Below are 57,671 nucleotides of genomic sequence, written 5' to 3' on the forward strand. Positions count from 1 at the left end.
GCGGCTGGCGCTGCGAGTTCGAGATCGATACCACCGGCGCGGTATCGAACAGGTCGAAGATCGGCTGCTGTTCGAGCAGGTCGAGACGGCCGTGCAAGGTGGTCAGGAACGGCGTGGGCTGCCGCTTGAACACCGAGAACGAGTAGTAATCCATATGGAAATGCAGCACGTCGAACTCGGCGGCGCGGCGCGCCACGCGCTCCATCAGCAGCATGTGCGGGGCGACGCGGTCGCGGATCGACACGTCGAGCCGCATGGCGCGCGGCCACACGGCATCGAGCTTCGCGCTGGTTTGCGAATCCCCGCTCGCGAACAGCGTGACGTCGTGTCCGAGTTCAACCAGCGCCTCGGTGATGTAGGACACGACGCGTTCCGTGCCGCCGTAGAGCTTCGGCGGCACCGATTCGGTCAAAGGCGCGATCTGAGCAATCTTCATCGTTATGTTCTCCAGGAACGCCCGCCGGCTGCGGCGCGACAAAGCCACCGCCTGCCGCGCGCCGGTACTGCGCCATTATTGGCCGATCGGCGGCCGCCTGGGCACCCGGATTGCATTTTCTGGACGTTGTTACAGCACGGATACATTCGATGGCGGTCTGATTTACCGCATCGCGGCAGCCGGTGTTCGACCCGATTTCAAGCCGCCCGGCAAGCCGACGCCGCACTCAGCGCGACGGCCATTTCCAGGCCGGGCGCTCTGGGCCGTCTTCATCGAGACGGGTTTCGCCGAGCCGCTTGTCGAGCACCAGCGACAGGCTGCCGGCCTCGCGCTCCAGCGTCGCGATCAGCCGCGACGCATGCGACACGACGATCACCTGCGAGCGCGCGGAGGCCAGCGCGATCAACCGGCCGAGCGCCGGCAGCAGGTCCGGATGCAGGCTGGTTTCCGGTTCGTTCAGCACCAGGAGCGCCGGCGGGCGCGGCGTCAGCAGCGCGGCCGCGAGCAGCAGGTAGCGCAGCGTGCCGTCCGACAGCTCGGCCGCGCCGAGCGGGCGCAGCAGGCCGGGCTGGCGCATCGTCACCTCGAAGCGCCCGCGCCCGCCGACGTTGTCGACGGCCACCCGTGCACCGGGGAACGCATCGTCGATGCTGGCCGCCAACGCCTCGTGGTCGCCGATCTCGATGATCGTCTGCAGGGCCGCGGCCAGATCGGCGCCGTCGTCGGCCAGCACCGGCGTGTGCGTGCCGATCTGGGTCTGGCGGGCCGGCGCGCCGGCATCGGTGCGGAAATGGTCGTAGAAGCGCCACGAGCGGATCCGCTCGCGCACCGCGATCATCTCGGGTGCGCCGGCCGGATCGACGAACTCGGTCAGCATGCTGTCGAACGACGCGACCGGCTGCGGCACGCTGCGCCATTCGCCGCCGGCCGTGCGGGTGCGCAGGTGCGCACCCTGCCGATCGACCAGCAGTGTCGACGGCCGCAGCAGCGCGCCGGCCCAGACGCATTCGCGCTTGATCACCGGATCGAGGCCGAACTGGGTCTCGGAGACGATCGGCAGGCCGACGTCGATCGCGTAACCGAAATCCTCGCAGGTGAAGCCGAGCTTCAGCGACACCGGGCCGGAGCGGGTCACGCCCTGCACCGGCGCCTCGCCCGCCTGCATCGCGCGCGAGAAGCGCTCGGGGCCGGCCCACAACGTGGAGGCCAGCCCGCCCTCGCGCGCCAGCGACGGAATCGCGCGGCCCTGCGCCGTATCGGCCAGCAGCCGCAGCGCGCGGTAGACGCTCGATTTGCCGCTGCCGTTCGGCCCCGTCACCACGTTGAGCCCGGCCAGCGGCACGATGAAATCGCGCAGCGAGCGGTAGTTCTCGACGGCCAGGGCGGTCAGCGGCGGCAGCGATGGGCGGGAGGCAGCATGGCTCATGACGGATCGGCCCGGTTCAGCGCAGCGGCGCTTCGGCCGCGGCCGGATCGGCCGGCGTATTGGCCGAGGTGCTGGAGGCCGGTTCGTGCGACAGCCACGACGGCAGGTCCGGCGTGCTCGCCTCGCCCGGCGTGGCCAGCTCCATGCGCCCGCGCGGCAGACTGTCCGGGTAATGCGTCTGCAGGAACGCGATCAAGCCTTCGCGCACGCGGCAGCGCAAGTCCCACGACAGCGACGAATCGACCGAGCTGACCAGCGCGCGCAACTGGATCGAGCGCTCGGTCGCGTCGGTCACCTGCAACACCTGCACGCGGCCATCCCACTCGGGCGCCGAGGTCACGATCCGCGACAGCTCCGCACGCAGCGGTTCGAGCGGCGTGCGGTAATCGACGAACAGGAACACCGTGCCGATGATCTCGGCGCTGTTGCGGGTCCAGTTCTGGAACGGATTCTCGATGAACCATTGCAGCGGCACCACCAGCCGGCGCTGATCCCAGAGCCGCACCGAGACATAGGTGCCGGTGATTTCCTCGATCCGGCCCCATTCGCCCTGGATCACCACCACGTCGTCGAGCCGGATCGGTTGCGAGAGGCCGATCTGCAAGCCCGCGATCAGGTTGCCGAGCACCGGCCGCGCGGCGATACCGGCCACCAGCCCGGCCACGCCGGCCGACGCCAGCAGGCTGGCGCCGATCTGCCGCACGTTCGGAAACGTCATCAGCGCGGCGCCCGCACCGACGATCACCACCACCACCATCGCCGAGCGCGCCAGCACCCGCGCCTGGGTGTGGATACGGCGCGCGGCAAGATTGTCGGCCCGGTCGACCGGATTGGCCTGCACGATCGCCTCGCCCACCGCCGCCGCGAGCCGCATCAGCAGCCAGGTCAGCGCGATGATCAGCCCGACGGCCGACAGCGTGCGCAGGCCGCCCGCATGCGACAGCTCGTCGGCGACTTGCAGGGACAGGAATTCGAGCACGAGGAACGACAGCACGGCGAGCGCGGGCCGGTCGATATAGCGCACGATGACGTTCATGAACGGATACGGGCGCGCGAGCGGAATCAGGATTCGCGCGCCGAGCCGGTGGACACCGGCCGCGAGGGCCAGCAGGAGCACGGCAACGAACAGCGTGCCAAGCCAGGTGTGGAGCGGCGCATCGGCGATGGCCGCGAGTTGATCGATAGGGATCGTCATCGCGCGGGGTGTCGTCGTTGGGGCGGGCGGGGTGCCCGCTACAGGTGGTTCGGGGCGCGGCCGCGCGAAAATCGCCACGGTGCGCCAGGAAGGCCGGCCGAAGCCGGCAACGCTGTGTCAGGCGCGGGCGGCCCGCTGCGCCGGCGCAAACCGGCCGCCGATGCGGGTGCGCCCGTGATTCAGATCAGTTGCCGTTGCGGCACGGAAACGCCTTGCCGAGGCCGAGCGACACGGCCGTGCTCGCGTTGTAGTCGACGATCTTGGGATTCTCGGCGACGTACTTGCGGATCGCGTCGGTCATCTGCTGCGCCTTGATGTCGGGCGGAAGGCAGAAATACTGGCCGACGCGTGGCCCGGTGGTGCCGCCGATGGCGTCGATCGTGTTGTAGACGCCATCCGCGGCGCCCTCGATATACGCACCGCACGATGCGCGCGACTTCACGTCGGTCTTCGCACAGAGCTTGTCGAGATCACCAGCCGTGAAGGCGTGCGCGGAAAGCGGCGCGACGAACACGGCGGCAAAAAACAGCGCCCGCAACATTGGATATTCCTTATGTCAGGTCGGCGGCGTCAGGCCGGTACGACGAAAGCGGCGCGGCAAGCGCCGCGCCCAAAACCGCTATTTTGCACTGTTTTGGCCACCAGCCCCATTCCCGTTCGCGGGCTGGGCGTCGCCGAGGCGCGTGGTGCGCTTCGAGAGGATCTGGACCGCGTCGGGCGCCTTGTAGTGCTGGGCGAATTCCAGCGCGGTGACGCCGAGCTGGTTCTTGATGGCCGGATCGGCGCCCTGGTCGAGCAGCAGCGTGACGGTCGTGTCGTGGTTGCCGCGCGCGGCCATCATCAGCGGCGTCGTGCCGTTCGGCGAGCCGGCGTCGATATAGGCCGACTTGTCGATCAGGTAGCGCACCACCTCGTCCTGGCCGTTGGTAGCCGCGTAATGCAGCGGCGACCAGCCCTTCTTGCTGACTTCGGCGCCCTTGTCGATCAGCAGCTTGACGAGCGGCAAATCGCCGTTGAGCGACGCCATCATCAGCGCGTTCTCGCCGGCCGGATCGGTTTTCTCGAGATCGACGTTCGGCGCGGACGCCAGCGCGTCGGCCACCTTGTCGGACTTTTCGCGCGCGGCGATCACCAGCAGCGGATTGCCCTTGTCGTCGGTCAGGTTCGGGTCGAGGCCCTGCTTCAGTTGCTTGGCGATGTCGCTGATATCGTCGAACTTGACGGCCTTGACGATCGCATCGCGCGATTCGGCGTGCGCGAGCGGCGCGGCGAAGCCGGCTGCCAGGCCGGCGGACAGGACGAGCGCGCGCAGCGCGACGCCCGGGCGAGACATGGACGGACCGTTCATCGGTTTCATATTGTTGGCTCCTACCCTGGGTTGATCCGGTGCGGCAGCGCCTCAGGCGGCGATGCCGAACAGCCGGAAAAAGTTCTGCGAGGTCGCGGCGGCGAGCGCGTCGTCGGACATGCCACGTTGCGCCGCGATAAAGCGTCCGACATAACTGACGTACGCAGGTTCATTCGGCTTGCCGCGATACGGCACCGGCGCGAGGTACGGCGAGTCGGTTTCGATCAGCAGGCGCTCGATCGGCACGCGCCGCGCCACGTCCTGCACGTCCTCGGCCTTCTTGAACGTGACGATGCCCGACAGCGAGATATGGAAGTTCTGCGCGAGCGCCGCCTCGGCCACCGGCCACGGCTCGGTGAAGCAGTGCATCACGCCGCCCGGCACCGAGGCGTTTTCCTCGGCCATGATCCGCAGCGTGTCTTCCGACGAGGCCCGCGTGTGGATGATCAGCGGCTTGCGCGTGGCGTGCGCGGCGCGAATGTGAGTGCGAAAGCGCTCGCGCTGCCATTCCATGTCGGCGATGCTGCGCTCGCCGAGCCGGTAGTAGTCGAGGCCGGTTTCACCGATCGCCACCACCTTCGGGTGCGCGGCCAGCTCGATCAGTTCGGCCAGCGACGGCTCGCGCACGTCCTCGTGATCGGGATGCACGCCGACCGACGCGTAGATGTGCGCGTGCTGCTCGGCGATCGCGAGCACCTGCGGCAGCGTTTCCAGATCGACCGACACGCACAGCGCATGCGTGACCTGCTGCTCGCGCATGTTGGCGAGCACCTCGGGCAGCCGGTCGGCGAGGCCTTCGAAATTGATGTGGCAATGGGAATCGACGAACATCCTGCGCTTCCTGTCAGACGGTGAAAAAAGCCGGCGCGGCGTGGCCCGGGCTGGGCGGCCTGGGGCTCACGCGAACATCTCGCGATAGCCGAGGAACAGCTCCTCGAACACGAGCCGCGCATTGAGCGGGTGATTCTCGACCGCGCGCTGCCGCGTGACGGTCTTGGTGAAACGCGCGAACGCGTTCGCGTCGACGGCCGCCGCGCAGCGTTCGAGCGCGGCGCGCTGGGCCGGGAAATAACGCGGCTGACCGGCCGCGCGCTGGGCCAGCAGATCGTAGTTCCAGCGCTGCAGCCAGCCGAGCACGACCGGCACCGGCAGCTTCTGGAGCGATTCGCCGCAGGCGAACGCGTCGCACTTCGGGCCGGCGGCCAATTGTGCCAGCGTCCAGTCGCGCAGCGGCCGGTGCTCGTCGCTGGCCAGCGCGAGCGCGGTCAGCGGCGCGCCGCCGGCCTCGGCCAGCAACGCGGCCGCATCGGGCACGCGCTGTGCGTCGAGCCAGGCCACGGCGGCCTCGTGCGACGGCAAGGTCATCGGCCATTGGCGGCAGCGGCTGATGATGGTCGGCAGCAGCCGGTCGAGCCGCGCCGACACCAGCAGGAACACCATGCCCGCCGGCGGCTCCTCGAGCGTCTTGAGCAATGCGTTGGCAGCGGCCACGTTGAGCGCCTCGGCGGGATACAGCACCACCACGCGCGCGCCGCCGCGGTGCGAACCCACGCCGGCGAAATCGAGCAGCCCGCGCACCTGCTCGATCTTGATTTCCTTGCTCGGCGTGCGGGTTTTCTTGCCGCCTTCATCGTCGGCCTTCGGCTCCTCGGCCACCGCGCCCGGCGCCTCTCCGGCCAGCGCCTCGGGCAGCACCACCCGGTAGTCGGGATGGTTGCCCTGCGCGAACCAGTTGCAGGCCACGCACTGGCCGCACGGCTCGCCGTCGGCCTGCGGCGCCTCGCACAGGAAGCCCTGCGCCAGATGCTGCGCGAAGCGCAGCTTGCCGATGCCGGCCTGGCCGTGCAGCAGCAGCGCATGCGGCCAGGCCGTGCGCAGCGCCTGGAGGCGGTTCCAGTCGTCGGTTTGCCACGGATAGATCATCGGATCGGCCCCCTGCTCAAAGCGCGGCCAGCACGGCGTCGAGCTGCCGCTGGATCTGCGCGATCGACTGCGTGGCGTCGACGATCACGAAACGGTAAGGCGCTTCCTCGGCACGGCGCAGATATTCGGCGCGCGTGCGCAGGAAAAACGCGTCGCTTTCCGCCTCGAACTTGTCGGGCGCGCGCGCCGCGCCGCGCCGTTCGCTGGCGATATCGGGCGGCACGTCGAACAGCAGCGTCAGATCGGGCTGGAAACCGCCCTGCACCCAGCGTTCGAGCGCTTCCAGCTTGTCGCGCGGCAGGCCGCGCCCGCCGCCCTGGTAGGCGAACGTGGCGTCGGAGAAGCGATCGGACACCACCCAGTCGCCGCGCCCGAGCGCCGGCTCGATCACGCGCGCCAGATGCTCGCGACGGCTCGCGAACATCAGCAGCGCCTCGGTTTCCAGGTCCATCGGTTGCTCCAGCAACACCGTGCGCAGCGCCTCGCCGAGCGTGGTGCCGCCCGGCTCGCGCGTTTGCACGACCTGCCGGCCGGCGCTCGCGCCCCGCGCGCGCAATTGCTCGCAGAACCAGGCGAGGTGCGTGGTCTTGCCCGCGCCGTCGATCCCCTCGAACGTGATGAATTTTCCACGCGCCATCTCATTGACCTCGAATGTATTTGTCCACGGCCTTGTTGTGATCGCCGAGCGTATCCGAGAAGACGCTCGTGCCGTCGCCCTTCGCGACGAAATAGAGCGCCGCGGTGGCGGCCGGGTTCACGGCGGCCTGCAGCGCCGCCACGCCCGGAAGCGCGATCGGCGTCGGCGGCAGGCCGCGGCGCGTGTAAGTATTGTAAGGAGTGTCCATTTGCAGATCCCGTCGGCGCAGGTGGCCGTCGTAAGCGTCGCCCAGGCCGTAGATCACGCTCGGGTCGGTCTGCAGCGGCATGCCGATCTTCAGCCGGTTCGCGAACACCGCCGCCACCAGCGAGCGGTCGGCCGCGTGGCCGGTTTCCTTTTCGACGATCGACGCCACCGTCAGCATTTCATAGGGCGAGCGATACGGCAGGCCCGGTGCCCGCATGCGCCACGCCTCGTCGATGCGCGTCTGCATCAGGTGGTAGGCGCGCCGGTAGACGTTGATATCACTGGTGCCCTTGTCGAACAGGTAGGTATCGGGAAAGAACAGGCCCTCGCCGCTGCCGCGGTTGATCTCGGCCGGCGTCGCGCCGATCGTGCGCAGCACTTCCGTGTCGCTCAGGCCGAGCGTGGTGTGCACGAGGGCCGGATTGGTGTCGAGTTCGGCACGCATGCGCTTGAAGGTCCAGCCCTCGATCACGGTCGCCACGTATTCGTTGACGTCGCCGCGCGCGAGCTTCTGCAGGACGTCGTACGACGTCAAGCCGGTATTGAATTCGTAATTGCCCGATTTGAGGCGGCTCGACAGGCCGAGCACGCGCGTCATCAGCGTGAACAACTGCGGCTGCAGCGGCACGCCGCCATGCACGAGCTGCTGTGCGACGCTCTTGACGCTGCTGCGGGGCTTGATCGTGACATCGATGGTCGGTGCCGGCAAAACGAGGGGCTGGATCGCCAGATAATAACCGCCGCCCGCCAGTGCAGCGGCCGCGACGACGGCCGCCGCCGCGAGCGCGGCGCATTTTGAGAGTAAGGACATCGGCAACGGGGTTCGGTGAAGGTCAATATAATACTTGCTTGTCTCCGCCAAAGTCAGGATTGACTGCTCCCCAGTTCCATGAACCTACCGATCACGAACGGGGCGCCCGCCGCGGCTGCCCCCAGCCTCCCCGACCTGCCCCGTCCCGCCGCCGCCGAATTCGAGGCGGTGCGCACGGGCGGCGCCTACGCGGCGCTGCCGCAGTTCGGCATCATCGATGTCGCCGGCGACGATGCCGCGACGTTCCTGCACAGCCAACTCACCAACGATGTCGAACACCTCGATGCGGCCAGCGTGCGGCTGGCCGGCTACTGCTCGCCGAAGGGCCGGCTGCTGGCGTCGTTCACCACCTGGCGCAGCGCCAATGGCGTGCGCCTGCTCGTTTCGAAAGACATCCAGCCCGCCGTGCAGAAGCGGCTCTCGATGTTCGTGCTGCGCGCCAAGGCCAAGCTCGGCGACGCGGCCGAACTGGTCGCCACCGGCTTTGCCGGCGACGTGCGCGAGGCGCTGTCGGGGCTGTTCGAGGCGCTGCCCGACGGCGTTCACACCAAGCTCGACGGCCCGGCCGGCACGCTGATGCGCCTGCCCGACGCGGCCGATCGCCCGCGCTACCTGTGGATCGCCACCCGTGAGCAGTTCGACGCGGCGGCGCCCGCGCTCGACGGCAAGCTCGCGCGCGTCTCGCCGGCCGTGTGGGATTGGCTCGAGATTCGCGCGGCCGAGCCCCGCATCACGCAGCCGGTGGTCGAGCAGTTCGTGCCGCAGATGGTCAATTACGACGTGATCGGCGCCGTCAATTTCCGCAAGGGCTGCTATCCGGGCCAGGAAATCGTCGCGCGCAGCCAGTATCGCGGCACGATCAAGCGCCGCACGGCGCTGGTGCACGCCGAGGTGGAACCCGGCACGGCCCGCCCCGGCACCGAACTGTTCCACAGCGAGGATCCGGGCCAGCCGTGCGGGATGATCGTCAACGCGGCCGCGTCGCCCGAGGGCGGCATCGATGCCCTGGTCGAGATCAAGCTGGCCGCGCAGGAAGGCGGCTCGGTCCATCTCGGCGCGGCCGACGGCCCGGCGCTGCGCTTCCTGCCGCTGCCCTACGCATTGCCCACCGAAGTCTGAGCGCGCGTGCTATCGTGGCGCGCGGCTTGGCGCGCCCCGTCGCGCCTGCCCGGGCCGCGCACCCCGATCCCAGCGAGGGACTCACCCGATGTGCCTGATCGTATTCGACTGGCAGCCCGAGGCCGACGATGGCCCGGTGCTGACGCTCACCGCCAACCGTGACGAATTTTTCCGGCGCACGAGCGCGCCGATCGCCTGGTGGGAGGATGTGCCGGGCGTGCTGGCCGGCCGCGACCTCGAAGGTGGCGGCACCTGGCTCGGCGTGTCGCGCGATGGCCGCTTCGCCGCGCTGACCAACTATCGCGCCCCGTTCGACATCCGCGCCGGCGCGCCCACGCGCGGCAAGCTGGTGTCCGATTTCCTCGGCGGCCGCAACGTCGCGCCGCTCGACTACCTCGCCCATCTTGCCGGCACCGCCGCGCTCTACAACGGCTTCAACCTGCTGGTGGGCGACTGCCGCCGCCGCGAACTGGCCTGGTACTGCAACCGGCCGGCCGAACCCGATACGCCGCTCGACCCGCCGCTGCTGCTCGGCCCGGGCGTGCACGGCCTGTCGAACGCGCGGCTCGATACGCCGTGGCCGAAGCTGGTCCGCAAGCGCAGCGAACTGGGCACGCTGCTGACCGACGACGCCATGCCGTCGCTCGACACGCTGATCGACATCATGCGCGACACGCGCACCGCCGACGACGACGCGCTGCCGCACACCGGCATTCCGCTCGCCCGCGAGCGCGCGCTGTCGGCCGCCTTCATCGAAACGCCCGAATACGGCACACGCGGCACCACCGCGCTGCGCGTGACGATGAAGGAACGTTCGCGGCTCACGGTCGAGATCAAGGAACGCAACGACGACGACGGCTCGCACCGCATCGTGCGCCCCGGTGCGTTCGAGCGCGCGGCGAGCTTCGACGTCGATCTGGGCGGCGCACCACGCTGACCCGCCCGGCTGGCGCGCGGTTCGCGTTCGAGGCCTCCTAATCGGCCTCGAACGCCGCGCGCAACGCCTGCGCCGCATCGGCATGCGCCTGCCGCACCGCCGGCACGAAGCCGCCCATCTTGAAGAACTCGTGGATCATGCCGTCGTAGCGCACCAGCGCGACGGCGTTGCCGGCCGCGCGCAGCTTGTCCGCATAGGCCTCGCCCTCGTCGCAGAGCGGATCGTATTCGGCCACCGCGATCCAGGCCGGCGCCAGGCCCGCGAACGACGGCGCGCCGCGCGTGCCGTCGAGCGGCGCGAAGCGCCAATCCTCGCGATCGGTGCGGTTCGGCACGTACTGCGAGAAAAACCATTGAATCGTTTCGGCCGTCAGCAGATAGCCGTGCGCGAGCCGCGCATGCGAGGCCGTCTGCTGGAAGGCGGTCAGCCCCGGATAGATCAGCAATTGCAGCCGTGGCTGCAGGCCGCGATCGCGCGCCAGCACCGCGACCGCCGCGGCCAGCGTGCCGCCCGCGCTGTCGCCGCCCACCGCGAGCCGCGCCGCGTCGATGCCGAATTCGCCGGCGTGCCGGTGCAGCCACGCGAACGCGTCGTCGGCATCGTCATGGGCGGTCGGGAACGTCGCCTCGGGCGCGAGCCGGTAATCGACCGACAGCACCGCGCACTGCGCGTCGCGCGCGAACATCCGGCATAGCGCGTCGTGCGTGTCGACGCTGCCGATCGTGAAACCGCCACCGTGGAAATACACGAGCGCCGGCAGCGGTTCGGCCAGGCTCGGTTCGATCGGCAGATAGAGCCGCGCGCGGATCGTTGCGCCGTCGCGCGTCGGCACGCTCAGGTCTTCCACCGAGGCCATCGGCGCGGGCGCGAGATCGAGGATCGGCGCGCTGCGCGCATAGGCGGCGCGCACGGCTTGCGGCGTCTGCGATGCGTAGGACGGTTGCCGGGTGCGCTCGATCATGTCGAGCACGCGGGCGATGTCAGGATTCAACGGCATGGGCGGGAAAGGTCGGGAACGCGGCGGTGTGCGCTGCGAACCGGGTCAACCCGATTCACGGCAGGCGCACACCGCCCGGGTCAGGTCAGCGCGACCAGTTGCTTGCCGAAGTTGTGGCCCTTCAGCATGCCGAGAAACGCCTCGGGCGCGCGCTCGATGCCCTGCGCGATCGTCTCGCGGTAATGCAGCTCGCCGTTCGCCACCAGCGCCTCGAGTTCGCCCAGCGCCTGCGGCCACGAATCGAGCTGCTCGGTGACGATGAAGCCCTGCACGCGCAGCCGTGCGCGCAGGATCGCGGTGGCCTGCGTGATCGGCGCGGGCTGGCCGTCGTAGCCCGCGATCATGCCGCATACGGCGATCCGGCCGAACGCGTTCATCAACGCGAGCGTCGCGTCGAGCCCCGGGCCGCCGACGTTCTCGAAGCAGCCATCGATGCCGTCCGGCGCGGCCGCTGCCAGATCCTCGGCGATGCGCCCGGCCTTGTAGTCGACGCAGGCGTCGAAGCCGAGCGTCTCCACCACGAAGCGGCACTTGGTTTCGCCGCCGGCAATGCCGATCACGCGGCAGCCGGCGCGCTTGGCCAGTTGCCCGACCACGCTGCCCACCGCCCCGCTCGCCGCGCTGACCACCACCGTCTCGCCGCGCTTCGGCTCGATGATGCGGTTCAATCCGTACCAGGCCGTCACGCCCGGCATGCCGATCACGCCGAGATAGGCCGACAGCGGCACGCCGCTCGCGCCGATCTTGCGCAGCCCGGCGCCGTTCGAGGTGCCGTGCGTCTGCCAGCCGAACATGCCGGTCACGCGATCGCCGACGGCAAAGCCCGCATGACGCGATTCGATCACCTCGCCGGCCGTCTCGCCGATCATCACGGTATCGAGTGCCTGCGGCGCCGCATACGATTTCGCCGTGCTCATCCGGCCGCGCATGTACGGATCGAGCGACAGGAAGTGATTGCGCACGCGCAGCTCGCCGTCGTCAAGCGGCGCGAGCGGCGTTTCCACCAGCTTGAAATTGTCGAGGCGGGCTGCGCCGTCGGGACGGGATACGAGCCATACCTGCCGATTGATGTCTGTCATCGCTGTCTCCTGATCGTCGATCGTGATGCGTAGATGCGTAGATGCGTAGATGCGTCTTGAAGCATGTCTGACGCGCCGGGCGTCGCGCCAAACGAAGCGGCCCCGCCGTTGCGGGCGGGGCCGTGGGAATGCGGGAGCGCTCAGGCGTCGCTCGGCCCCGGTTTCGCGCCCGGATCGGTGCGCGAGCGCTGCCGGGCGATGTCGCGGCCCACCGCGAGCCGTTTCATGTACTTGAACGTGCCCACCGCCTTGGCGACGAAGTTGCCTTCGCTGTCGCGCACCTCGCCCTCGCAATAGGCCATGGTGGTCGAGCGGTGCATCACCCGGCCGTAAGCGCGCAACTCGCCGCGCCCCGGCTGCATGAAGTTGACCTTCATTTCCACCGTGACCACGCCCACGCCGTCGTCGGTCAGGCTGCGCGCGGCCATCGCCAGCGCTACGTCGGCCAGCGTCATGGTCACGCCGCCGTGCGCGATGCTCCAGGTGTTCATGTGCTGCTCGGCCAGCGGCAGCATGATCTCGCTCGCGCCGTCCTTGGCCGTGACGAGCTTCACGCCGAGCGCGTCGACGAACGGGCTTTCGATCGAGAGCGGCGTTTGCCGTGGAGTGCCGGTGGTGCTCATGCCGCTCACCGCGCCGCGTGGTCGACGAGGTAATCCATGCACTCGCGCGATTCGCGCACCAGGCCGACGAACTTCTTCACTTCCTCGTGAACCGGGTGAACGGCATAGGCGTCGAGCGACGCCTTGTCGGTGAATTCGGACACCAGCACCACGTCGTAGGTGGCTTCGAGGCCATCGGTGGCGAGGCCGACATCCAGGTAGAGCAGGCCCGGCACGATGCCACGGCAGGCTTCGAGCTTCTGCTTGAGCGTGACGCTGTTCTCGGCGCGCGTGGCGCCGTTTGCCGATTCCTTCAGTTTCCACATCACGATGTGACGAATCATGGTGCCTTCCTGCTTGACGAGTCGAGGGGTTGCCGAAGCCGGCATGCGCCGGCCGTCCAGACCCGAAGCCTACCAAACTTGCGCGCGGCGCGAACGGCCGGCATGCGACCGCCCGCGCCGCCCGGAAAGGCTTTCGTCAGAATCATTCGCCGCCTCAGGCGATCTCGAACAGCCCGGCCGCGCCCTGCCCGCCGCCGATGCACATCGTCACCACCACGTACTTCGCGCCGCGCCGCTTGCCCTCGATCAGCGCGTGGCCGGTCAGCCGCGCGCCCGACACGCCGTACGGATGGCCGACCGCGATCGCACCGCCGTTCACGTTGAGCCGGTCGGCCGGGATGCCGAGCGTGTCCTGGCAATACAGCACCTGCACCGCGAACGCTTCGTTCAGCTCCCACAGATCGATGTCGGCAACCTTCAGGCCCGCCTTCTTGAGCAGCTTCGGCACCGCGTACACCGGGCCGATGCCCATTTCGTCGGGCTCGCAGCCGGCCACGGCGAAGCCGCGGAAGATGCCGAGCGGCGTCAGCCCCTCGCGCTCGGCCAGCTTGGCGTCCATCACCACGCAGGCCGACGCGCCGTCCGAGAACTGGCTCGCGTTGCCGGCCGTGATTACGCCGCCGGGCACAGCCGAGCGGATCTTCGCGACGCCGTCGAGCGTGGTGTCGGCGCGGATGCCTTCGTCGGCCGACAGCGTCACCTCGCGCGTGAACAACCGGCCGGTGGCCTTGTCGGCGACGCCCGCCAGCACCGTGATCGGCACGATCTCGGCATCGAAGCGCCCGGCCTCGCGCGCGGCCGCCGCGCGCAGTTGCGACTGCACGCCGTATTCGTCCTGCCGCGCCTTGGCGATGCCGTAGCGCCGGGCGACGTTCTCGGCCGTCTGCAGCATGTTCCAGTAGATCTCGGGCTTGTGCTCGCGCAGCCAGCCTTCCTGGAGCATGTGGTGGTTCATCTCGTTCTGCACGCACGAGATCGATTCCACGCCGCCCGCCACGAACACCTCGCCTTCGCCCGCGATCACGCGCTGCGCGGCCAGTGCGATGGTTTGCAATCCCGACGAACAGAAGCGGTTGACGGTCATGCCCGGCACCGACACCGGCAAGCCGGCGCGCAGCGCGATCTGGCGCGCGATGTTGGCGCCGGTCGCGCCTTCGGGGTTCGCGCAGCCGATCAGCACGTCCTCGACGCGCGCGGGATCGAGCTTCGCGCGTTCGACGGCGGCGGCCACCACATGGCCGCCGAGCGTCGCGCCGTGCGTCATGTTGAGCGCGCCGCGCCACGATTTGGCCAGCGCGGTGCGGGCGGTGGATACGATTACGGCTTCGGTCATGCCTGTCTCCGGGTAGGAATGGCTTGCAGCGCGATGACGCTGCGTTGAATTGGCGTCGGGCTAGGTGAAAGCGCGCTCAGACGCGCACCGCCTCCGACTGCACGCGCGCCACGCCGGCAGCGTCGAGTTCGCGCCAGGCGCGCTCGAGCGAGCCGTTCAGGTCGATGGCGCGGCACGCGTCCTCGATCACGGCGGCCTCGAAGCCGGCCGCGCGCGCGTCGAGCGCCGACCACGCCACGCAGTAATCGGTGGCGAGGCCGCAGCACCACACGCGCTTCGCGCCGAGCGCGCGCAGATAGCCGGCCAGCCCTGTGGGCGTCGTGCGATCGGCTTCGACGAACGCCGAATAGCTGTCGACCGAGGCATCCAGCCCCTTGCGAATCACGAGCCGCGCCTGCGGCACGTCGAGATCGCGATGCAGCGCCGCGCCCGGCGTGTCCTGCACGCAGTGCACGGGCCACAGCACCTGCTCGCCGTACGGCAGCGCGAGCATCGAGAACGGCTCGCGCCCCGGGTGGTTGGCCGCGAACGACACGTGCGCGCGCGGGTGCCAATCCTGCGTGATCACCACCTGATCGAAACGCCGGGCGAGCCGGTTGATAACCGGCACCACGGCATCGCCGTCGGTCACGGCCAGCGCGCCGCCCGGCATGAAATCGTTCTGCACGTCGATCACGAGCAGCACGTCGTCGGTTCGCATCATCGCTTCGCTCCTCAACCGTTGAAGCCCTTGCCGCTCGCGGCCAGCGCCGCAATGGACGACGCCGGTTGCCACGCGTCGCCGTTCGCGCCGGCCGCGTAGCGGCGCATCGCGCGCTCGACGTTGTAGAGGCCGACCGTGTCGGCGTACAGCATCGGGCCGCCGCGCCAGAGCGGGAAGCCATAGCCGGTCAGATAGACCATGTCGATGTCGGACGCCTTCGAGGCGATGCCTTCCTCGAGAATCTTCGCGCCCTCGTTGACGAGCGCATACACGAGCCGCTCGACGATCTCTTCATCCGCGATCGCGCGGCGCTCGACGCCGGCTTGCTTCGAATACGCGAGCACGAGTTCGTCGACCAGCTTCGACGGCTTGGCGCGCCGCTCGCCCGCCTGGTAGTCGTACCAGCCCGCGCCGGTCTTCTGGCCGAAACGGCCCTGCTCGCACAGCCGGTCGGCGATCTTCGAATAGTGCAGATCGGGCTGCTCGACGTAGCGGCGCTTGCGGATCGCCCAGCCGATGTCGTTGCCGGCCAGGTCGCTCATGCGGAACGGCCCCATCGCGAAGCCGAACGCCTCGATCGCGCGGTCGACCTGCGCGGGCAGCGCACCCTCCTCCAGCATGAACAGCGCCTGGCGGATGTACTGCTCGATCATGCGGTTGCCGATGAAGCCGTCACACACGCCCGACACCACGGCCGTCTTGCGGATCTTCTTGGCGACCTGCATGACGGTGGCCAGCACGTCCTTGGCGGTTTGCGCGCCGCGCACCACTTCGAGCAGCTTCATGACGTTGGCCGGGCTGAAGAAGTGCAGGCCGACCACGTCCTGCGGACGCTGTGTGAACGCGGCAATCCTGTTCACGTCGAGCGTCGAGGTGTTCGAGGCCAGGATCGCGCCGGGCTTGGCCACCGCGTCGAGTTGACGGAACACCTGCTCCTTCACACCCAGTTCCTCGAACACGGCCTCGACGATCAGGTCGACGTCCTTCAGGTCGTCGTAGGCGAGCGTCGGCGCGATCAGCGCCATGCGCGCCTCGAGCTTCGCCTCGCTGAGCTTGCCCTTCCTGACCTGCGCCTCGTAGTTCTTGCGGATCGTCGCCAGCCCGCGATCGAGCGCGTCCTGCTGCGTTTCGAGCAGCGTGACGGGCAGCCCCGCGTTCAGGAAATTCATGGTGATGCCGCCGCCCATCGTGCCCGCGCCGATCACGCCGACCCGGCGGATCTCGCGCACGGGCGTGTCGGCCGGCACGTCGGGGATCTTGCTCGCGGCGCGCTCGCCGAAGAACGCGTGACGCAACGCGCGGCTTTCGGGCGTCTGCACCAGCGCGACGAAGCCCTCGCGCTCGTCGATCAGGCCTCGATCGAAGCCGTGCAGCACGCCCGATTCGATCGCGTCGATGCACTTGTGCGGCGCCGGGTAGTTCGGCGCGGCGGCCTTCGCGCTGTTGCGCGCGAACTGGATGAAGCCGGCCGCGTTCGGATGCTCGATCGTGCGGTCGCGCACGCGCGGATGCGGGCCAGGCTGCGCGCCGACGCGCTGCGCGAGCGCCACGGCCGCGTCGAGCAGGTCGCCCTCGGCCAGTTCGTCGAACAGGCCGCTTTGAGCCAGTTGCTCGGACGGCACCGGCGCGCCCGACACGATCATGTTCAGCGCCGTTTCGAGGCCCACCGCGCGCGGCAGCCGCTGCGTGCCGCCCGCGCCGGGCAGCAGGCCGATCTTGACCTCTGGGAGTGCCACCTGGGTGCCGGGCGCGGCGATCCGGTAATGCGCGCCGAGCGCCAGCTCCAGCCCGCCGCCCATCACCACGCTGTGCACGGCGGCCACCACCGGCTTGGCGCTGGCCTCGACCGCCGCAATGGTGGTGTGCAGGTTCGGCTCCTGGAGCGCCCTAGGTGTGTTGAATTCGGTGATGTCGGCGCCGCCCGAGAACGCGCGCCCCGCGCCGGTCAGCACGATCGCCTTGACGGCCGGATCGGCCAGCGCGCGGTCGAGGCCCGCCATCAGGCCGGCGCGCGTCGAATAGCCGAGCCCGTTGACGGGCGGATTGTTGAGCGTAAGGACGGCGACGCCGTCGCGAGTCGTGTAATCCACTGCCATCTGCCTGCCTCCATGCGGTTACGCGGGCCGTTGCGGCGGCGCGTCGTCAGCGTTGACGGTCATTGTGCGCGCACGGCGGCACCGCCGCACGCGAGCAAACCGGAGCAGCATACCCAGAAAAGCACGATCGTTCAATTGAGAGATAAGCCGGGGGACGCAACCTGGAATACGGGCGCGAGCAGGCCCGCCAACCAGGGTGGGAACGCAAAGCCGGGCGGCGGCCGGCCACCCGCACCTCCGGCCCGCCCCGTTCAGGACTGCGCCGGACGCACCGGCAGCGGCTCCATCGGGCAGTCGAGCGCGTCGACGCCGGGCAGCACGTGATCGCGAAACATCTCGCGCAACTTCAGCTTCTGCAGCTTGCCGGTGGCCGTATGCGGCAGCGCATCGACGAACACCACGTCGTCGGGCACCCACCATTTCGCGACCTTGCCGTCGTAGAAGCGGATCAGCTCGTCGCGCGTGACCGTCATGCCGGCGCGCGGCACCACCACCAGCAACGGCCGCTCGGTCCATTTCGGATGCGCGCAGGCGATGCAGGCCGCCTCGGCCACGGCCGGATGCGCCACCGCCACGTTCTCCAGGTCGATCGAGCTGATCCATTCGCCGCCCGACTTGATCACGTCCTTGCTGCGGTCGGTGATGTGCAGGAAGCCGTCGGGGTCGATGGTCGCCACGTCGCCGGTCGGGAACCAGCCGTCGACGAGCGGCGAGGCAGCGCTGTCCGCGCCGAAGTACTGCTCGATGACCCACGGCCCGCGCACCTGCAATTCGCCGAACGCCACGCCGTCCCACGGCAGCGGCTGGCCGTCGTCGCCGACGATCCGCATGTCCACGCCATAGATCACGCGCCCTTGCTTTTCGAGCGAATGGCGGCGCGCGGCCTCGTCGCGCTGCGATTGCGCCCAGGTCAGCCGCGCCAGCGTGCCGAGCGGCGACATCTCCGTCATGCCCCACGCGTGGATCACCTGCACGCCGTAATCGTCCTCGAACGCGCGCAGCATGGCCGGCGGGCAAGCCGAGCCGCCGATCACGGTGCGCGCCATGGTCGTGAAACGTGCGCCGGTTTCCCGCAAATGGTTCAGCAGGCCGAGCCAGACCGTCGGCACGCCGGCCGAGCACGTCACGCGCTCGCTTTCCATCAGTTCGTAGAGCGATTTGCCGTCGAGATCCTTGCCCGGCAGCACGAGCTTGGCGCCGGTCAGCGGCACCGCGTACGGCAGGCCCCAGGCGTTGACGTGGAACATCGGCACGACCGGCAGCACCGCATCGAGCGCCGACAGCCCCATCGCGTCGGGCAGCGCGGCAGCATAGGCGTGCAGCACCGTCGAGCGGTGCGAATAGAGCGCGCCCTTCGGATGGCCGGTGGTGCCCGACGTGTAGCAGAGCGAGGACGCCTGGCGCTCGTCGAGCAGCGGCCAGTCGTAGCGGCCATCCTCGGCGGCCAGCAGCGTTTCGTACGCGAGCAGCGCAACCGACGCTTGGGGTAGATGCGCCTCGTCGGTCATCGCGATCCAGCCGCGCACGTTCGGGCACAGCGGCGCGAGCCGCTCCACGAGCGGCGCGAAGCTGATGTCGAACAGCACAAATTGATCGTCGGCGTGATTGACGATATAGACGAGTTGCTCGGGAAACAGGCGCGGATTGATCGTGTGGCAGACGGCGCCCATCCCGCTGATGCCGTAATAGGCCTCCAGATGGCGATAGCCGTTCCAGGCCAGCGTGCCGACCCGCTCGCCGGGCGCCACGCCAGCCCGCAGCAACGCCTGCGCCAACTGCCTGGCGCGCCGCTCGCAGTCGCGATAGGTGTAACGGTGGATATCGCCCTCGACGCGCCGCGAAACGATCTCGGCGTCGCCCATATGCCGCGCGGCGTGCGCGATCAGCGACGACACCAGCAGCGGCACGTCCATCATCTGGCCCAGCAAGGGCGGGTTCTGCGTCATGCTCATCGTCCAGCTCTCCCGGTTGGATCCGACTTCGACAGGTGTCTCCCTCGCCGCAAGCGGCCCGCGCGGCGCGGACTTACAATATCGGCTTGTGCCGTGCCGTTCAACTTGTCGTTATCCAGAAGCGAACCCCATTTGGCTGCCACCCTCCCCGATCTCGCCGCCTCGCTCGCCGCCCCGCGCGACGACGCGTTCCTCTCGCTCGGCCCCGCGTTCCTGACGCGCCTGCCCGCCGCGCCGCTGCCCGAGCCCTACGTGGTGGGCTTCTCGAGCGAGGTGGCGCGCGAACTCGGCCTCGACCCCGCGATCCGCGACCTGCCGGGCTTCGCCGCGCTGTTCAGCGGCAACCCCACCCGCGACTGGCCCGCCGAGGCGATGCCGTACGCCACCGTCTATTCCGGGCACCAGTTCGGCGTATGGGCCGGCCAGCTCGGCGACGGCCGCGCGCTGACGGTGGGCGAGATCGAGCATGACGGCCGCCGCTTCGAGTTGCAGCTCAAGGGCGCGGGCCGCACCCCGTATTCGCGCATGGGCGACGGTCGCGCCGTGCTGCGCTCGTCGATCCGCGAGTTCCTGTGCTCGGAAGCGATGCACCACCTCGGCATCCCCACCACGCGCGCGCTGGCCGTGACCGGCTCGGATCAGACCGTGATCCGCGAAACCGTCGAAACGGCCGCCGTGGTCACGCGCGTGGCCGAAAGCTTCGTGCGCTTCGGCCATTTCGAGCATTGGTTCTCGAACGACCGGCCCGACCTGCTCAAGCAACTGGCCGATCAGGTCATCGACCGCTTCTACCCGGCCTGCCGCGATACCGAGGATCCGTACCTCGCGTTGCTCGACGCCGTGGTGCAGCGCACCGCCGCGATGGTCGCGCAATGGCAGGCGGTGGGCTTCTGCCACGGCGTGATGAACACCGACAACATGTCGATCCTCGGCCTGACGCTCGACTACGGCCCGTTCGGCTTCGTCGACGGCTTCGACGCGAACCACATCTGCAATCACACCGATCAGCAGGGCCGCTACGCATACCGCATGCAGCCGCGCATTTCGCACTGGAACTGCTTCTGCCTCGCGCAGGCGCTGCTGCCGCTGATCGGCCAGCAACGCACCGATCTCGACGACGACCCGCGCACCGAACGCGCCGTGGAAGACGCGCAGGCCGTGCTGTCGCGCTTCCCCGAAACCTTCGGCCCGGCGCTCGAAGGCGCGATGCGCGCCAAGCTCGGCCTCGCGCTCGAACTGGAAGGCGACGCTGCGCTGGCCAACCAGTTGCTCGAAATCATGAACGGCAGCCGCGCCGATTTCACGCTGACGTTCCGCCGCCTCGCGCAGCTCTCGAAGCACGATGCGTCGAACGACGCGCCGGTGCGCGACCTGTTCATCGACCGCGCCGCGTTCGACGGCTGGGCCGAGCAATACCGCGCGCGGCTGGCCGCCGAAACGCGCGACGACGCCGAGCGCGCCGCCGCGATGAACCGCGTCAATCCGAAATACGTGCTGCGCAACCATCTCGCCGAAACGGCGATCCGCCGCGCCGCCGAGAAGGACTATTCCGAAGTCGAACGGCTCGCACAGATCCTGCGCCGCCCGTTCGACGAGCAGCCCGAGCACGAGGCCTACGCCGCGCTGCCGCCGGACTGGGCGACCTCGCTCGAAGTGAGCTGTTCGTCCTGACGCCGCCGCGCCCCGCATCTCCTGGAGAAACACCACCATGTCCCACGATCACAACGACCGCGACTACCCGTACCAGAAGGACGACGCCGACCTGCGCGAGCGCCTCACGCCGATGCAGTACGAAGTGACGCAGCACGCCGCCACCGAGCGCGCGTTCACCGGCGAATACACCGATGTCGAGGATGCCGGCATCTATCACTGCGTGGTTTGCGACACGCCGCTGTTCGAATCGGGCGCGAAGTTTCATTCCGGCTGCGGCTGGCCCAGCTACTTCAAGCCGCTCAACGGCGAGGTGATCGAGGAGAAGACCGACCGCACCCACGGCATGGTCCGGGTGGAGGTGCGTTGCAATCATTGCGGCGCGCACCTGGGCCACGTGTTCGAGGACGGCCCGCGCGACAAGACCGGCCTGCGCTACTGCATCAATTCGGCTGCGTTAAACTTCGAGCCTGACGCCGGCAATTGATGCAACGCAGCACGCCGCCTTCCGCGGCGCGTTACGTTTGCCTGCCGGCGAAACCCGCCGCACGGGCCGCCATCGCGATGGCCCGGTGCGGCGAAGCCCCATAACGGTGGCGCAGCCCGGCCATCCGGCGCCCGGCGCGTCACCCAGCCCCGATCACCATGAAATTCCTGTTCGATCTGTTTCCGATCATCCTGTTTTTCGTTGCCTTCAAGGTCTGGGGCATTTTCACCGCGACGGCCGTGGCCATCGTCGCGACGCTGTTGCAGGTCGCCTGGTCGGCCTACCGTCACAAGAAGGTCGACACGATGCTGTGGGTCAGCCTCGGCGTAATCGTCGTGTTCGGCGGCGCCACGCTCGTGCTGCACAACGAGAAGTTCATCCAGTGGAAGCCCACCGTGCTGTACTGGCTGTTCGCCGTGATCCTGATCGGCGCGCGCTACCTGTTCGGCCGCAACCTGATCGAGAAGATGATGGGCAAGCAGCTGACGCTGCCGCATCCGATCTGGGACAAACTCAACATCGCGTGGGGGCTGTTCTTCGCCGTGCTCGGCGTGGCGAACCTCTACGTGGTCGATCACTACACGCCGTCGCAGTGGGTCAACTTCAAGCTGTTCGGCACCACCGGCGCGATGTTCGTGTTCATCATCCTGCAGAGCCTGTGGCTCGCGAAATACCTCAAAGAAGACGAATGACGATGTCCGACGCATTTCTCGACGCGACGCCCGACGGGCGCATCGCGCAAATCGAGGCCCGGCTCACCGCCGCCCTCGCCCCCGAATCGCTGCAGATCAGCGACGACAGCGCGCAGCACGCCGGTCACGCGGGTGCCGCAGCCGGCGGGCACTATACGGTCACGATCGTGGCTGCCGCGTTCGCCGGCAAGTCGCGCGTGGCGCGACATCGGCTGGTGTATGATGCGCTCGCTGATGCGATGCAGCGCGGCATTCACGCGCTCGCGATCGTGGCCTACGCGCCCGATGAGTTCAACGTCTCCTCACATTAAGTCTCACTAGGAATTGTTCCCGATGATCCTGAAATCTCCCCGCCTGTGGGTTGCGGCGGCCGCCTTTGTCGCCGCACCGGCTTTTGCTCAAAACGTTGCCGTCGTGAACGGCTCGCCGATCCCGAAAGCGCGCGTCGACGCGATGGTCGCGCAACTTGTCCAGCAAGGTCAGCAGGATTCCGACCAGCTGCGCAAGATGGTGAGCCAGGAGCTGGTCAATCGAGAAATCCTCATGCAGGAAGCGCTGAAGGAAGGCGTGCCGAACCAACCCGACGTGAAGCAGCAAGTGGCGATTGCCCAGCAGACCGTGGTGCTGCGCGCGCTGATCGAGAATTTCGTCAAGCAGAACAAGCCGAGCGACGCCGAGGTCAAGGCGCAGTACGACCAACTGGCCAAGAGCGCGGCCGGCAGCGAATACCACCTGCATCACATCCTGGTCGACAACGAGCAGCAGGCCAAGGATCTGATCGCGAAGATCAAGGGCGGCGCGAACTTCGAGGATCTGGCCAAGCAGTTCTCGAAGGATCCGGGCTCCGCGAAGAACGGCGGCGATCTGGATTGGGCGGACCCGAAGTCGTTCGTGCCGGAATTCGCCAACGCGGCCCAGCATCTCCAGAAGGGCCAAATGACCGATACGCCGGTCAAGACGCAGTTCGGCTGGCACATCATCCGCGTCGACGATATCCGCGCGATCGCCCCGCCGCCGTTCGAACAGGTCAAGGCGCAACTGGCGCAGCAGATCGTGCAGCAGAAGCTGCAGGCGTTCGAAGAGAAGCTGCGCGCGCAAGCGAAGATTCAGTAACGCACGATGGCCGGCGCGATGCCGGCCTCGCGGTGAATCCGGATGCCGCCCTCGGGGCGGCATTTTTCATGGGGCGTCGTTGAACCGTAGCGTGAATCCGGCCTGGGCGTAGTGAGCGACACGCCGAACACACCAGCCGGCGAAAAATCAGTGCGCCCGCCTGCCTTGCCTCAAACCGCCATCGCTTCCCGCAACCGGAACGCCGCCACCGCTTCCCTCAACCCTTGCGCCTGATCCGCCAGCGCATGCGCGGCCGCCGACGCCTGCTCCACCAGCGCCGCATTCTGCTGCGTCACCTCGTCGAGCTGCGTTACCGCCAGATTCACCTGCCCGATCCCGGTCGATTGCTCGCCGGCCGCGCCCGAAATCTCGCCGACGATATCCGTCACGCGCTGCACCGAACCGATGATCCGGTCGATGATCTCGCCCGCGCTGGCCACTTGCGACGAGCCGGCCGCCACGCGCTCGGTGGATTGCGCGATCAGCGTCTTGATCTCGCGCGCCGCCCCGGCCGAACGCTGCGCCAGCGTACGTACTTCGCCCGCCACCACCGCGAAACCGCGCCCCTGCTCGCCCGCGCGCGCCGCTTCCACCGCGGCATTCAGCGCCAGGATGTTGGTCTGGAACGCGATGCCGTCGATCATGCCGATGATCTCGACCACCTTGTTCGAGCTGTCCGCAATCGACTGCATCGTGCCGATCACGTCGCGCATCACCGCGCCGCCTTGCGTGGCCGTCTGCGCGGCGGCACCGGCCAACTCGGACGCCTGCCGCGCGTTCTCGGCGCTGGTCTTCACGGTCGCCGTCAGTTGCTCCATGCTCGCGGCCGTCTGTTCGAGCGACGCGGCCTGCTCCTCGGTGCGCTGCGACAGGTTCAGGTTGCCGGCCGCGATCTGCGCACTCGCGGCAGCCACGCCGACGGCGTTGTGGCGCACGTCGCTGACCACGCGTGCGAGGCTGGCCTGCATCTGCGCGAGCGCGGCCAGCAGCTCGGCCGTTTCGTCGTCGCCGTGCGCGTGCAGGTCCGTCGACAGGTCGCCATCCGCCACGTCGCGCGCGAACGCCACGGCGCGATGCAGCGGCCGCGTCACGGCCCGGCCGAACACGATCCCGCCCGCCAGCCCCAACACGAACACGAGCGCTGCGATCACCAGCGCTGACGACAGTCGCGCGCTGCGCTTCGGTGGCCGCGTCGGCCGCGATACGGGCGTTGTCGGCGGCGATCAATTGCGCGGCCTGGTCGAGCAGCGTCGACGGCGCGCGATCCACGCCGGCCACCACCGCGTCGCCTGCGGCCGGATCTTCGCCGGCCGCCTTGAACGCCTCGAAGCCCTTCCGGTAGCCCTTGCCCATCTCGGCATGCGCTGCCGCGAACTGCGTGACGAGCGTGCGCGCCGCGCCCTCGGGCAACTTCGCCTCGAGCCCGGCCGCCGAATCGGCAACGGCGGCTTCGCGTTTCCGGAACGCGCTCCAGTAGCGGTCGAGCTTGTCCGGGTCCTTGCCGCGCAACAGCGTGTCTTTCCACTCCTGCACCTGAAGCTTGAACTCCACGAGCGTCGCGGACACCATGCGCTCGTTCGCGGCGGCGTCCTGCACGCTGGTGCGATAGGTGTCGATGGCGTCGTTGAGCGTGTGGATACCGTAAAAGGCGCCGGCGGCCATCAACGTCAGAGAAAGGGAAAACGCGAGGGGAATCTTACGGCTGAGCTTCATCGAGGATCTTTTGAAAGGTACTGTCGCATGGAGCATGCGAAGCCTCTGTTAACGGCCTGAAACCGCCGCTTTGAAGGGACGAAAACCGAGGCATAACTCTGACAAATCAATACCTTACTGATGCGACATGACTCGTTCATGTCGCCGAAAGCTTGGGGCCTGACTTCAAAGCAAAACGCCACCCGGAGGGTGGCGTTTCTCAACTGCGGCGACGCAATCGGCAGGCGATGCTCAATCCTCGAGCTGCGACAGATCCCGCACCGCGCCCTTGTCCGCCGACATCACCAGCTTCGCGTACGCCTTCAGCGCCGCCGACACCTTGCGCGGACGCGGCAGCGCCGGCTTCCAGCCCTTCGCGTCCTGCTCGGCGCGACGCTTCGCCAGTTCTTCATCGCTGACCAGCACGTCGATCGTGCGGTTCGGGATGTCGATGCGAATGCGGTCGCCGTTGCGCACCAGGCCGATCGCGCCACCCGCCGCCGCTTCCGGCGAGCAGTGACCGATCGACAGGCCCGACGTGCCGCCCGAGAACCGGCCGTCGGTCAGCAGCGCGCACGCCTTGCCCAGGCCCTTCGACTTGATGTAGCTGGTCGGGTAGAGCATTTCCTGCATGCCCGGGCCGCCCTTCGGGCCTTCGTAGCGCACCACCACCACGTCGCCGGCCTTGACCTGGTCGGCAAGGATGTTCTCGACCGCTTCGTCCTGCGACTCGACCACATGCGCCGGGCCTTCGAACACCAGGATCGATTCGTCCACGCCGGCCGTCTTCACGACGCAGCCGTTCAGCGCGATATTGCCGGTCAGCACGGCCAGGCCGCCTTCCTTGCTGAACGCGTGCTCGTACGAGCGGATGCAGCCTTCGGCGCGGTCGAGATCGAGGCTCGGCCAGCGCGCGTCCTGGCTGAACGCCACCTGGGTGGGAATCCCGCCCGGGCCGGCCATGTAGAACTTCTTCACGGCCGCGTCGTCGGTCAACACGATATCCCACTGCTTGAGGGCCGCGCCGAGGGTCGGAGCGTGCACGGTCGGCACGTCGGTGTGCAGCTTGCCGGCGCGTTCGAGCTCGCCGAGGATCGCCATGATGCCGCCGGCGCGATGCACGTCTTCGATGTGGTACTTGTTGGTGTTCGGCGCGACCTTGCACAGCTGCGGCACGACGCGCGACAGGCGATCGATGTCGGCCATCGAGAAATCGATCTCGGCTTCCTGCGCGATCGCCAGCACGTGAAGAATCGTGTTGGTCGAACCGCCCATCGCGATGTCGAGCGTCATGGCGTTCTCGAACGCCTTGAAGCCGACCGAGCGCGGCAGCACGTTCTCGTCTTCCTGCTCGTAGTACTGGCGGGCCAGTTCGACGATGCGGCTGCCGGCGCGCTTGAACAGTTGTTCGCGATCTGCGTGCGTGGCGACCACCGTGCCGTTGCCCGGCAGCGACAGGCCCAGCGCCTCGGTCAGGCAGTTCATCGAGTTGGCCGTGAACATGCCCGAGCACGAACCGCAGGTCGGGCAGGCCGAGCGTTCGACTTCGGCCACGTCCTCGTCGCTGACCTTGCTGTCGGCGGCCATCACCATGGCGTCGATCAGGTCGAGCTTCTTGATCTGGATGGTGTTGGTGCCGGGCACGGCCAGCTTGGCCTTGCCGGCTTCCATCGGGCCGCCCGACACGAAGATCACCGGAATGTTCAGGCGCATCGCGGCCATCAGCATGCCGGGGGTGATCTTGTCGCAGTTCGAGATGCAGACCATCGCGTCGGCGCAGTGCGCGTTGACCATGTACTCGACCGAGTCGGCAATGATCTCGCGGCTCGGCAGCGAATACAGCATGCCGTCGTGGCCCATCGCGATGCCGTCGTCGACGGCGATGGTGTTGAATTCCTTGGCGACGCCGCCGGCGGCTTCGATTTCACGCGCGACCAGTTGGCCGAGGTCCTTCAGGTGGACGTGGCCGGGCACGAATTGCGTGAACGAATTGACGACCGCGATGATCGGCTTCGAGAAATCTTCGTCCTTCATGCCGGTGGCGCGCCAGAGCGAGCGCGCGCCTGCCATGTTGCGGCCGGCGGTGGATGTTTTGGAACGGTATGCGGGCATTGTTGTGGTAGCGAAACAGAAAGTGACCGGGAAAACGGGGGTCGTGGCGAATGAGGCCTTTGGGCTCGCCGCGACGCACCGCTGCGCACCACAACAGGCGCCTTTTGAGCGCCCGCCGATGCAAACCTGGACGATTATGCCGCACCGTGCGCAGGCTTGCGCGCGATACGGCGGTGCGCTTTCAGGCGGCGATCGCGCTGCCGGAAGGCGCCGGCGCGATCGTCCGACGCGCCGAATTCGATCCAACCCACTGCATGGCGCGCGGCGCGGGCGGCCGGCTCGCCAGGAGCCGCCCCACCCTGCGCCGCGCGCCGGAACTCAACCGAGCCAGCGGCGCGCGTTGCGGAACACGCGCATCCACGGGCTGGCCTCGCCCCAACCTTCCGGCGACCAGCTCATCTGCACGGTGCGGTGCACGCGCTCCGTGTGCGGCATCAGCACGGTGAAGCGGCCGTCGGCCGTGGTGACCGACGTGATGCCGGCCGGCGAGCCGTTCGGGTTGAACGGGTAACGCTCGGTGGCCTGGCCACGGTGATCGACGAAGCGCATCGCCACGGCCACGCGGCTCGCGTCGCCCTGCTGCGAGAAATCGGCGAAGCCTTCGCCGTGCGCGACGGCCACCGGGATGCGCGAGCCTTCCATGCCGGCGAAGAAGATCGACGGCGACGGCTGCACTTCCACCAGCGAGAAGCGCGCCTCGAACTGCTCGGACTTGTTGCGCGTGAACTTCGGCCAGGCTTCGGCGCCGGGGATCATCGACGCGATGCTCGACAGCATCTGGCAGCCGTTGCAGATGCCGAGCGCGAACGTGTCCTGACGCGCGAAGAACGTCGTGAACATCTCGGCCAGGCCTTCGTTGAAGCGGATCGTCTTGGCCCAGCCTTCGCCGGCACCCAGCACGTCGCCGTACGAGAAGCCGCCGCACGCCACCGCGCCGGCAAAGTCGGCCAGGTTGGCGCGGCCGGCCAGCAGGTCGCTCATGTGAACGTCGTGCGCGTCGAAGCCGGCGCGGTCGAACGCGTAGGCCGTTTCGAGGTGCGAGTTCACGCCCTGCTCGCGCAGGATCGCGACGCGCGGGCGCGCGCCGGTGGCGATGAACGGCGCGGCCACGTCGTCGGCGGCATCGAACGTCAGCACCGGCTGCATGCCTGGATCGGCGACGTCGAGCAGCGTGTCGTACTCGCCGTCGGCGCAGGCCGGGTTGTCGCGCAGGCGCGCGATGCGCCAGCTCACTTCGGTCCAGGCGCGTTGCAGTTCGGCGCGCGGCGCTTCGTAGATCTTCTTGGCGTCGCGGAACACTTCCACCGTGTCGCGCTCGTTGACCGTGCCGATCACGTGCGAGCAAGCGGACAGGCCGTGTTCGCGCAGCGAGGCCAGCACGGCGTCGCGGTCGGCGGCGCGCACCTGCACCACGGCGCCCAGCTCCTCGCTGAACAGCGCGCGGATCGTGCGATCCTCGCGGCGGCCGCTGGTCTGCTTCGCCCAATCCTTGGCGTCGCCGAAATCGGATTCGTGGTTCGGATCGAGCGTCAGCATGTCGACGTTCAGCGACACGCCGGCATGACCCGCGAACGCCATTTCGCAGACGGTCGCCCACAGGCCGCCGTCCGAACGATCGTGGTAGGCCAGCAGCTTGCCGTCGGCGTTCAGCGACTGGATCGCATTGAAGAAGCGCTTGAGATCCTCGGGGTCGTCCACGTCCGGCGTGGCGTCGCCCACCTGTTGCGTGACCTGGGCCAGGATACTGCCGCCCATGCGGTTCTTGCCGCGGCCGAGGTCGATCGCGATCAGCACGCTGTCGCCGGCATCGGCCACGCGGCGCAGTTGCGGCGTCAGGTGGCGGCGCACGTCTTCCACGGGCGCGAACGCCGAGATGATCAGCGACACCGGCGAGACGACTTCCTTCGCCACGCCTTCATCGTTCCACTTGGTCTTCATCGACAGCGAATCCTTGCCGACCGGAATGCCGATGCCGAGTGCCGGGCACAGCTCCATGCCGATCGCCTTGACCGTGTCGTAGAGCGCGGCGTCTTCGCCGGCGGTGCCGCACGAGGCCATCCAGTTGGCCGACAGCTTGAGCTTGTCGAGCGACGCGATCGGCGCCGACGCGATGTTGGTGATCGCCTCGCCCACCGCCATGCGGCCGGAGGCCGGCGCATCGATCACGGCCAGCGGCGTGCGCTCGGCCATCGTCATCGCCTCGCCGCCGAAGCCGGCGTAATCGAGCGCGGTGACAGCGCAGTCGGCCACCGGCACCTGCCACGGGCCGACCATCTGGTCGCGCACGGTGGTCCCGCCGACCGAACGGTCGCCGATCGTGATCAGGAACGACTTGCTGCCGACCGTCGGGTGCTTCAGCACGTCGACCGCGGCCGTGGCCAGCGACAGGCCCGTCACGTCGACCGGCGCGCGCTCGACGCTCACGCGAGCGACGTCGCGGTGCATCTTCGGCGGCTTGCCGAGCAGCACGTCCATCGGCATGTCGACCGGCGCGCTGTCGGCGCCGCTGATGGCGTCGTCGACGAGCTTCAGCTCGCGGGCGTCGGTGGCCACGCCGATCACGGCGAACGGGCAGCGCTCGCGCACGCAGATCGCCTCGAAGCGCGGCAGATCGGCCGGCGCGATCGCCAGGACGTAACGCTCCTGCGATTCGTTCGACCAGATTTCACGCGGCGACAGGCCGCTTTCCTCGAGCTGGATCTTGCGCAGTTCGAAGCGCGCGCCCTTGTCGGCGCCATCGACCAGTTCGGGGAACGCGTTCGACAGGCCGCCCGCGCCGACGTCGTGGATCGACAGGATCGGGTTGGTGTCGCCGAGCTGCCAGCAGCCGTTGATGACTTCCTGCGCACGGCGTTCGATTTCCGGATTGCCGCGCTGCACGGAATCGAAATCGAGTTCGGCCGTGTTCGCGCCGGTAGCCATCGAGCTGGCCGCGCCGCCGCCCATGCCGATCCGCATGCCGGGGCCGCCGATCTGGATCAGCAGCGTGCCGGCCGGCAGGTCGTGCTTGTGGGTGTGGCCATCGGAGATGTTGCCGATGCCGCCGGCGATCATGATCGGCTTGTGATAGCCGCGCACGGTGCCGCCGACGTTCTGTTCGTACACGCGGAAGTAGCCGCCGAGGTTCGGGCGGCCGAATTCGTTGTTGAACGCGGCGCCGCCGAGCGGGCCGTCGATCATGATCTGCAGCGGCGAAGCGATGCGATCCGGGCGGCCGTACGGCGCGTGCGCATCGGCCGGGTTGCGCTCGGCCACCGGCTGGGCGGCGTCGCGGGCGTTTTCCCAGGCTTCGCGCGCCTCGGGCAGATCGAGGTTCGACACGGTGAAGCCGGCCAGGCCGGCCTTCGGCCGCGCGCCGCGGCCGGTCGCGCCTTCGTCGCGGATTTCGCCGCCCGCGCCCGTCGCGGCGCCGGCGAACGGCGAGATCGCGGTCGGGTGGTTGTGGGTCTCGACCTTCATCAGCGTGTGGGTCAACTCGCTGTGGCGGCCGTACTGCTCGGCCGGTTGGCCGGCGACGCTCGCGCCGCGCGGGAACCAGCGCTCGGCCTGCGCGCCGCGCATGATCGACGAGTTGTCCGAATAGGCGACGATCGTGCCTTGCGGGCTGATCTTCTCGGTGTTGCGGATCATCGCGAACAGCGACATGTCCTGCTTGGCGCCGTCGATCGTCCAGTCGGCGTTGAAGATCTTGTGGCGGCAGTGCTCGCTGTTGGCCTGCGCGAACATCATCAGTTCGACGTCGGTAGGGTTGCGCTCGAGCTTGGTGAACGCATCGACCAGATAGACGATTTCGTCGTCGGCCAGCGCGAGGCCCAGCTCGGCGTTGGCCGCTTCCAGCGCGGCGCGGCCCTGGCCCAGCACGTCGACGCGGCCCAGCGCCTTGGCCGGCAGCTCGGCGAACAGGTGATGCGCGTCGTCGCGCGCGGCCACCACGGTTTCGGTCATGCGGTCGTGCAGCGCGGCGGCCACGGCGGCGCGCACCTCCGGCGACAGCGCCTTCTTGCCGCCCATGCCGAGCAGGCCGGCCTTCAGCGTCACGCTGAATTCGACGCCGCGTTCGATGCGGCGCACCTTGGCGAGGCCGCAGTGCAACGCGATGTCGGTTGCCTTGCTGGCCCACGGCGACACGGTGCCCAGACGCGGCAGCACGATGAAGGTTTCGGTGGCGCCCTTCTCGGCTGCCGCCTCGAACGGCGCGCCGTAGTGCATCAGCGCATCGATGCGGGCCGCTTCATCGGCGGCGAGCGCGTCGGACGCGTTGACGAAATGCAGGTACTGGCCGCGAATGGCGACGATATCGCCGTCGATCTGCTTGAGCGTGTCGAGCAGGCGAGCTTGGCGGAAATCGGACAGGGCGGCGGCGCCGGGGAAACACGAGAAGTGGGCCATGGGCTGGACGGACATCGATGAGTCGCGCAAAGCGGCGACATTGGGGCGAAAGGAAGGCCGTAATTATACCCGGAAGTGGGTCCGCCCAAGGTGCTTGCGAGCCATGCCGGGCAGGGGAAGCGGCGGATCGTGTCCAATCCGCCACGGCGCGGCGCGCCGGCCCTGGCTGCAAGGCCGAATCCGCCAGCGCCCGGTTTGGCGCTATCATTCGCGGTTCACCGGGTTCCACACGGCCCTCAAGGAAGACCAGACTCCGGGTCGCGACGCGGCTCGTCATCGAATCACAACATGGATGTCATCGTCATCGGCGGCGGAATCGGCGGCGTCGCCACCGCCTATCAGTTGCGTGCCGCCGGCCATCGCGTCTGCGTGGTCGAACGCCACGCCACCGTTGCCCAGGGCGCGACCTACGGCCATGGCGGCCTCATGCTGCCCACCCCGCTCGACGTCTGGTTCGGCCCGACCTTCATGCACCATCGCCGCGCACTGCGCAGCGGCGTCGTCTACAAACCGGGCCTGAACGGCGCGCTGCGCCGCTTCACGCGCGAACTGGCCAGGCTGCAGGACCCGGACGCGTTCGCGGCCCATTTCGCGAAGCTCAAGCCGCTGGTGGATCTGTCGCGCGACACGATCGCCGACGTCGAGCGCCGCTTCGGCCTCGAATTCGAACAGCGCCCCGGCGTGCTGCACGTGATCCGCGAACGCCAGGAATGGGAGCAGGCCCAGCCCGCGCTCGACCTGCTGCGCGCCAACGAAGTCCCGCACCAGATCCTCACCGCCGACGAATGCACGGCGCTCGAACATTCGGTGCCGGCCGATCCGACGTTCGCCGGTGGCGTGCTGCTCGAATTCGAGCGCACCGGCAACTGCCCCCTGTTCGCGAAGCTGATCAAGCAGACGCTCGACGAGCATGGCGTGCAGTTCATGTTCGGCCGCACCGTCACGGCGATCCGCGTCGAGGCGAACCGCGCGGCCGTCGAACTCGCGCCGGAACCGGGCGACCGGCTCGGCGTGCGCGGCAAGGAAGTCGACGTGATCTCGGCCGATGCCGTGGTGGTCGCCGCCGGCACCGGCAGCGTGCCGCTGCTGGCGCGGCTCGGCGTGACGCTGCCGCTGCACCCGGTGCGCGTCAATGCGCTGACGGCGCCGGTCGCCTACGAGGAACACGCCCCGCATCTGACGGTGATCGATTCGATCAAGCGGATCGTCATGACGCGCATGCACCAGCGCGTGCGCATCAGCGGCGCGCCGGTGCTGCAAAGCGAGAAGGATACGGCCAGGCCGCTGCCGGCCGCGCTCAACGACGAGGCACTGGCGCTGCTCGGCCAGGCTACCCACGACTGGATTCCCGGCGCGGCGAAGATCTCCGCCGCGCTGCCGTGGCAGGACACGCGGCTGCTCTCGCCGGACGGCTTGCCGGTGGTCGGGCCGACGCCCCACCCGCGCGTGTTCGTCAACCTCGGCCACGGGCCGGCCGGCTGGGGCCTCGCCTGCGGCTCTGCTAGAGTGGTGAGCGATTACCTCGGCGGCACCGGGCATCAAGTGCCGGCCGACACGCTCGCCGCGCTGCGCGCGGATCGCTTCGCCACCTGACGCCGCCCACGGGCGGCGCATCGCCCGGCCGCCCGGCGGCCCTTCCGACATGATGCCGCTCGCCCCCTCTGCCTCGCTGTCCGCCACGCCTGCCGCCGTCGATCCGTTCGACGCGCCGCTCGCCCATCTCCCGCTTGCGCTGTCCACCGTCGCCGACGTGCGCGCCGCCGAAACCACGGCCGCCGCCGCGCTGCCGCCGCACACGCTGATGGCGCGCGCGGGCGCGGCCGCCGCGCGCTGGCTGGCCGCGCGCGCCGATCGCGACACGCGCCCGGTCTGGCTCGCCGCCGGCCCCGGCAACAACGGCGGCGACGCGCTGGTGGCCGCCGCCGAATTGCTGCGGCTCGGCGTGCAGGTGGAGGTATGCCTGCCCGTCGAACCGAAACCCGAGGACGCGCGCTGGGCGCTCGCGCTCGCCCGCGAGGCCGGCGTGCCGATCGCGGCCGAACCGCCCGCCTCGCTCGACGGCTACGGCTGGTGCGTCGACGGCCTGTTCGGGATCGGCCTCGCGCGGGCGCTCGACGGCCCGTTCGCGGCGCTGGCCGTGGCGCTGTCGGCGCGCGCGCAGGCGCACGGCCGGGTGCTCGCGCTCGACGTGCCGAGCGGCATCGACGCCGACAGCGGCACGCGCGTCGGCAATGGCCCGGCCGTCTGCGCCACGCACACCCTGTCGTTCATCGCCGCCAAGCCGGGCCTCTATCTCGGCGACGGGCGCGACCACGCGGGCGAGATCGTCGTCGAGACGATCGACGCCGCACCGGCCCGACCGTCCGCCACGCTGAACGCGGCGGCGCTGTTCGCGCCTGACTGGCCCGCGCGCGGCGCGGCCACCCACAAGGGCAGCTTCGGCAGCGTGGCGATCGTCGGTGGCGACACCGGCATGTGCGGGGCCCCGATCCTGGCCGCGCGCGCCGCGCTGCACGCAGGCGCGGGCAAGGTGCACGTGGGCTTCTTGGGTGCAGACGCGCCGCCCTACGATCCGCCGTTCCCCGAACTGATGCTGCATCCGGCCGGCTCGCTCGATACCGGCGGCCTCAGCGCGGTCGGCATCGGCTGCGGCCTCGGCACGCGCGAGCCGGCCATCGCGGTGCTGCGCCACACGCTCGCGCTCGACCTGCCGGTACTCGTGGACGCCGACGCGCTGAACCTGATCGCCGCGCACGACGATCTGGCCGCTGCCCTGCGCGCGCGCGCCGATCGCGATGGCGCCGCGTCGATCCTGACCCCGCACCCGCTCGAAGCGGCGCGCCTGCTCGCCACCGATACGCGCGCCGTGCAAGCCGACCGGCTGGCCGCCGCGCGCGAGCTGTCGCACCGCTTCCGGGCCGTCGCCGTGCTGAAGGGATCGGGCACGGTGATTGCCGAGCCGGGCGGGCGCGTGTTCGTCAACCCGACCGGCAACGCCGCGCTCGCCACCGGCGGCACCGGCGACGTGCTCGGCGGCCTGATCGCCGCGTTCGCCGCGCAACACCTGCCGGCCTGCGAGGCTGCGCTGGCGGGCGTCTACCTGCACGGGCTCGCCGCCGACTGCCTGACCGCGCTCGGCCACGGCCCGGCCGGCATGGCTGCGGGCGAACTCGCGCCGGCCGTGCGCCGGCTTCTGAACCGGCACTTTTATTCACACGTCACGTCGCCGCAGGGGTGACGCCGCTATACTGGATAGCCCTGCGCGCGATCCGTCGCGCGCGGCTTGCGTAGTCCGCCGGCACGCGGCGCCCGATGCGCGCCGCCCTCGCCTTCCGAGTCACGACCGTTTCCCCAGAACCGCTATGACGCTGAATTCGCTCCCCGCTTGGCCTGCCCTCCAATCGCACTACGACGAGATCCGCGACGCGCATCTGCGCGACTGGTTCGCCCCCGCCAACGATCCCGCCCCGACCCGCGCCGAACGCTTCACGTTCGCCGGCGGCGGCCTGGCCATCGATTTTTCGAAGAACCGCATCACCGACGCCACGCTGAAGCTGCTCGTGCAACTGGCGCGCGAAGCCGGCGTCGAAACGCGCCGCGACGCGATGTTCGCCGGTGAGGTGGTCAACCCCACCGAAGGCCGCGCGGCGCTGCACACGGCGCTGCGCGCGAGCGCGCCCGATGCGCCGTTCCACGCGCAGATCGCCGCCGAACGCAAGAAGATGGCCGCGTTCGCCGAGCAGGTGCGCGATGGCCGCTGGACGGGCTACACCGGCAAGCGCGTGCGCCACGTGATCAACATCGGCATCGGCGGCTCGGACCTCGGCCCGAAGATGGTCGTGCACGCGCTCGATCATCTGGCCACCCGCGAGCTGTCGTGCGCGTTCGTGTCGAACGTCGACGGCGCCGACCTGTACCGCGCGCTCGAACACTGCAATCCCGAAGAAACGCTCGTGATCGTCGTCTCCAAAACGTTCACGACGCTCGAGACCATGACCAACGCGCGCTCTGCGCGCGACTGGCTGACCTCGCACGGCTGCCCGGAAAACGCGCTCGCCAAGCACTTCGTGGGCGTGTCGGCCAACCCCGAGGAAGTGGTCAAGTTCGGCATCGACGCCCACAACGTGTTCGAAATGTGGGATTGGGTCGGCGGCCGCTATTCGCTGTGGTCGGCCGTGGGCCTGTCGATCATGATCGCGATCGGGCCGCAGCAATTCGACGAACTGCTGGCCGGCGCCGACGAGATGGATCGCCATTTCCGCGAAGCGCCGCTCGAATCGAACCTGCCAGTGCTGCTCGGCCTGATCGGCATCTGGTATCGCAATTTCTTCGGCTCGCAGAGCTACCTCGTCGCGCCGTATTCGGAAGCGCTGCATTTCCTGCCGTCGTACCTGCAACAGCTCGAAATGGAAAGCAACGGCAAGTCGGCACGCCTCGATGGCGCATTCGTCGACTACCCGACCTCGGCCGTTACTTGGGGCGAGCCGGGCACCAACGGCCAGCACGCGTTCTTCCAGATGCTGCACCAGGGCCCGACGATCGTGCCGATCGACTTCATCGCGGTGCTGACGCCCGAGCATCCGCTCGCCAGCCATCACCCGAAGCTGCTCGCCAACTGCTTCGCGCAGAGCGAGGCGCTGATGCTCGGCCGCACGCTCGACGAGGCGCGCAAGATCGCCGGCCCGGACAAGCCCGAACTCGCGCCGCACCTGACGTTCCCGGGCAACCGGCCGACCTCGACGATCCTGGTGGACGCGCTCACCGCGCGCACGCTCGGCGCGCTGATCGCGCTCTACGAACACAAGGTGCTGGTGCAGGCGTCGGTGTGGAACATCAACCCGTTCGACCAGTGGGGCGTGGAGCTCGGCAAGATTCTCGGCAAGGTGGTCGAGGCCGACCTGACCGCGGCCAGCACGGACCCGGCCAAGCACGATTCGTCGACCTCGGCGCTGATCGCGAAGGCGCGCGCGGCGCTCAAGCAGGGCTAAACGGCACGCCATGCGAAACGGCCGGTATCGAAACCTCGACACCGGCCGTTTTTATTGGTGGCGCGCGCCGAGGCGCACTCGACGTGCCGATTCAGCCCGGGCTCGGCTCCACCGCCTCGGCGGCCACGATGCGGCCGCCGTCGAGCGTGATGGTCGCGCCGCAGCGGCGCGCGAGCACCGGATCGTGCGTGACGAGCACCAGCGTCGCACCCTGCGCGCGGTTCAGCTCGAACATCAGGTCGATGACCGCGTGGCCGGTGGCGGCGTCGAGGCTGCCGGTCGGCTCGTCGGCGAACAGGATGGCCGGATCGGTCACGAAGGCACGCGCCAGCGCCACGCGCTGCTGCTCGCCGCCCGACAGCAGCTTCGGATAATGGCCGGTACGTGCGCCCAGGCCGACGCGATCGAGCAGGCGCCGCGCCCGTTCGGCCGCCTCGCGCGCCGAAATTCCGCCGCGCAATTCGAGCGGCAGCATCACGTTTTCGAGTGCGGTCAGATGCGGCATCAACTGGAACGACTGGAACACGAAGCCGACGGCCCCGCTGCGCAAGGCCGCGCGCTGATCCTCGTTCAGGCCGTTCAGGTCGCGGCCGAGCAGGCGAACCGTACCGTCGGTCGCACTGTCCAACCCGGCAAGCAAGCCAAGCAGGGTCGACTTGCCCGATCCCGACGCCCCCACGATCGCCACGCTGTTGCCGGCGTGCACGGTCAGGTCGATGCTGTCGAGGATCGTCAGTTCACCGGCCGCATCGGCCACGCGTTTCGATACTTGTCGAACTTCAATGATCGGTTCCGTCATCTTTTGAGCATGAAGCACACACGTTCCTGGAAAAACGGCCTGCGCGCCGTCGTGATCGCCGTGGCTGCCACGGCTTCGCTGGCGGGCGTTGCCGCCCATGCGGCCAGCCCGGCGGCGAACGCCGCGCCAGCCTCCGCCAAACCTAACATCGTCGTGCTCGGCGACAGCCTGTCCGCCGAATACGGCCTGCCGCGCGATACCGGCTGGGTGGCGCTGATGCGCGAGCGCATCGCGCAACAGCGGCTCGATTATAGCGTTGCGAACGCAAGCGTCAGCGGCGATACCACCAGCGGCGGACGCGCCCGCCTGCCCGCCCTGCTCACGCGCCTGAAGCCGGCGATCGTGGTGGTCGAGCTGGGTGCGAACGACGCGCTGCGTGGCGTGCCGATCGCCACCACCGAGCAGAACCTGCGCGCGATCATCGCAGGCGCACAGCAGGCGAAGGCCAAGGTGGTGCTGATCGGCATGTACGTGCCGCCGAATTACGGCCTCGATTACACGCAGAAGTTCCATGCGATGTACGGCACGCTCGCCAAGGAGCTGCATCTGCCGCTGGTGCCGTTCCTGCTGGCCGGCATGGAAAACCAGCCGGACCAGTTCCAGGACGACCAGAAGCACCCGAATCAGGGCGCGCAGCCGAAGCTGCTCGACAACGTCTGGCCCGTCATGAAGCCGCTGCTCGGGCCGGGCGCGCATTGAGCGCCTCATAAGCAAACAGCCCCGCTCGTGACCGGGCGGGGCTGTGTGTCGGGCGAACGCTGCAGCGCGTTGCGTGGCTTACGCTGCAATGCCGCGATCAGTTGCCGTCGGTGCTGTTCGCATTGCTGTTGTCGGTGACGGAGCCATACAGCTTGACCGTCGAGCGCGCGCGCAGCGCCTTCATGAACGCCTCGCTCTCGCTTTGCGCGTAGACCTGCGCCAGTTGCTGCTGCGCGGCTTGCAGTTGCTTCGGGTCCGGTGCCGGCGGCGCGATCACGGCGTTCACGCGGAAGATCGCATAACCGCCGCCATCGCCGAGGTCCACGCCGACATACGCCGGCAACGCCTTGTCGTCGGCCTTGTAGATCGCAGCCACGGCGTCGGGCGGCAAGCCCTGCGCCTGCGTGCGCGAAATTTTCTCGGCCGGCAGGAAGCCATCGGTGGACTTCGACTTCTGCAGCGCCGCGAGCTTGTCCTTGCCGTCCTGCTTGGCCAGCTTGGCGCTTTCGTCGGCGATGAACTTCTGGCGAACCTGATCCTTGATCGCGTCGAGCGCGGGCACCGCGGCCGGCTTGTCGGCCGTCACGTGCGCGGCGATCAGCGTGCTGTTGCCGATGTCGATCGCCTGCGTGTTGTTGCCGTTCTTGACCGCATCGGCGGCAAACACGGCCGCCAGGAACTTCGGATTGTTGAGCGGGCTGTCCGGCGGCAGTTGCGGGTTCGGTTGCGGCGTGACGGTGGCCGTCTGCACGGTCAGCTTGTACTTGTCGGCGGCCGGCTGCAGGCTCTTGGCCTTCTCGTAGACAAGCGATGTGAACCCTTCCGAGTTGTCCGTGAATGCCTTGGCCGCGAACTGCTGCTTGAGCTCGACCGCGATGCTGTCCTTGACCTCGTCGAACGGCTTGACCGAGGCCGGCTTGACGTCGGTGGCCTTCAGAATATGGAAGCCCAGGTCGGATTCCACCACGTTGCTGACCTCACCCGACTTCAGCGCGAAGGCGGCATCGTCGAATGCCGGGCCGCCGGCCGTCGAACCGCGCGTGACGTAGCCGAGGTCGCCGCCCTTCGCGGCCGACGGCGCATCCTGCGAATTCTTCTCGGCGATCTGCGCGAATTGATCCGGGTGCGCCTTGACGTCGGCCAGCAGCTTGTCGGCCTTGGCCTTCGCGGCGGCCTTGTCGGCGGCGCTGGCGCTGCGCGGCGCCTCGATGAAGATGTGGCTCACGCGCACCTGCGCTTCGGTGCGGAAACGCGCGGCGTTGTCCTCGTAGAACTTGTGCAGATCGGCGTCGGACGGCTGCGCATTCGCGGCGGCCGAAGCCGGCGAGAACACGAGGTACTGGATGGTGGCCGTCTCGGGCGTGGCGAACGATGCCTTGTGCGCATCGTAGTAGGCCGAGATTTGCGCGTCGGTCGGCTGAACCTTGCCGGCGTAATCGGCCGGCTTCAGCACGATGGCCTGGACTTCACGCTGCTGCTGCGCGAGATCGGTCAGGTGCCGGGCCACGCTCTTCGGCGTGAACGCGCTGTTGATCAGGTTTTCCGGCAATTGACTCTGCGAGAGCTGGTAGCGGATCGATTCCTGATATTGCTCGGGCGTCATGCCCTGCATCGCGAGCAGCTGCGTGTAGCGCTCGCCGTCGATCGTGCCGTCCGGCTTGCGCAGCGAGGCGATGATCGGATTCGACATCAGGGCCGTGCGCACCGCGCCATCGGAGGCGGTCAGGTGCAGACGGCGCACTTCGTCGGTCAGCGCGCTTTGCTCGATCATGCCGTCGAGCAGTTGCTGGCGACGTTCGGGCGTGTCGAAGGTTTTCGAATCGAAATTGGCGCCGAGCGTCTGGCGAGCCTGGTCGACCTGCTGCCGGTAGGCGCTGTCGAATTCGGCTCGCGTGAGCTTGCGCCCGCCGACCGAGGCCACGTTCGCACTGTCGTCAAAGAAGTCGCGGAAACCCTGAACCCCGACGAACCCAAGCCCCGGCAACACGATCAGGAGCAGGAGAGACATCATCAGGCGCTGATGATTGCGGAAGAAATCGAGCATGCGTGGGCGGAATGGCTGGACAAAACGATCGATATTACATCAGCGGCAAGAAGAAAAGGCGAAAGCAGCGGCCAAGAGTTTGTCGGCGCACCGGTGGCGTGATGGCCGCTGACCGACCGGCCGTTGCAAAACACTGACGATTCAATGACTTGTTCAAGACTGCGGCCCCATGCCGGGCACCGTCTGACGGAGGGCCGATGCGCCCCCCGGCTTCGTATTCCATGTCGACCGGACACGCGGTCAAGCCGTCGACGCAAGCGTCGCGTCGGCAGTGCGACTCGCGCGAACCGCCGGCCCGCCTCGGCGTCAGAACGAGACGCAATATCGTCCGTCATTTACGCACACGAAAACAATCATCTAGCACTGGAGAAACCCTCGAATATATCGATTTTCAAGAAATCGATATAAAACACCAAAATGACGCACCCAAAAATAAATAGCGGAGAGTAAATCAAGCTCGATCCGATATGATCAACATCTTCACCCGTGCATTCAAATCATGAAAACGCGCCTTATCGGCGGCCTCGCCGCAGGCGCGCTGAAATTTATGTGCGCCGTGCTCCGGGGCAACCAGCGTTAATCACCGATACCTGACGCACTACTCATCACGCGATTCGGCGCGCGGCGGTGCAAACCGCCGCGTGCCGACCCGTCAGATGACGGCGCTGGCGACCAGCCCGATGCCGGAAACGACCGTACCCAGGATCGTGACGCCGAGGCCGATCCCACTAAACACAATGCCGGGAATGAACAGACCCAGCCCGAGCATCGACGGCAGCGTGAGCAAGCCGATACCGCCGGACACCTCATCGACCTCTTGCATATTCAGAACTTGCATATAAAGCACTCCTTGTTTCATGACGGACATGGATTTCCGAAGGAGCGGATATCGCCCGACCGCTCCACCGCGCAAATTTTCCAGATTCAAAAACCGGACTCCGGAAAACGGAACTCATTATTACGAACACGCGAAAATCCAGCCTGATGAAAATCAAATGAAATGACTTATGGTCGAAATTGCACACCCGCCTCGAATTACGCTCCCTATACTGCGTGAAATCGAAATGCCAGACATTCACTTCCGATAAAGCATCGCATGCAAAACAAAGCGTTCGATTAATTCGAATTTCAAAACCCGGCTTCGTCCCCGCAGCTCGCATCCTTCACGCACGGGCGCATTGCGCTTGCCGATCATCCCTTTCGAGAATTGCCCGCCGATCCGCCATGACATCGCCCAAGCCTCTCTTTCGTCGCGCCGCGATCGATGCCCAGCACACCCCGATCCATGGCGAGATCGTGCTGATCCGCCCCGTGTCGTTCGCCTTCCTGAGTGCGGCGGCCGCCATCATGGCCGCCGCGCTGATCGCGCTGTTCTGGCTCGGCAGCTATACCCGGCGCACCACCGTCGACGGCGTGGTGCTGCCGAATACGGGCCTCGTCAAGATCTATGCGCGGCAGTCGGGGATCGTTCGACGCAAATCTGTCACCGAAGGCCAGCATGTGATGCGCGGCGCGGCACTGTTCACCGTGTCCACCGACCTGCAGAGCGCCGCGCAAGGCAGCACGCAGGCCGCGCTGATCGGCCAGGCCCGCCTGCGCCGGCAATCGTTGCTGCAGGAAATCGACAAGACGCGCGCGTTGCAACAGGACGAACGCAGCACCTTGCAGGGCAAGCTCACGAACCTGCGCAGCGCGCTGGCAAGGCTCGACGATCAGCTTGCCAACCAGCGCGAGCGCCAGTCGATCGCCGCCGACGGTGTGAGCCGCTACCGGCGGCTGCTCGAGCAGGACTACATATCCACCGATCAGTTGCAGCAGCGGCAGGCCGATCTGCTCGACCAGCAGTCGAAGCTGCTTGCGCTGCAGCGCGAGCGTGCAAGCGTCTCGCAGTCGCTTCAGGAGGCCGCCAACGACCTCGCGGGCATCGCGCTCAAGCAACAGAACCATCTCTCGCAGATCGACCGACGCGTGATTGACGTCGATCAAACCCTCGTGGAAAACGAGGCGCGGCGCGAATTCGTGGTCACGGCGCCCGAGAGCGGCATCGCCACCGCCGTCGTCGCCGAACCGGGGCAGACCATCGACACGACGCAGCCCGCCGCCAGCATCGTGCCCGACGGCGCGCACTGGCTCGTGCACCTGTTCGTGCCAAGTGCGGCCATCGGCTTCGTCCATGTCGGCGAGCGCGTGCGCATTCGGTATCGGGCGTATCCGTATCAGAAGTTCGGCCAGTACACCGCGCACGTGACCCTGATCGCCCGCGCAGCCCTGTCGCCCGCCGAGCTCGCCACGAGCGGCATGCCGGCCGGCGATGGCCGAGGCGGCGCAGGCGTGTTCTACCGCGTGAGCGCGGCGCTCGACGCGCAGCACGTCACCGCCTATGGCAAGCCGGAGCCGCTCGCGGCCGGCATGGCACTGCAGGCCGACATCCTGCAGGAGCGCCGCCACCTGTACGAGTGGGTGCTCGAACCGCTTTACAGCCTGACCGGCAAACTCTAACCACCTCGCCGCCATGTCTCTTCTCCAACGTCTCTCGCTCGGCATCGGTCATTCGCTGCCGATGCTGCTGCAAACCGAAGCGGCCGAATGCGGGCTGGCCTGCCTGGCGATGGTCGCCGGCTACCATGGCCGCCACGTCGATCTCGCCACGCTGCGCGGTCGGTTTCCGGTATCGCTCAAGGGCACCGGCCTCAACCGCCTGATCGACATCGCGCAGCGGCTCGAGTTCGGCACGCGCGCGCTGAAACTCGACCTCGACGAACTCGGCCAGTTGCGCACGCCATGCCTGCTGCACTGGAATTTCAATCACTTCGTCGTGCTCAAGCGCGTGGTGGGCCGCCATGCCGTGATCCACGACCCGGCACAAGGCATCCGCAAGCTGTCGCTCGACACGTTGTCCCGCTCGTTCACCGGCATTGCGCTGGAACTGTGGCCGACCGAGCGCTTCGAGCGGCGCGAGGCTGTCGCGCCCGTCAGGCTGCGTGCGCTGCTCGGGCCGGTTTCGGGCCTCGGCAGATCGCTCGGCCAGATCTTGCTGCTGGCGCTGGCGCTCGAGGTGTTCACGGTGGTGCAGCCGTTCTTCCTGCAATGGGTGATCGACGAGGTGATCGTCAGCGCCGACCGCGACCTGCTCACGGTGCTGGCGCTCGGCTTCGGGCTGTTGCTGCTGATGCAGCAGGCGACCAGTGCAATCCGGAGCTGGGCGCTGATGGTTTTCGGCACCACGCTCAATATCCAGTGGCGCGCCAACGTGTTCACGCATCTGCTGAACCTGCCGGCCCGCTATTTCGAGCAACGGCACCTCGGCGACGTCGTCTCGCGCTTCGGTTCGATCGACACGATTCAGCAGACGCTCACCACCTCGTTCCTGAGCGCGATGATCGACGGCGTGATGGCCATCGTCACGTTGGGGATGATGTTCGTCTACAGCCGCCTGCTCGGCTGCATCGCGCTGGCCGCGATGGCGCTGTATGCCCTGTTGCGTTGGCTCTGGTACCGGCCGTTGCGCCGCGCCACCGAGGAGCAGATCGTGCGCGCTGCCAAGCAGCAGAGCCACTTTCTCGAAACCGTGCGCGGCGTGAAAACGATCAAGCTGTTCAATCGCCAGCGCGAACGCCGCGCAAGCTGGCTCGCGCTGCTGGTCGAGCAGATCAATGCCGGCCTGCACGTGCAGAAGCTGCAGTTGCTCTACGCGCAACTGAACGGGCTGCTGTTCGGCATCGAGGGGCTGCTCGTGATCTGGCTCGGCGCGCGTCTCGTGATGGACGGCCAGTTCACGGTAGGCGTGCTGATGGCGTTCAACGCCTACAAGGGGCAGTTCGACAGCCGCATCGGCAGCCTCATCGACAAGTACTTCGAGGTTCGGATGTTGCAGTTGCAAGGCGAGCGGCTCGCCGACATCGTATTCAGCAAGGCCGAAACCGCAGCGCGGCCCGACGAAGGCAGCGTGCCCGGCGAAGCGGACGAAGTCGCGGCGAGCATCGAATTCGATTCGGTTGCCTTCCGTTATGCGGAGGGAGAACCGAGCGTGCTCGACGGCGTGTCGTTTGCGATATCGCCGGGCGAGTCGATTGCGCTCGTCGGACCGTCCGGCTGCGGCAAGACCACGCTGGCCAACGTGCTGCTCGGCGTACTGGCGCCGACCGGCGGCACCGTGCGCATCGGCGGCCACGATACGGCCCGACTCGGCCTCGAGCGCCTGCGCGCGATGGTGGGCACCGTGCTGCAGGACGACGTGCTGTTCGCCGGCTCGATCGCCGACAACATCAGCTTCTTCGACCCGGAGGCCGACGCACAATGGATCGCACAGTGCGCCCAGCTCGCCGCAGTGCATGCCGACATCGCCGCGATGCCGATGGGCTACAACACGCTGGTCGGCGACATGGGCACCGTGCTCTCGGGCGGCCAGAAACAGCGCGTGCTGCTCGCGCGCGCGCTCTACAAGCGGCCGAAGATTCTCGTACTCGACGAGGCGACCAGCCACCTGGATCTGCAACGCGAGCATCAGGTCAACGCCGCGATCAGCGCGCTGCGCATGACGCGCCTCATCATCGCCCACCGTCCGGAAACGATCGCCTCGGCGCAACGTGTCGTGATGCTCGACGGCGGCAGGATCGTGCTCGATCGCCCGACGCAGCCACGGCATGCCGCAGCGGCGGACGACGGCATGGGGACGCCATGAAGGCACGACATCTGCCGTCTGTCGTCGCGCTTGCCGTCGCAACTGCCGCTGCCATCGCCATCCCGCACCAGGCACACGCGCAACGGATCGACGTGTTCGGCACTCGCGACGAGGCGAGCGCGTCGCCGGCCGCCCCGCTGCTGAAAGGCGCATCGTGTGTCGCGCTGCCCGACACGCATCCGATCGAACTCGACGACGTCATCCTGCAGGCGATCTGCGCCCATCCCAAGGCGCGCCAGGCATGGGCCGAAGCACGCGCCAAGGCCGCCGCGCTCGGTATCGCAGATGCGGCCTATCTGCCGAGGCTGAACGTGAGCACCGGCATCGAGCGCGACACGCTGTCATCCACCTACGACGAAAGCGCTTGGGGGCTCGGCTCGGTGCGTCAATCGCAAAACTCGTCGAGCAAGTACGCCATGCTGAACATGAGTTGGGTGCTGTTCGACTTCGGTAAACGCGGTGCCGCGCGACGCGAGGCGCGTGCCCTGCTGGTTGCGGCCAACGCCTCGCAAGATGCGACCCTGCAGCGGGTGCTGTTCGACGCGGCGCGCGCGTTCTACGCGCTGCGCGAAGCACAGGCCACGCTCGATGCCACCCTAAGTATCGAAACGATCACGGCGGACAGCCTCGCGCAAGCCAGCGCCAAACATGCTGCCGGTGCCGAAACGCTGGCCGACGAACTGCAGGCGCGCACGAGTCATTGGCGCGCCGTGCTCGAACGCGTGAATGCGCAAGGCAAAGCGCAGGCGGCCATCGGCGCGCTCGCCGTCACGATCGGCGTGCCGGCCGATACGCCCCTGCAAATCGCGCCCCCCGAACACGATCGCGATGCCGGCCCGGGTATCCGGGCCGGCATCGATCAATTGATCGCCGAGGCGAAGCTGCACCATCCGAGCCTGATTGCGGCGCGCGCGAATCTGGACGCGGCTGTCGCCAAAGTGGATGCGGCACGCGCGGAAGGCCGGCCAACCATCGCCTTGGTCGGCAGTCTGGCGCAAAACAATCCGTCGTATCAGCAGCAGCCGCTCTCGGCTCCGCTCACGCGCAGTCGCAGTCGCAGCAGCATGATCGGGGTACAGGTGACGATCCCGCTGTTCGAGGGTTTCGCGTCAGGCTATCGCAGCGCTGAAGCACACGCCCGGGCCGATGCGCGACAGGCGACGCTCGACGACACCGAACTCCAGGTGTCGCTCGAAGTATGGAAAAGCTATCACAGCGTGCAAGCGTACTCGCTCAACCTCGACAACTCGCGCAAGCTGCTCGACGACGCGCAGCATTCGCTCGCCATCGCGCGCGGCCGTTATCGCGCCGGCGTAGGCAGTTTCATCGACCTGCTGAACGCACAGACAGCGCTGGCCGATGCACAGAAACAGCGCGTGCTGGCGGTATCGCACTGGCGTACGGCGCGCCTGGAACTGGCAGCCAGCCTCGGCGAGCTCGGCTTGTGGCGCGATCCGCGCTAGCCACCGCCGATCCGTCGTGAGCGCCTGGTGCATCGCGATTCAAGCCGGCAACGCATCGGGCGCGGCGTGGGCCTGCGGCTCGATCGTCTACCGGCCATGGCGTCGTCGCAGCCGGCTTGCGCGAGTCGCTCGACAAGTTGCGCGTGGTCGCCGCGATCCTCGGCGGACAACTGAAGGGCGATTGGCCAAGGGCAGGAAAATACCCGCAAAACAAAAAGCCCCGCGAGCGCGAACTCACGAGGCTTTTGTCTGAATCTGGCGGAGCGGACGGGACTCGAACCCGCGACCCCCGGCGTGACAGGCCGGTATTCTAACCAACTGAACTACCGCTCCTTGGGTCGGTACTGCCGACAAGATCGCAAAACTGGTGGGTGCTGAGAGGCTCGAACTCCCGACCTACGCCTTGTAAGGGCGCCGCTCTACCAACTGAGCTAAGCACCCGTTTCGCGCTTGCCATCTGCTTGCCGAGATTGCCCTGAACCACGAAGGCATTCTCATGCAGCAAGCCCGCTAGTTTAGCGCATCCTTCAGTGCTTTACCAGCCCTGAATTTCGCGACGCGCGCCGCTTCGATACGAATCGTCTCGCCGGTTTGCGGATTGCGCCCGTTGCGTGCAATCCGTTCGCCAACCTCGAATGTGCCGAAACCGGCCAGCGTGACGCTGCCGCCGCTTTCGAGCGCCTGCATGACACCACCGATCAGTGCGTCGAGCGCACGTCCGGCCGATGCCTTCGATAAATCCGCCTCGCGTGCGATGTGGTCGATCAAGTCCGTCTTGTTCATGCCGTCCCCTTTCGTGAGTGGTTCAGTCTCAGAACAGCCGCCCCGTGCAGGCCGTCGCCCGGTTCATGCCGGGTCGATCATTAAATGAAGCCGAAACCAGCCTGTCAAGCGGCAGAACCGAGACAGGACAAGGGATCCCACAATTTGACGCATTTGCGATGGTTTTCATCAGGGCATAAAAAAACCCGCGGTGTTCACCGCGGGTTTTTGCCGGCCGGGGGCTAGCCCGGCCGCACCTGATTCAAGGCATTTAGTGCTTCACAACTTCGGTCGATGCATCTTTCGGCGCCTCGGCCACCGGCGCCGCGGCCTTCGCCTCTTCTTCCGGCAGCGCGCTCGGCATCCGTTCGAGCGCCAGCTCGAGCACCTTGTCGATCCAGCGGACCGGCACGATCTCGATCGCGTTCTTCACGTTGTCCGGAATGTCCGCGAGATCCTTCACGTTCTCTTCCGGAATCAGCACGAGCTTGATGCCGCCTCGATGCGCCGCCAGCAACTTCTCCTTCAACCCGCCGATCGGCAAAACTTCGCCGCGCAACGTGATTTCACCTGTCATCGCCACGTCGGCACGCACCGGGATGCCGGTCAGCACCGACACCAGGGCAGTCGTCATGGCGATACCGGCGGACGGACCGTCCTTCGGCGTCGCGCCTTCGGGCACGTGGATGTGGATGTCCTGCTTCTCGAACGCCTCGTCCTTCACGCCCAGACGACGTGAACGCGAACGCACGACCGAGCGCGCGGCTTCCACCGATTCCTTCATGACGTCGCCGAGCGAGCCGGTGCGGATCACGTTGCCCTTACCGGGCATCACCGCCGCTTCGATCGTCAGCAGATCGCCGCCGACTTCCGTCCAGGCCAGGCCCGTGACTTGGCCCACCTGATTTTCCTTGGCGGCCAGACCGAAGTCGTACTTGCGCACGCCGAGGAACGTGTCGAGGTTGCCGGCATCGATCTTGACCGGGCTCGCTGCCGTCTTCAGCAGCAACATCTTCACGACCTTGCGGCAGATCTTCGAGATTTCACGTTCGAGCGAACGCACGCCCGCTTCACGGGTGTAGTAGCGAATGATGTCGCGGATCGCTTCTTCCGAGACCGCGATTTCGCCGTCCTTCAGCCCGTTGTTCTTCTTCTGCTTCGGCAGCAGATAGCGTTGCGCGATGCTGACCTTCTCGTCTTCCGTATAACCCGACAGACGGATCACTTCCATCCGGTCGAGCAGCGGCGGCGGGATGTTCAGCGAATTCGACGTCGCCACGAACATCACGTCCGACAGGTCGAAATCGACTTCGACGTAGTGATCGGCGAACGTGTGGTTCTGTTCCGGATCGAGCACTTCGAGCAGGGCCGACGACGGATCGCCACGGAAATCCATGCCCATCTTGTCGACTTCGTCGAGCAGGAACAGCGGATTGCGCACGCCGACCTTGGTCAGGCTCTGCAGGATCTTGCCCGGCATGGAGCCGATGTAGGTCCGACGGTGGCCGCGGATCTCGGCCTCGTCACGCACGCCACCGAGCGCCATGCGCACGAACTTGCGGTTCGTGGCGCGGGCGATCGACTGGCCGAGCGAGGTCTTGCCGACGCCCGGAGGCCCGACCAGGCACAGGATCGGTGCCTTGACCTTGTCGACGCGCTGTTGCACCGCGAGATACTCGAGGATCCGTTCCTTGACCTTCTCGAGGCCGAAGTGATCTTCGTCGAGCACCGATTCGGCGTTCGTCAGGTCGTTGTTGACCTTGCTCTTCTTGCGCCACGGCAGGCCGATCAGCGTGTCGATGTAGTTGCGCACGACGGTGGCTTCGGCCGACATCGGCGACATCAGCTTGAGCTTCTTGAGCTCGGCATCGGCCTTCTTCTTGGCTTCCTTCGGCATGCGCGCGGCGTTGATGCGCTTCTCGAGTTCCTCGAGATCGGCACCTTCCTCGCCTTCGCCCAGTTCCTTCTGGATCGCCTTGACCTGTTCGTTCAGGTAGTACTCGCGCTGGCTCTTCTCCATCTGGCGCTTGACGCGGCCGCGGATGCGCTTTTCGACCTGGAGGATGTCGATCTCGGCTTCGAGTTGCGCGAGCAGATGCTCGAGGCGCTCGATGACCGGGAACATCTCGAGGATGTGCTGCTTCTGGTCGAGCTTGAGCGGCAGATGCGCGGCGATCGTGTCGGCCAGGCGGCCGGCTTCGTCGATACCCGACAGCGAGGTCAGGATTTCCGGCGGAATCTTCTTGTTCAGCTTCACGTACTGGTCGAACTGCGACACGATGGCGCGGCGAAGGGCTTCCGTTTCGGCGCTGTCGGCATGGTCGGGTTCGAGCGGCAGCACTTCGCACGAGAACTGGGTTTCCTGTTCTTCGATCGACAGCGCCTGCGCGCGTTGCAGGCCTTCGACGAGCACCTTCACGGTGCCGTCCGGCAGCTTCAGCATCTGCAGGATGTTGGCGATACAGCCGACCTCGTACATGTCCTTTTCGGTCGGTTCGTCCTTGGCGGCGGTTTTCTGCGCGACGAGCATGATGTGCTTGCCGCCTTCCATCGCTGCTTCGAGGGCCTTGATCGACTTCGGTCGGCCCACGAACAGAGGAATCACCATATGCGGGAAAACGACGACATCTCGCAGCGGCAGCAGCGGGAGCGTAATGCGTTCCGGCGGGAGAAGTTGGGTGCCTGACATTTTCATTTCCCCATGAGTGGAATCAATTGTTCGGTAGTTGAGGCCGGCAGATTGGATTGCAAGCCTTCAGCGCGTGGGAAATATTCGGTAAAAAAGTCGCCGGTCGGAAGAAAGTCAGTGTTACCCACAAGACTAAACGAAAAAAGCCGTTCACGACGCCATGAACGGCTTTTTTGCTTCTTTCAGACAGTCAAGCCGATCAATTCGAACCCGCCACTTTGGGCGTGTCCTCGTAGATCAGCAGGGGTTTGCCATCGCCGTCGATCACGTTGTCGTCGATGATGACCTTGCTCACGCCCTTGAGCGTCGGCAACTCGTACATCACTTCGAGCAACGCCTGTTCGATGATCGAGCGCAAGCCGCGTGCACCGGTCTTGCGGCGAATGGCCTTGCGGGCCACGGCCTGCAGCGCACCGGGGCGCAATTCCAGCTCCACACGCTCCATCGCGAACAGCTTCTGGTATTGCTTGACCAGTGCGTTCTTCGGCTCGACGAGGATGGTCATCAGCGCTTCTTCGTCGAGCTTGCCGAGCGTGGCGACCACCGGCAAGCGGCCGATCAGTTCGGGGATCAACCCGAATTTGATCAGGTCTTCCGGTTCCGTTTCGCGAAGCACCTCGCCCGAATCGCGCTCCTGCTTGCTCTTCACCGACGCGCCGAAGCCGATGCCGGTTTTCTCGGTGCGATCGGTGATGACCTTTTCGAGGCCGTCGAACGCGCCGCCGCAAATGAACAGGATGTTGGTCGTATCGACCTGGATGAAATCCTGGTTCGGATGCTTGCGGCCGCCCTGCGGCGGCACCGACGCCATCGTGCCTTCGACCAGCTTCAGCAGCGCCTGCTGCACGCCCTCGCCCGACACGTCGCGCGTGATCGACGGGTTGTCCGACTTGCGGCTGATCTTGTCGATTTCATCGATGTAGACAATGCCGCGCTGCGCCTTGTCGACTTCGTAATTGCAGTTCTGCAGCAGCTTCTGGATGATGTTCTCGACGTCCTCGCCCACGTAGCCCGCTTCCGTCAGCGTGGTCGCATCGGCGATCACGAACGGCACGTTCAGCAGGCGTGCAAGGGTTTGCGCGAGCAGCGTCTTGCCCGAGCCGGTCGGCCCGATCAGCAGGATGTTGCTCTTGGACAGTTCGACGTCGTCCTTCTTGTCGAGGTGCTTGAGACGCTTGTAGTGGTTGTAGACAGCCACTGCGAGGATCTTCTTCGCACGCTCCTGCCCGATCACGTACTGATCGAGGATCTCGCGAATTTCCTGCGGGCTCGGCAAGTCCGATTTCGACAGACTGGCTTCGACCCCGGATGCGGCTGCTTCGTCGCGAATGATCTCGTTGCAGAGGTCGATGCATTCATCGCAAATGAACACCGACGGGCCTGCGATGAGTTTTTTCACCTCATGCTGGCTTTTCCCGCAGAACGAGCAATACAACAGCTTTTCGCTGTTCGAACCTTTTTTGTCCGCCATGAATGTATGAGCCTCCGGACACACGAGTTACATAATACGCCGTTTGGCCGGCCGCCCATGACGCCGCCATGGGTATTGGCCAGCTGCGCTGGTCTTGCCGCAGATGCTCGAGGCGCGGGGGCTGCCCCATTTGGGGCGGCACCCCGTTTGCTGACTTACGGGCGCTTTGCCGTGACGTGGTCGATCAGGCCATAGGCCTTCGCGTCATCGCTGGACATGAAATTATCACGATCCGTGTCGCGTGCGATGCGCTCGACATCCTGCCCGGTGTTCTCGGCGAGGATCTTGTTCAGGCGTTCGCGCAAATATAGAATTTCGCGCGCCTGAATTTCGATGTCCGACGCCTGGCCGCGCGCGCCGCCCAGCGGCTGGTGAATCATCACGCGGGCGTTCGGCAGCGCATAGCGCTTGCCCTTCGCACCCGACGACAGCAGGAACGCGCCCATGCTGGCGGCGAGGCCCATGCACAAGGTCGAGACGTCCGGCTTGATGAACTGCATCGTGTCGTAGATCGCCAGGCCAGCCGACACCGAACCGCCGGGGCTGTTGATGTACAGGCTGATGTCCTTGTCCGGATTCTCGCTTTCGAGGAACAGCATCTGCGCGACCACGAGGTTGGCAGTCTGGTCGTTCACTTCGCCGACCATGAACACGATCCGCTCCTTGAGCAGACGCGAGTAGATGTCGTACGAACGCTCGCCGCGACCACTCGTTTCGACCACGATCGGCACGAGGCCGAGCGCCTTGGTCTCGAAATCCTGCGGCGCATGGGAAGCCAGCGTATTCAGCAATTCAGCGCGATTGATCATGCAATGAGCCTTGTCCGAAATGAGTATTGAACGGAAGAAAGCGCCGGCGGCGCGAAACGATTGCGCCACCGGCCCGGACACCGACGTAAAAACGGCGTGCGGGCCGTCGCTCCGACAGCCGGCACGCCGCTGAAACGACGCTTAAGCCTGCGCGGATGCGCTGGCCAGTGCCTCGAAGCTCACTTCCTTGTCCGTCACCTTCGCCTTGCCGAGCACGAATTCGACGACGTTGCTTTCAACGACGAACGCTTCCATTTCGGCCAGACGCTGCTGGTTCGAATAATACCAGCGGACCACTTCCTTCGGGTCTTCGTAGCTCTTGGCGAACTCGTCGACTTCGGCGCGGATCTGTTCCGGCTTCGCTTCCAGGCCGTTGGCCTTGACCAGCTCGGCGATCACCAGGCCCAGCTTGACGCGGCGCTCGGCTTGTTCCTTGAACATTTCGACCGGGATCGGTGCGTTCTCGGCGTTCGGCACGCCGCGTTGCGCCAGATCCTGACGGGCCATTTCGACCAGGCGCTGCTGATCCTGCTCGACCAGCGCGTTCGGCACGTCGAGTTCCGAGATCTTCAGGACGGCGTCCATGACCTGGTTCTTGACGAGCGACTGCGTGCGGCGCTTGGCTTCGCGCTCGAGGTTTTCCTTGATCTCGTTGCGCATCTTGGCGGTGTCGCCATCTTCGATGCCGAGCGTCTTGGCGAACTCGCCGTCGATTTCCGGCAGATGCGGCCATTCGACCTTCTTCAGCGTGACCGTGAACTTCGCGGTTTTGCCGGCGACGTCCTTGCCGTGGTAATCCTCGGGGAACGTCAGGTCGAATTCGCGTGCTTCACCAACCGTCAGGCCCAGTGCGGCCTGTTCGAATTCCGGCAGCATGCGGCCTTCGCCGAGCACGAACGGGAAATCTTCGGCCGTGCCACCCGCAAACGCGACATCGTCGATCTTGCCGACGAAATCGACCGTCACGCGGTCGCCGTTCTGGGCTGCCTTTTCGGCGCCGCCGTCGCCATGCTCGCCGGCTTCGCCGCGATCATGGAAGTGGACGCGCTGCTTGCGCAGGATGTCCAGCGTGCGGTCGATTTCGGCGTCGCCGATGGTGGTGGTCGAGCGCTCGACTTCCGCCGTCGCCAGATCGCCGATCGCGACTTCCGGGTAGACCTCGAACGTCGCGTCGAACGCGTAAGCGTCGGCCTCGGCTTCCGCCTTCGGTGCGAAGCTCGGCTGGCCGGCCACGCGCAGGCTTTCCGCGCGGCTGACTTCGAAGAACTCCTGGCCGATCTTGTCGCTCAGCACTTCGGCCTCGACCTGACCCGCGTATTGTTGCGCGACCATCTTGAGCGGCACCTTGCCCGGGCGGAAGCCCGGCATGCGCACGTTCTTCGCGAGTTTCTGAATACGGGCGTCGATCTCCTTCTGCACGACTTCCTTCGGCAGGGAGATCGTCACACGGCGTTCAAGCTTGCCGAGGTTTTCAACAACGTTAGCCATGGCTTCAATCGTCCTAAAATTATTCGAGCGAATCGGGTTTCCTTGCCGCGCCTGCCTCGCGACACGCATGCATCGCGCGGCGTCGCCGCCGTTCTCGTTCGTCGGCGCCACGTTGAAAAGTGCGACGCCTGCGGCATGAAAAGCACGGCTTTGGCCGGAAGAATCGACTATTCTAGCAAACTATTTTCCCCATACCCGCCTGATTGCAGCGCCTCGAACCAGCCGGCGGCGCCCGCCCGCACTCGGCCCCGCGCGCTTCCCGCTCCCAGCGCGCCGATTCCAGCCATACCGCCCCGCCTATTCGCCGCGCGCCGCCGGCCTGTTAAGCTCGCGTTTCCGTCTCGATCGACGGCTCGCGCGCCGAGGTTCGGCCACCGCCGCAGCCGCCGCCGAGACAGCCCTTGCGACACCCACCGAACATCTCATCGGAGACACCATGCAGCCCTTCCCGTCCGCGCCTGTCATCGTCATCGCGCCCGATTCCTTCAAGGGGTCGTTATCCGCGCAGCAGGTTTCGGACGCGATCGCGGCCGGCGTCCTGCGCGCGCGCGCCGATGCCGAGGTGCGTTCGTGCCCGATGGCCGACGGCGGCGAAGGCACGCTCGACGCCATGCTGGCGCACGGGGGCGCACGCCGCACGCTCGCGGTGAAGGGCGCCTCGCTGGCCTCGCGCGAGAGCGCGGCGGGCCTGGTGGATACGCACACGGCGATCATCGAGACGGCGGAAATCGTCGGCATCACCGATCCGGTCGGCATGGCCGTGCCGGTGGAAACGCGCAGCACGCGCGGCATGGGCGAGGCGATCCGCCAGTTGCTCGATGGCGGCGTGCGCACCTTCTTCGTGGCGCTCGGCGGCAGCAGCACCAACGACGCCGGCGCCGGCCTGCTGGCCGCGCTGGGCCTGCGCGCGCTCGACGCCGAAGGCCGCGAGATCGAGCCCACCCCGGAACGGCTGGCCGATATCGTCCGGCTCGACGCCTCGGGCCTCGATCCGCGCCTGGCCGACACCGAATTCGTCGGCATGTCGGATGTCGACAATCCGCTGACCGGCGATCACGGCGCCACGGCGATCTTCGGGCCGCAAAAAGGCGTGCGCCCCGATCAGGTCGCGCAGCTGGACGCGGCACTCGCGCATTACGCCGATCTGGCCGAAGCGGCGCTCGGCCGGCAGGTACGGGAATTGCCCGGCGCAGGCGCGGCAGGCGGGCTCGGTTTCGCGCTGCATCTGCTCGGCGCGCGTTTCGAGGCGGGTGCGGAAGTAGTCGCGCGCCAGATCGGGCTCGATGCGGCCCTCGACGGCGCGCACTGGCTGATCACCGGCGAAGGCCGCTCCGACGGCCAGACGCTGCACGGCAAGGCGCCGTTCATTGCTTGCCGCCACGCAGCGGCGGTCGGCGTGCCCGCCACCCTGCTGTCGGGCGGCGTGGATTCGGCCGCGCTGTCCCAATTGTCGGTACATTTCGACGGCTGCTTTTCCCCGGCGCCAGGACCGATTACGCTCGAGGTCGCGATCCGCGACGCCGCGCGCCTGCTCGAAAACGAAGCCGAGCAATTGACACGGTTGCGCTTCGGCCGCCTCGCCGCGCCGTCGTCGCCCCGTTGACCGCGCGCGGCGATCCGGGAACAATCGGGCCGCCGCCCTATCTCCAGGAACCGCCATGAAAGGCAGTCAAGCCGGACTCGACCAGTTTCTGACCCAGCGTCTGCATACGCTGAACAAGCTCACCGATCGCGCGATCGGCGAGCTTTACCGGGACAAGCTCGGCATCACGCTGCCCGAAGCCCGCGTGATCACCTCGGTCGGGGCCTTCGGGCCGTTCTCGATCATGGAACTCGCACGCAGCACGCATCTCGACAAGAGCCAGGCGAGCCGCGCCGCCGAAGCATTGATCAATCAGGGCCTGCTGACACGCACCACCAGCGACGAAGACGGCCGCGTGGTGGTGATCGGCCTGACGCGCGAAGGCACAGCGCTGAACCGCCGGATCATGACGCTGGCGCGGCGCTGGAACGCCGATCTGGCCGAACGCCTGACCGACAGCGAGCACGCCGCGCTCGAACGCGCGCTCGACAAGCTGATCGCCAGCACGCGCGAACGCATCGAGTAAGCACAGCGCGCTTCAAGCAGCCGGCTGTTTTGCGTGATGCGCCGCAATTCCTGCCTGGCTATAGGCCGCTATTGCGCGCACGCTGGCGCAGCAGGCCCAACACGGCGTCGCAAAACGGCGTCGGCACGCCGAGCGCACGGCCCAGTTCCGGGAAAACCCCGAGGATCGGCGCGATTTCCAGCGGCCGGCCCGCCTCGAAATCCTGCAGCATCGACGTACGGAACGCGCCGAGCCGGCGCGTCACGGCCGTGCGCTCGACGCTGCTCATGCCGGTCGACAGGCCCAGCCGCTCGCCCACCGCCGCCGCCTCGTCCATCATGCGCAACGCCAGCGCGTGCGTGTCCGGATCGTCGAGCAGCGCCAGCGTCGTAGAGCCGGTCAGTGCACTGAGCGGATTCATGTTCATGTTGCCCCACAGCTTGACCCAGATCTGCGTGCGGATATCGGCGGTGGTTTCAACGTCGAAACCGCCCGCGGCCAGCGCGGCGGCGAAAGCCTCGGCCTGCGCCGCTTGCGCCGTGCCGGGCGCGCCTACGATCAGCCGGTTGCCGGCCACGCGCCGCACCACGCCGGGCGCATCGGTCGCCGACGACAGATGCACCACGCAACCGATCGACTGCACCGGCGGCAGCGCGGCAGCGATCGCGCCGCCCGGGTCGACGGCATCGAGCGAACGGCCGTCGAGCGCGCCGCCGATGCCGTGCAGGAACCACCACGGCAGGCCGTTCATGGCCGCGACAAGGGTGGTGCGCGGGCCGACCAGCGGCGCCAGTTGCGCGGCGAGCGCCGGGAGCGCCTGCGCCTTCAGCGCGATCACGACGTAATCCTGCTCGCCGAGCGCGCGCGGATCGTCGCTGGCGACCAGCGGCGTGCGGCGCGTCACGCCAAGATCGTCGACGACCGTCAGGCCGTCGCCGCGCAACGCGGCGAGCGTCTGCCCACGCGCCAGCGCCGACACCGTCCAACCCGCCTGCGACAGCGCCGCCGCCAGCAAGCCGCCGATCGCGCCAGGGCCGACGATCGCGGCCCGTACCGGTGAAGCATTCATATGCACGCCTCCTCAAAGGTTCGATGATGCCCAGAGCCGCTCGCGGCATCGCCATCCACGATGCACCGGCATGCACCTGTTGAAAACTTTTTGTTACATGGTTGCACGCGCAACCGTTCAGGCACGACAAGACACAAGCGGTTACGCCCCGGATCGCCAGCCCTGGCGGGTTTCCGGCCGTTTTCAGGCACGAAAAATTCCGTCGAACGTAACAAAACGTGAGCACCGGCTTCAGGGCAAACGCACTAGAAAGCCCCCTGCATTTGGCCCTGTTGACGGCGACATCGCCACCGTATTCTGAACGAACTGCCCACTTCCACTTAGGAGACAGGCGATGCAGCACTTACACATCACGCCCGATCCGCAACCGATCGCGCCACAACCGATTCCAGGCGATCCGCCGCCCGGCCAGGATTTGCCGGGCACGCCTCAACCGGACGTTCCGGTGCCGCCACCGGGCTTGCCGCCCGTGACACCGATTCCCGATCCACCGCGTGCATGACGCGCTATTTAATCAACTCCCCCGTCATTGACGACACCACTCAACGGAGAATGACACCATGAACAAGATGAACAAGATCACCATTCCGTCGCTGCTTGCCGTGAGCGCTGCCCTGTTGCTCGGTACGGTCGGCATGCCGGCCGCCTACGCGCAAACCACGGATGCCAACGGTGCCGCGATGAAGTCGGATCAGCCGGTCACCGATACCTGGATCACCACCAAGGTGAAGTCCGAACTGGCCACCACCAAGGGCGTTAAGAGCACGGAAATCGGCGTGAAGACGGTCGATGGCGTGGTGACGCTGACCGGTGCGCTGCCGTCGTCGACGGCCGTCAAGAAGGCCGTAGCCGTCACCAAGGCGATCAAGGGCGTCAAGAGCGTCGACGATTCGGGCCTGAAATCGAAGGGCTAACGCTTCACCCGTGAGTTCGGGGCGCCGCCGCGCGCGGCGCCCGATTCCCCAACGACCAAGGAGGACATCATGAACGAAGACAAGATCAAGGGCCAATGGAAGCAACTGGCCGGCAAGCTGAAGGCCCAATGGGGCAAGTTGACCGATGACGACCTGAAGGTGCTGGATGGCAACCGCGAATATCTGGCGGGCCGCATTCAGGAGCGTTACGGCATCGCTCGCGACGAAGTCGAAAAGCAATTGCACGACTTCGACCGCACGCTCTAACCGACAACCGCGGCGCGTCACCTTCGTGCGTGCGCGCTGCGCTCACGCAAGGAGGCCGAAATGGGTAGATACCTGATTGCCTGGCTGCTTGGCGTGCCGATCGGACTGTTGGTCGTGATTTATCTGATCGCGCACATTCTTTGATATCGAAGGCTGGATTG

Annotated in this window: 47 protein-coding genes, 2 tRNA genes and 1 pseudogene (1 of these 50 running past the window's edge); 19 read left to right on the forward strand and 31 right to left on the reverse strand. The window is 67.2% G+C overall.

The window, feature by feature from the left end; translation table 11 throughout:
• The 9 genes from AB4850_RS24105 to mltG form a co-directional block, all read right to left on the reverse strand.
• Positions 1-436, reverse strand: the 5' end (the start) of a protein-coding gene (locus AB4850_RS24105; protein ID WP_414445486.1) for a glycosyltransferase family 4 protein. 629 nt of this gene lie to the left of the window's left edge; the window shows 436 of its 1,065 coding nt (coding positions 1-436); its start codon is at positions 434-436; the stop codon falls past the left edge of the window.
• A gap of 226 nt (positions 437-662) precedes the next feature.
• Entirely contained in the window at positions 663-1,862 is a 1,200-nt protein-coding gene (locus AB4850_RS24110) for an AAA family ATPase (RefSeq protein WP_414445487.1), read from the reverse strand.
• A 16-nt stretch (positions 1,863-1,878) separates the two neighbouring features.
• Positions 1,879-3,057, reverse strand: a complete 1,179-nt coding sequence (locus tag AB4850_RS24115; RefSeq protein ID WP_414445488.1) for a mechanosensitive ion channel family protein — start codon at positions 3,055-3,057, stop codon at positions 1,879-1,881.
• Between the two features lie 184 nt (positions 3,058-3,241).
• Positions 3,242-3,598 (reverse strand): Rap1a/Tai family immunity protein, encoded by a 357-nt coding sequence (locus AB4850_RS24120; RefSeq protein WP_414445489.1) that lies wholly within the window; start codon positions 3,596-3,598, stop codon positions 3,242-3,244.
• A 78-nt stretch (positions 3,599-3,676) separates the two neighbouring features.
• Complete coding sequence (locus tag AB4850_RS24125) at positions 3,677-4,414, reverse strand: ankyrin repeat domain-containing protein (protein WP_414445490.1); 738 nt, start codon at positions 4,412-4,414, stop codon at positions 3,677-3,679.
• A 42-nt stretch (positions 4,415-4,456) separates the two neighbouring features.
• Positions 4,457-5,236 carry a TatD family hydrolase gene (locus tag AB4850_RS24130; protein ID WP_414445491.1) on the reverse strand — a complete coding sequence of 260 codons (780 nt, stop codon included), beginning with the start codon at positions 5,234-5,236 and terminating at the stop codon, positions 4,457-4,459.
• Between the two features lie 66 nt (positions 5,237-5,302).
• Positions 5,303-6,328, reverse strand: coding sequence for a DNA polymerase III subunit delta' (locus tag AB4850_RS24135; RefSeq protein WP_414445492.1), 1,026 nt, complete (start codon positions 6,326-6,328; stop codon positions 5,303-5,305).
• A 16-nt stretch (positions 6,329-6,344) separates the two neighbouring features.
• Complete coding sequence (tmk, locus tag AB4850_RS24140; RefSeq protein WP_414445493.1) at positions 6,345-6,965, reverse strand: dTMP kinase; 621 nt, start codon at positions 6,963-6,965, stop codon at positions 6,345-6,347.
• Position 6,966: 1 nt separating this feature from the next.
• The gene (gene mltG, locus AB4850_RS24145) at positions 6,967-7,983 is read right to left on the reverse strand and encodes an endolytic transglycosylase MltG (protein WP_414445494.1); all 1,017 of its coding nucleotides are present in this window, start codon (positions 7,981-7,983) and stop codon (positions 6,967-6,969) included.
• 78 nt (positions 7,984-8,061) lie between these two features.
• Between mltG and AB4850_RS24150 the strand changes: the two genes are divergently transcribed.
• Positions 8,062-9,102: a YgfZ/GcvT domain-containing protein gene (locus AB4850_RS24150; protein WP_414445495.1), complete on the forward strand. Its 1,041-nt coding sequence runs from the start codon at positions 8,062-8,064 to the stop codon at positions 9,100-9,102.
• 88 nt (positions 9,103-9,190) lie between these two features.
• Positions 9,191-10,039: an NRDE family protein gene (locus tag AB4850_RS24155; protein WP_414445496.1), complete on the forward strand. Its 849-nt coding sequence runs from the start codon at positions 9,191-9,193 to the stop codon at positions 10,037-10,039.
• A 37-nt stretch (positions 10,040-10,076) separates the two neighbouring features.
• On the opposite strand, the gene AB4850_RS24160 is transcribed toward AB4850_RS24155, so the two are convergent.
• From AB4850_RS24160 to AB4850_RS24195, 8 genes are all read right to left on the reverse strand, one after another.
• Entirely contained in the window at positions 10,077-11,036 is a 960-nt protein-coding gene (locus tag AB4850_RS24160) for an alpha/beta hydrolase (protein WP_414445497.1), read from the reverse strand.
• Between the two features lie 80 nt (positions 11,037-11,116).
• A complete protein-coding gene (locus AB4850_RS24165) occupies positions 11,117-12,115 on the reverse strand; it encodes an NADP-dependent oxidoreductase (protein WP_414445498.1) in 999 nt (332 codons plus the stop codon).
• A 140-nt stretch (positions 12,116-12,255) separates the two neighbouring features.
• On the reverse strand, positions 12,256-12,738 hold the full coding sequence (locus AB4850_RS24170) for a PaaI family thioesterase (RefSeq protein WP_414445499.1): 483 nt from the start codon (positions 12,736-12,738) through the stop codon (positions 12,256-12,258).
• Positions 12,739-12,743: 5 nt separating this feature from the next.
• Complete coding sequence (locus AB4850_RS24175) at positions 12,744-13,061, reverse strand: Dabb family protein (protein WP_414445500.1); 318 nt, start codon at positions 13,059-13,061, stop codon at positions 12,744-12,746.
• Between the two features lie 154 nt (positions 13,062-13,215).
• The gene (locus AB4850_RS24180; RefSeq protein ID WP_414445501.1) at positions 13,216-14,394 is read right to left on the reverse strand and encodes an acetyl-CoA C-acyltransferase; all 1,179 of its coding nucleotides are present in this window, start codon (positions 14,392-14,394) and stop codon (positions 13,216-13,218) included.
• 76 nt (positions 14,395-14,470) lie between these two features.
• Positions 14,471-15,097: a bifunctional nicotinamidase/pyrazinamidase gene (pncA, locus tag AB4850_RS24185; protein WP_414445502.1), complete on the reverse strand. Its 627-nt coding sequence runs from the start codon at positions 15,095-15,097 to the stop codon at positions 14,471-14,473.
• An 11-nt stretch (positions 15,098-15,108) separates the two neighbouring features.
• Entirely contained in the window at positions 15,109-17,193 is a 2,085-nt protein-coding gene (locus AB4850_RS24190; RefSeq protein ID WP_414445503.1) for a 3-hydroxyacyl-CoA dehydrogenase NAD-binding domain-containing protein, read from the reverse strand.
• 251 nt (positions 17,194-17,444) lie between these two features.
• Positions 17,445-19,145: a 3-(methylthio)propionyl-CoA ligase gene (locus AB4850_RS24195; protein WP_414445504.1), complete on the reverse strand. Its 1,701-nt coding sequence runs from the start codon at positions 19,143-19,145 to the stop codon at positions 17,445-17,447.
• A 105-nt stretch (positions 19,146-19,250) separates the two neighbouring features.
• Here AB4850_RS24195 and AB4850_RS24200 point away from each other — a divergent pair, with 105 nt between their 5' ends.
• From AB4850_RS24200 to AB4850_RS24220, 5 genes are all read left to right on the forward strand, one after another.
• Entirely contained in the window at positions 19,251-20,816 is a 1,566-nt protein-coding gene (locus AB4850_RS24200) for a protein adenylyltransferase SelO (protein ID WP_414445505.1), read from the forward strand.
• A gap of 37 nt (positions 20,817-20,853) precedes the next feature.
• Positions 20,854-21,282, forward strand: coding sequence for a peptide-methionine (R)-S-oxide reductase MsrB (gene msrB, locus AB4850_RS24205; protein WP_414445506.1), 429 nt, complete (start codon positions 20,854-20,856; stop codon positions 21,280-21,282).
• Positions 21,283-21,440: 158 nt separating this feature from the next.
• Positions 21,441-21,974 (forward strand): septation protein A, encoded by a 534-nt coding sequence (locus AB4850_RS24210; protein ID WP_414445507.1) that lies wholly within the window; start codon positions 21,441-21,443, stop codon positions 21,972-21,974.
• 2 nt (positions 21,975-21,976) lie between these two features.
• Positions 21,977-22,285, forward strand: coding sequence for a BolA family protein (locus AB4850_RS24215; protein ID WP_414445508.1), 309 nt, complete (start codon positions 21,977-21,979; stop codon positions 22,283-22,285).
• 22 nt (positions 22,286-22,307) lie between these two features.
• Positions 22,308-23,087, forward strand: a complete 780-nt coding sequence (locus AB4850_RS24220; protein WP_414445509.1) for a peptidylprolyl isomerase — start codon at positions 22,308-22,310, stop codon at positions 23,085-23,087.
• Between the two features lie 170 nt (positions 23,088-23,257).
• Here AB4850_RS24220 and AB4850_RS24225 read toward each other — a convergent pair.
• The 3 genes and pseudogenes from AB4850_RS24225 to purL form a co-directional block, all read right to left on the reverse strand.
• A pseudogene (locus AB4850_RS24225) lies at positions 23,258-24,800 on the reverse strand (methyl-accepting chemotaxis protein).
• 231 nt (positions 24,801-25,031) lie between these two features.
• On the reverse strand, positions 25,032-26,891 hold the full coding sequence (gene ilvD / locus AB4850_RS24230; protein WP_414445510.1) for a dihydroxy-acid dehydratase: 1,860 nt from the start codon (positions 26,889-26,891) through the stop codon (positions 25,032-25,034).
• 318 nt (positions 26,892-27,209) lie between these two features.
• Positions 27,210-31,280 (reverse strand): phosphoribosylformylglycinamidine synthase, encoded by a 4,071-nt coding sequence (purL, locus tag AB4850_RS24235; RefSeq protein WP_414445598.1) that lies wholly within the window; start codon positions 31,278-31,280, stop codon positions 27,210-27,212.
• A 288-nt stretch (positions 31,281-31,568) separates the two neighbouring features.
• Here purL and AB4850_RS24240 point away from each other — a divergent pair, with 288 nt between their 5' ends.
• The 3 genes from AB4850_RS24240 to pgi all read left to right on the forward strand — a co-directional run bounded on the left by AB4850_RS24240 (position 31,569) and on the right by pgi (position 36,268).
• On the forward strand, positions 31,569-32,873 hold the full coding sequence (locus AB4850_RS24240; protein WP_414445511.1) for an FAD-dependent oxidoreductase: 1,305 nt from the start codon (positions 31,569-31,571) through the stop codon (positions 32,871-32,873).
• 49 nt (positions 32,874-32,922) lie between these two features.
• Positions 32,923-34,518: an NAD(P)H-hydrate dehydratase gene (locus AB4850_RS24245; protein WP_414445512.1), complete on the forward strand. Its 1,596-nt coding sequence runs from the start codon at positions 32,923-32,925 to the stop codon at positions 34,516-34,518.
• Positions 34,519-34,642: 124 nt separating this feature from the next.
• On the forward strand, positions 34,643-36,268 hold the full coding sequence (gene pgi, locus AB4850_RS24250) for a glucose-6-phosphate isomerase (RefSeq protein ID WP_414445513.1): 1,626 nt from the start codon (positions 34,643-34,645) through the stop codon (positions 36,266-36,268).
• 91 nt (positions 36,269-36,359) lie between these two features.
• Here the strand turns inward: pgi and AB4850_RS24255 are convergent, their stop codons facing one another.
• The gene (locus AB4850_RS24255; RefSeq protein ID WP_414445514.1) at positions 36,360-37,067 is read right to left on the reverse strand and encodes an ABC transporter ATP-binding protein; all 708 of its coding nucleotides are present in this window, start codon (positions 37,065-37,067) and stop codon (positions 36,360-36,362) included.
• Positions 37,068-37,076: 9 nt separating this feature from the next.
• Between AB4850_RS24255 and AB4850_RS24260 the strand changes: the two genes are divergently transcribed.
• The gene (locus AB4850_RS24260) at positions 37,077-37,766 is read left to right on the forward strand and encodes an arylesterase (protein ID WP_414445515.1); all 690 of its coding nucleotides are present in this window, start codon (positions 37,077-37,079) and stop codon (positions 37,764-37,766) included.
• A gap of 97 nt (positions 37,767-37,863) precedes the next feature.
• On the opposite strand, the gene AB4850_RS24265 is transcribed toward AB4850_RS24260, so the two are convergent.
• A complete protein-coding gene (locus AB4850_RS24265; protein ID WP_414445516.1) occupies positions 37,864-39,810 on the reverse strand; it encodes a SurA N-terminal domain-containing protein in 1,947 nt (648 codons plus the stop codon).
• On the opposite strand from AB4850_RS24265, the gene AB4850_RS24270 reads away from it, so the two are divergent.
• Positions 39,787-39,912: a hypothetical protein gene (locus AB4850_RS24270; RefSeq protein ID WP_414445690.1), complete on the forward strand. Its 126-nt coding sequence runs from the start codon at positions 39,787-39,789 to the stop codon at positions 39,910-39,912. The two genes, AB4850_RS24265 and AB4850_RS24270, sit on opposite strands and share 24 nt — an antisense overlap.
• A 550-nt stretch (positions 39,913-40,462) precedes the next feature.
• On the opposite strand, the gene AB4850_RS24275 is transcribed toward AB4850_RS24270, so the two are convergent.
• Positions 40,463-40,648, reverse strand: a complete 186-nt coding sequence (locus AB4850_RS24275) for a hypothetical protein (RefSeq protein WP_414445517.1) — start codon at positions 40,646-40,648, stop codon at positions 40,463-40,465.
• A 386-nt stretch (positions 40,649-41,034) separates the two neighbouring features.
• Between AB4850_RS24275 and AB4850_RS24280 the strand changes: the two genes are divergently transcribed.
• The 3 genes from AB4850_RS24280 to AB4850_RS24290 are packed head-to-tail and all read left to right on the forward strand — an operon-like array spanning position 41,035 to position 45,954.
• Complete coding sequence (locus AB4850_RS24280) at positions 41,035-42,309, forward strand: HlyD family secretion protein (protein WP_414445518.1); 1,275 nt, start codon at positions 41,035-41,037, stop codon at positions 42,307-42,309.
• 13 nt (positions 42,310-42,322) lie between these two features.
• The gene (locus AB4850_RS24285) at positions 42,323-44,491 is read left to right on the forward strand and encodes a peptidase domain-containing ABC transporter (protein WP_414445519.1); all 2,169 of its coding nucleotides are present in this window, start codon (positions 42,323-42,325) and stop codon (positions 44,489-44,491) included.
• The gene (locus AB4850_RS24290; protein WP_414445520.1) at positions 44,488-45,954 is read left to right on the forward strand and encodes a TolC family protein; all 1,467 of its coding nucleotides are present in this window, start codon (positions 44,488-44,490) and stop codon (positions 45,952-45,954) included. Before AB4850_RS24285 ends, AB4850_RS24290 begins: the two co-directional genes overlap by 4 nt.
• 256 nt (positions 45,955-46,210) lie before the next feature.
• Here AB4850_RS24290 and AB4850_RS24295 read toward each other — a convergent pair.
• From AB4850_RS24295 to tig, 7 genes are all read right to left on the reverse strand, one after another.
• Positions 46,211-46,287, reverse strand: a tRNA-Asp gene (locus AB4850_RS24295).
• Between the two features lie 32 nt (positions 46,288-46,319).
• Positions 46,320-46,395, reverse strand: a tRNA-Val gene (locus AB4850_RS24300).
• Positions 46,396-46,464: 69 nt separating this feature from the next.
• On the reverse strand, positions 46,465-46,737 hold the full coding sequence (locus AB4850_RS24305) for an HU family DNA-binding protein (RefSeq protein ID WP_015875397.1): 273 nt from the start codon (positions 46,735-46,737) through the stop codon (positions 46,465-46,467).
• A gap of 250 nt (positions 46,738-46,987) precedes the next feature.
• On the reverse strand, positions 46,988-49,405 hold the full coding sequence (lon, locus tag AB4850_RS24310) for an endopeptidase La (protein WP_414445521.1): 2,418 nt from the start codon (positions 49,403-49,405) through the stop codon (positions 46,988-46,990).
• A 199-nt stretch (positions 49,406-49,604) separates the two neighbouring features.
• Positions 49,605-50,876, reverse strand: a complete 1,272-nt coding sequence (gene clpX / locus AB4850_RS24315) for an ATP-dependent Clp protease ATP-binding subunit ClpX (RefSeq protein ID WP_414445522.1) — start codon at positions 50,874-50,876, stop codon at positions 49,605-49,607.
• A 155-nt stretch (positions 50,877-51,031) separates the two neighbouring features.
• Positions 51,032-51,685 (reverse strand): ATP-dependent Clp endopeptidase proteolytic subunit ClpP, encoded by a 654-nt coding sequence (clpP, locus tag AB4850_RS24320; protein WP_414442054.1) that lies wholly within the window; start codon positions 51,683-51,685, stop codon positions 51,032-51,034.
• A gap of 141 nt (positions 51,686-51,826) precedes the next feature.
• Complete coding sequence (gene tig / locus AB4850_RS24325; protein WP_414445599.1) at positions 51,827-53,173, reverse strand: trigger factor; 1,347 nt, start codon at positions 53,171-53,173, stop codon at positions 51,827-51,829.
• Between the two features lie 436 nt (positions 53,174-53,609).
• Between tig and AB4850_RS24330 the strand changes: the two genes are divergently transcribed.
• Both AB4850_RS24330 and AB4850_RS24335 read left to right on the forward strand, forming a co-directional pair.
• Positions 53,610-54,776: a glycerate kinase gene (locus AB4850_RS24330; RefSeq protein ID WP_414442055.1), complete on the forward strand. Its 1,167-nt coding sequence runs from the start codon at positions 53,610-53,612 to the stop codon at positions 54,774-54,776.
• Between the two features lie 55 nt (positions 54,777-54,831).
• Complete coding sequence (locus tag AB4850_RS24335; RefSeq protein ID WP_414442056.1) at positions 54,832-55,281, forward strand: MarR family winged helix-turn-helix transcriptional regulator; 450 nt, start codon at positions 54,832-54,834, stop codon at positions 55,279-55,281.
• A gap of 58 nt (positions 55,282-55,339) precedes the next feature.
• On the opposite strand, the gene AB4850_RS24340 is transcribed toward AB4850_RS24335, so the two are convergent.
• The gene (locus tag AB4850_RS24340) at positions 55,340-56,329 is read right to left on the reverse strand and encodes a 2-dehydropantoate 2-reductase (RefSeq protein WP_414442057.1); all 990 of its coding nucleotides are present in this window, start codon (positions 56,327-56,329) and stop codon (positions 55,340-55,342) included.
• Positions 56,330-56,898: 569 nt separating this feature from the next.
• Here AB4850_RS24340 and AB4850_RS24345 point away from each other — a divergent pair.
• Both AB4850_RS24345 and AB4850_RS24350 read left to right on the forward strand, forming a co-directional pair.
• Positions 56,899-57,243, forward strand: coding sequence for a BON domain-containing protein (locus tag AB4850_RS24345; protein ID WP_414445600.1), 345 nt, complete (start codon positions 56,899-56,901; stop codon positions 57,241-57,243).
• A 69-nt stretch (positions 57,244-57,312) separates the two neighbouring features.
• On the forward strand, positions 57,313-57,510 hold the full coding sequence (locus AB4850_RS24350) for a CsbD family protein (protein ID WP_414442058.1): 198 nt from the start codon (positions 57,313-57,315) through the stop codon (positions 57,508-57,510).
• Positions 57,511-57,671: the final 161 nt, after the last annotated feature.

This window comes from Burkholderia sp. 22PA0106 (assembly GCF_047497155.1).
Lineage (GTDB): Bacteria > Pseudomonadota > Gammaproteobacteria > Burkholderiales > Burkholderiaceae > Burkholderia.

Coding starts and splice junctions, on each gene's coding strand:
- AB4850_RS24150 (WP_414445495.1), top strand. CDS start 8,062: ATGAACCTACCGATCACGAACGGGGCGCCCGCCGCGGCTGCCCCCAGC.
- AB4850_RS24305 (WP_015875397.1), bottom strand. CDS start 46,737: ATGAACAAGACGGACTTGATCGACCACATCGCACGCGAGGCGGATTTA.
- AB4850_RS24275 (WP_414445517.1), bottom strand. CDS start 40,648: ATGCAAGTTCTGAATATGCAAGAGGTCGATGAGGTGTCCGGCGGTATC.
- AB4850_RS24290 (WP_414445520.1), top strand. CDS start 44,488: ATGAAGGCACGACATCTGCCGTCTGTCGTCGCGCTTGCCGTCGCAACT.
- lon (WP_414445521.1), bottom strand. CDS start 49,405: ATGTCAGGCACCCAACTTCTCCCGCCGGAACGCATTACGCTCCCGCTG.
- AB4850_RS24155 (WP_414445496.1), top strand. CDS start 9,191: ATGTGCCTGATCGTATTCGACTGGCAGCCCGAGGCCGACGATGGCCCG.
- AB4850_RS24345 (WP_414445600.1), top strand. CDS start 56,899: ATGAACAAGATCACCATTCCGTCGCTGCTTGCCGTGAGCGCTGCCCTG.
- AB4850_RS24340 (WP_414442057.1), bottom strand. CDS start 56,329: ATGAATGCTTCACCGGTACGGGCCGCGATCGTCGGCCCTGGCGCGATC.
- AB4850_RS24330 (WP_414442055.1), top strand. CDS start 53,610: ATGCAGCCCTTCCCGTCCGCGCCTGTCATCGTCATCGCGCCCGATTCC.
- AB4850_RS24135 (WP_414445492.1), bottom strand. CDS start 6,328: ATGATCTATCCGTGGCAAACCGACGACTGGAACCGCCTCCAGGCGCTG.
- mltG (WP_414445494.1), bottom strand. CDS start 7,983: ATGTCCTTACTCTCAAAATGCGCCGCGCTCGCGGCGGCGGCCGTCGTC.
- AB4850_RS24125 (WP_414445490.1), bottom strand. CDS start 4,414: ATGAAACCGATGAACGGTCCGTCCATGTCTCGCCCGGGCGTCGCGCTG.
- AB4850_RS24215 (WP_414445508.1), top strand. CDS start 21,977: ATGTCCGACGCATTTCTCGACGCGACGCCCGACGGGCGCATCGCGCAA.
- AB4850_RS24110 (WP_414445487.1), bottom strand. CDS start 1,862: ATGAGCCATGCTGCCTCCCGCCCATCGCTGCCGCCGCTGACCGCCCTG.
- purL (WP_414445598.1), bottom strand. CDS start 31,280: ATGGCCCACTTCTCGTGTTTCCCCGGCGCCGCCGCCCTGTCCGATTTC.
- AB4850_RS24335 (WP_414442056.1), top strand. CDS start 54,832: ATGAAAGGCAGTCAAGCCGGACTCGACCAGTTTCTGACCCAGCGTCTG.
- tmk (WP_414445493.1), bottom strand. CDS start 6,965: ATGGCGCGTGGAAAATTCATCACGTTCGAGGGGATCGACGGCGCGGGC.
- msrB (WP_414445506.1), top strand. CDS start 20,854: ATGTCCCACGATCACAACGACCGCGACTACCCGTACCAGAAGGACGAC.
- ilvD (WP_414445510.1), bottom strand. CDS start 26,891: ATGCCCGCATACCGTTCCAAAACATCCACCGCCGGCCGCAACATGGCA.
- AB4850_RS24160 (WP_414445497.1), bottom strand. CDS start 11,036: ATGCCGTTGAATCCTGACATCGCCCGCGTGCTCGACATGATCGAGCGC.
- AB4850_RS24260 (WP_414445515.1), top strand. CDS start 37,077: ATGAAGCACACACGTTCCTGGAAAAACGGCCTGCGCGCCGTCGTGATC.
- AB4850_RS24255 (WP_414445514.1), bottom strand. CDS start 37,067: ATGACGGAACCGATCATTGAAGTTCGACAAGTATCGAAACGCGTGGCC.
- AB4850_RS24240 (WP_414445511.1), top strand. CDS start 31,569: ATGGATGTCATCGTCATCGGCGGCGGAATCGGCGGCGTCGCCACCGCC.
- AB4850_RS24170 (WP_414445499.1), bottom strand. CDS start 12,738: ATGAGCACCACCGGCACTCCACGGCAAACGCCGCTCTCGATCGAAAGC.
- clpP (WP_414442054.1), bottom strand. CDS start 51,685: ATGATCAATCGCGCTGAATTGCTGAATACGCTGGCTTCCCATGCGCCG.
- AB4850_RS24180 (WP_414445501.1), bottom strand. CDS start 14,394: ATGACCGAAGCCGTAATCGTATCCACCGCCCGCACCGCGCTGGCCAAA.
- AB4850_RS24115 (WP_414445488.1), bottom strand. CDS start 3,057: ATGACGATCCCTATCGATCAACTCGCGGCCATCGCCGATGCGCCGCTC.
- AB4850_RS24220 (WP_414445509.1), top strand. CDS start 22,308: ATGATCCTGAAATCTCCCCGCCTGTGGGTTGCGGCGGCCGCCTTTGTC.
- AB4850_RS24130 (WP_414445491.1), bottom strand. CDS start 5,236: ATGTTCGTCGATTCCCATTGCCACATCAATTTCGAAGGCCTCGCCGAC.
- tig (WP_414445599.1), bottom strand. CDS start 53,173: ATGGCTAACGTTGTTGAAAACCTCGGCAAGCTTGAACGCCGTGTGACG.
- AB4850_RS24165 (WP_414445498.1), bottom strand. CDS start 12,115: ATGACAGACATCAATCGGCAGGTATGGCTCGTATCCCGTCCCGACGGC.
- AB4850_RS24120 (WP_414445489.1), bottom strand. CDS start 3,598: ATGTTGCGGGCGCTGTTTTTTGCCGCCGTGTTCGTCGCGCCGCTTTCC.
- AB4850_RS24350 (WP_414442058.1), top strand. CDS start 57,313: ATGAACGAAGACAAGATCAAGGGCCAATGGAAGCAACTGGCCGGCAAG.
- AB4850_RS24265 (WP_414445516.1), bottom strand. CDS start 39,810: ATGCTCGATTTCTTCCGCAATCATCAGCGCCTGATGATGTCTCTCCTG.
- AB4850_RS24270 (WP_414445690.1), top strand. CDS start 39,787: ATGATTGCGGAAGAAATCGAGCATGCGTGGGCGGAATGGCTGGACAAA.
- clpX (WP_414445522.1), bottom strand. CDS start 50,876: ATGGCGGACAAAAAAGGTTCGAACAGCGAAAAGCTGTTGTATTGCTCG.
- AB4850_RS24190 (WP_414445503.1), bottom strand. CDS start 17,193: ATGGCAGTGGATTACACGACTCGCGACGGCGTCGCCGTCCTTACGCTC.
- AB4850_RS24175 (WP_414445500.1), bottom strand. CDS start 13,061: ATGATTCGTCACATCGTGATGTGGAAACTGAAGGAATCGGCAAACGGC.
- AB4850_RS24280 (WP_414445518.1), top strand. CDS start 41,035: ATGACATCGCCCAAGCCTCTCTTTCGTCGCGCCGCGATCGATGCCCAG.
- AB4850_RS24285 (WP_414445519.1), top strand. CDS start 42,323: ATGTCTCTTCTCCAACGTCTCTCGCTCGGCATCGGTCATTCGCTGCCG.
- pgi (WP_414445513.1), top strand. CDS start 34,643: ATGACGCTGAATTCGCTCCCCGCTTGGCCTGCCCTCCAATCGCACTAC.
- pncA (WP_414445502.1), bottom strand. CDS start 15,097: ATGATGCGAACCGACGACGTGCTGCTCGTGATCGACGTGCAGAACGAT.
- AB4850_RS24210 (WP_414445507.1), top strand. CDS start 21,441: ATGAAATTCCTGTTCGATCTGTTTCCGATCATCCTGTTTTTCGTTGCC.
- AB4850_RS24195 (WP_414445504.1), bottom strand. CDS start 19,145: ATGAGCATGACGCAGAACCCGCCCTTGCTGGGCCAGATGATGGACGTG.
- AB4850_RS24245 (WP_414445512.1), top strand. CDS start 32,923: ATGATGCCGCTCGCCCCCTCTGCCTCGCTGTCCGCCACGCCTGCCGCC.